Raw genomic sequence first — 56,201 nt, 5'->3', positions numbered from 1 at the left:
GTGGGATGTTCAGTGCAGCCATGGCCGTTTCAACGCCGCCCAGCATGGCCATAATCATCTGCCCGTTTACATGGCCCATATGGCCCAGGCGGAAACACCCTTCGGCATCCGCCATACCAAGGCCGATCCCCAACGTTAGACCCAACTGATTTTCAGTGAAGGCGCGCAGGGGGGTCCCGCGTTCTTCGGTCAGACGCAGGGATGTGACAGCATGGCTGCGATATTCGCGGTCAGTGACATTGAGCTGCAATGCCCCCTCGCCAGACCAGATTTCGCAAGCTGTCCAGACCGCTGCGGCCAGATGTTCGTGTCGGGACCAGACATTCTCGATCCCTTCTGCACCGATCATATCCAATGCGGCGCGTAGCCCGTACAAGTGGTGGGTCGGAGCGGTTCCATTGAAATACTGGTAGAACAGTTCGGGATTGGCGCGCGGCTGCCAGTCCCAATATTGCGACACGCGCGGCATCGCCGCCCGTTTGGCCTGCGCCTTATCGTTGAAAAAGACAAATCCGACACCGGGCGGGGTCATCAACCCCTTCTGGCAGGCTGTGACCATAACATCGACGCCCCAGGCGTCCATTTCGAACCGCTCGCAACCCAGCGAGGCAATGCAATCGGCCATCAAAAGCGCTGGATGATCCAGATCATCCAGCAGAGCACGCAACGCGGGAATGTTGTTACGGATTGAACTGGATGTGTCCACATGCACCGCAAGCACGGCTTTGATCTGGCGGTGTGTGTCGGCCCGAAGCGCCTCGGCGATGCGGTCAAAATCCCACGGGGAAGCGGTACCGAAATCCAGTATCTCGACCTCGGCGCCGATGCCTTTGGCCATCTCGGCCCAACCATGGGTGAAGCGGCCCGAGGCCGGGGCCAGAACGGTTTCACCGGGGGCGATCACGTTGGATAGCGCGGCCTCCCACGTGCCGTGACCGTTGGCAATGTAGATCGCCACATCACACTGCGTGCGGGCAACCTGACGCAGATCGGCGGTCAGGGCGGGCATCATCTCGATCAATGCGCCATCATAGATGTTGGGGGACGGGCGGTGCATCGCCTGCAAGACGGCGTCGGGCATGACCGAGGGCCCGGGAATGGCCAGATACTCGCGCCCCTGCGCGAGAGTGGTTTTGTTTGTCATGAGGTCAACCTGTTTGAATTGAGCCCTACCCTAGCGTCGCTAAAGGCGGCGTCAATCCGTCAGCTTTGACGCCTCACGCGCCAGCGATTCTATACGCGCCCAGTCACCACCGTCGACCATCTGTGTGGGCGCGACCCAACTGCCACCGGCGCAAACCACGTTCGACAAAGTCAGATAGTCGCGCGCATTCGACGGCGACACGCCACCGGTTGGGCAGAAGCTGATCTGCGGCAGCGGTGCGCCAATCGCTTTCAGCGCGGGCGCGCCACCTGAAGCTTCGGCTGGGAAAAACTTCAGCATGTCATAGCCAAGTTCGAGCAGGCGCATGGCTTCGCTGGCGGTAGCAGCGCCCGGCAGCAAGGGCAAGCCTTCAGCCTCACAGGCCTGAATCAGCGCGTCTGTGGCACCGGGTGAGACACCAAACTGAGCGCCTGCGTCTTTGGCGGCACGGACGTCTTCGGGCGTGATCAGCGTGCCCGCGCCAACAACTCCCCCCGGAACCTGCGACATGGCGCGAATAGCGTCGAGCGCAGCGGGTGTGCGCAGCGTAACTTCGAGCGCGGGCAGGCCACCGGCGACCAATGCCTCGGCTAGCGGACGCGCTTGGGATGCATCATCGACCACAAGGACCGGAACGATAGGTGCAAGGGCACAGATTTCGCGAGTGCGTTGGGTTTTGTCAGACATGAGGCTCAGGCTCCGAATATGCTGGCACCGTTATCGGCCGAGCCGACGGCGTTGCGGAAAGGGGTGAACAGGTCTCGCCCGATGCCGTGCTGATTTGCCGACAGATCGGCGGTCGCAGGAGCGCGGTCCAAAGCCCCTTCGGTGAGGATTTCAAGCTCGCCGTTCACGGCATCAACACGCAACAGATCACCGTCTTGTAGATAGGCGATCGGCCCCCCGTCCAAAGCCTCGGGACAGACATGGATCGCGGCAGGAACCTTGCCGGACGCGCCCGACATGCGACCATCGGTGACCAGAGCCACCTTTTGCCCCCTGCCCTGAAGAATCGACAGGATCGGTGTCAACGAATGCAGCTCGGGCATGCCGTTGGCCTTGGGGCCCTGGAACCGGACGACTACGATTACATCATCGGTGAATTCTCCGGCCTTGAACGCGGCCTTGACTTCAACTTGATCGTGGAAGACGCGGACAGGTGCTTCGACAACCTGATGTTCAGGGGCGACGGCCGAGACTTTCATCACACCAGTTCCCAGATTGCCGGTCAGGCGCGACAGGCCTCCGGTTGGCTGGAACGGGTCTTTGGCCGGGCGGATAATCTTTTCATTCAGGCTGTGACCTGCGCCATCCTGCCAGACCAGTTCACCTTCGATCAGCTTGGGTTCTTGGGTGTAATTGTGCAGGCCCTGCCCGGCGACCGTCAGCGTGTCGGGATGCAGCAAGCCATCTTCGAGAAGCGTTCCGATTGTGTACCCCAGCCCACCTGCTGCATGAAAATGGTTCACGTCGGCCAGACCATTGGGATAAACCCGCGCCACCAGCGGTACGACCGCTGAAATGTCGGAAAAATCTTGCCAATCCAGCACGATACCACCTGCCCGCGCCATGGCGATGAGGTGGATGAGCAAGTTGGTTGAACCGCCCGTAGCCATCAAACCCACGATACCGTTTACAAAGGCACGTTCATCCAAGACTTGGTAAACAGGGGTATAGCTGTTGCCCAGCGCGCTGAGGGACAATGCACGGCGAGCGCCTTCCTCGGTCAGTGCATCGCGCAGGGGCGTGTTGGGATTGATGAAGCTGGAGCCCGGCAGGTGTAGACCCATGAACTCCATCAGCATCTGGTTGGTGTTGGCAGTGCCGTAGAACGTACACGTGCCAGGGCCGTGATAAGCGGCCATTTCTGCGGCCATCAATTCCTCTCGGCCGATCTCACCTGCGGCGAATTTTTGGCGGATCTTGGCCTTTTCATCGTTTGGCAGTCCGCTGGTCATCGGGCCAGCGGGCAGGAAAACGGCAGGCAGATGACCAAAGGCTTGAGCGCCGATCACCAGTCCGGGCACGATTTTGTCGCAGACACCGAGGAACACGGCGGCATCATAGGTGTTGTGACTAAGTGCGACGCCAGTGGCCAGAGCAATCACATCGCGGGAGAACAGGGAAAGCTCCATGCCCGCCTCGCCCTGCGTGACGCCATCGCACATGGCGGGCACACCGCCTGCGACCTGCGCTGTGCCTCCGGCGGCCCGAATCGCATCGCGGATCAGACCAGGGTAGCGTTCGAACGGCTGATGTGCCGAGAGCATATCGTTATAGGCCGTTACAATTCCCAGATTTCCGGCGGTGCCGGTGGCCATCGACTGCTGATCTTCGCCTGCGCCAGCATAGGCATGAGCCTGACCGCTACAGGACAGATGTGCACGGGCGGGACCTTTTGACTTGGCCTGTTCCATCCGCTCCAGATGCGGACCGCGTGACGGCCCGCTGCGGTCGATAATCCTCTGGGTGACGTCGGTAATGACTGAATGAACCATGATTACCCTCCGATCTGGCGCCAACGGCGACCATCGCGATGCATCAGCATTAGTGCTTCTTCCGGGCCAGAGCTGCCCTGATCATAGCGGGACGGGCGGTCGCCGCGCTCTTCCCAGCCATGAATGATGGGATCGACCCAGGCCCAGGCGGCCTCGGCCTCATCCCCGCGCATGAACAGGGTCTGGTCGCCACGGATCACGTCCATGATCAGGCGTTCATAGGCATCGGGGGATTGCGAGTCGTTACCCAGCGCGTCGGCAAAGCTCATGTCCAGCGCAACGTCGGACAGGCGGAACCCGCCCTGCCCGGGTTCTTTGATCGTGGTGCGCAGGGTGATGCCTTCGTCCGGTTGCAGTCGGATCACCAGCACGTTGCCATGCAATGGACCGACATTTGGAAAGATCGTGTGAGGTGGGTCGCGGAAGAACACCGCAATCTCGGATTCGCGGGCGCGCAGGCGCTTGCCGGTGCGCAGATAAAACGGCACCCCGGCCCAACGCCAGTTGCCCACATGAACCTTGAGCGCGATGTAACTCTCGGTGCGACTAGCCGGGTCGCCGACATGATCAACATACCCGCCTTCGCCCTTATCGGCCCGGTATTGCCCGCGGGCGATGTCGGCTTGCGTCACGGGTTCCAGCGCTTCGATCACCTTGACCTTTTCGTCCCGAACCGCATTCGAGGAGAACTTAGAGGGCGGTTCCATCGCCGTCAGACATAACAGCTGCACAAGGTGGTTCTGAATCATGTCCCGCATCGCGCCGGACTTGTCGTAATACGACCCCCGCCCTTCGACACCTACGGTTTCGGCCACGGTGATCTGAACATGGTCGACATGGGTCGAATTCCACAATGGTTCAAACAGGGAATTGGCAAAACGCAGCGCCATCAAGTTCTGCACGGTTTCCTTGCCCAGATAATGATCAATCCGATAAATCTGATGCTCTTCGAAACAGGCCCGTAACCCTTCGTTCAAGGCCTTGGCCGAGGCCAGGTCATGCCCAAATGGTTTTTCAACAACGATACGGCTGTCCGGTGTGGCCATTCCGTGATCATGGAGACGTTGGGCAATACCGGAAAACAGGCTTGGGCCGACCGACAGGTAAAAGGCCCGAACGGCATCGTTCCGAAGCGATTTACCAAGGGCCTTCCATCCTGCATCACCAAGCGCATCTACTGGTACATATTCAACCTGTTTCAAGAACCGATCGAGAGTATCTTTTTTAGAACTCGGCGCAAACTTTTGCATCGAAGCCCGCAACAGATCACGGAACCCGTCGCTGTCCATGTCAGACCTTGCGGTGCCGATGATACGCGCCTTGTCCGGCATCTGACCCACTTCAAAGCGCTGATACAGGCCGGGCAGGATCTTGCGTTGCGCCAAATCGCCGGTTGCGCCGAACAATACCAGATCGAACGGATCTACCGGAATTACGCGTGAAACCATCACCGGGCTCCTTTTGAGTTCACTGCGGTCAGCTTACCACGGTGTTTGCACTGGTGCGAAACACACAAAGCAAGTTATGTTATCGCTAACATTCACCGCGTAAATAGAAAGGAGAGGCGCAAAAATCAAGCACAGTTTCGCGGATGATGCTGTTTTCCAGATCAGGCCTGATTGCGCAGCCACTCCATTACGGCAGGTCGAACGGATTGCTCGCCGCGATGGCGAGCATCGGCAATGATCTTGCGGACCTCTTGCAAGTTCGACCGCAAAAGCAAGCTTTTGACCGGACCAATAGACGCTGGGCGCATCGACAGTGAGCGAATGCCCATTGCGGCTAGACACAACGCCTCAACCGGTCGACCAGCGTCTTCGCCGCAAAAACTGAGCGGAGTGTCTGAGATTTCGCAGCGTTCGACAACGCGTTCAATGAAGCTGAGGAAGCTGACATTGAGCGTGTCATAGCGGCGGCGCACCAATTCGTTTTCGCGATCGGCTGCGAAGAAAAACTGCTTTAGATCGTTGCCGCCAATGGAAATGAAATCCACCTCATCAAAAAACTTCTGTGGCGCAAAGCCCAGCGACGGTGTTTCCAACATTGCGCCGACCTCAAGTGTTTCCGGAAGCACATGACCCAGTCGCTTTTCGCGTTCAATGGTCTTGTTGACCTCCCATCGAGCCTCGCGAAATTCATCTGCCTGCGCCACAAACGGAAACATGATGGTAAGTGGACGGCCGTTTGCCGCGCGCAGCAATGCCTGCAATTGCATCCGCATCACGCCGCGTTTGTCCAGACCGACGCGGATCGCACGCCAACCCAAAGCTGGGTTCGGCTCGGCCACGTGCTTCATGTAGGGCAGAACCTTGTCCGACCCGATATCCAACGTGCGGAAGACCACACGTTTTTCCCCTGCCGCGTCCAGAACACGCTGATATTGCGTCACAAGTTCGGAACGCTTGGGCATTTTGTTGCGCACCAGGAACTGCAGCTCGGTCCGGAACAATCCGACCCCTTCGGCCCCTGATGTTTCAAGAGACGGCAGATCGGCCATCAACCCGGCGTTCATGACCATGTTGATCCGTGATCCGTCCTGCGTGACCGTTGGCGTTTCCCGGATAGAGGCATAGCGTTCCTGCGCCTTGGCCTGCATGGCGATCTTGTCGCGAAAGGCACTGACCACGGTATCCTCAGGCCGCAGATGCACAACTCCCTGATCACCATCGACCAGAACATGATCCCCGTTCAGGGCTTCGGTCGTGATCCGGCCCACATGCACCACCAGCGGAATCGCCAGCGCGCGGGCCACAATGGTCGCATGACTGCCGACTGAGCCTTCTTCAAGCACGATCCCTTTGAGCGAGCGGCCATATTCCAGCAAATCTCCAGGGCCGATGTTTCGCGCGATCAGGATCGGGTCTGGCGGCAAGTCGGCACTGTCAGTCTTGCCCTGCCCTGTCAGAATGCGCAGAAGCCGATTGCTGAGGTCATCCAGATCGGCCAAGCGCTCGCGCAGGTAAGGATCTGTAACCTGTCCCATGCGGGCACGCGCCTGAGACTGTTCCTTTTCCACCGCAGCCTCAGCGCTGAGCCCCAAGGCAATGTCCTCTTCCATTCGGCGCATCCAGCCTTTGGAATTTGCGAACATACGATAGGCTTCCAGAACCTTCAGCTGGTCCTTGTCGCCCCCTTGCGAGATTTCCAGCATTTTGTCGACGCCGACACGCAGCTCCTCGACCGCCTCGGTCAAACGTTCGCGTTCGCGATGGGGATCTTCGGCAATGGGATTGGTGACAACGACGCGCGGTTCGTGCAGCCAGACATGGCCTTCGGCCGATCCTTCCTGTGCCGGGCCACCGCGCAACAAAACAGATTGCTGGTGCAGCGGCGACAAAGCGGCGCCCTCGCCAACAAAAGCGCCCAGTTCGGCCATTTCGGCCAGAACCATGGCGACCACTTCCAATGCGTAAATCTCATCGGCAGTAAACACGCGCGCTTCACGTGATTGAACGACAAGAACGCCCAGCTTCTGACCCAGACGCTGTACCGGCACACCAAGGAAAGACGAATACCGTTCCTCACCCGTCTCGGGCATGAAACGGAACCCCTTGGCCGACGGTGCATCGGCCGTGTTGACCACTTTGCCGGACTTGGCGACACGGCCCACAAGCCCTTCGCCCAGACGCAAGCGGGTTTTGTGCACCGATTCCGGAGACAGGCCCTCGGTCGCGCATAGTTCGAGCGTGTCTTCGTCACGGAACAGATAAATCGAGCAGACCTCGCGCTGAATGCTATCGGCAATCAGATGCGTGATCCGGTCAAGCCGTTCCTGACCGGCGGCTTCGCTCGCCATCTCTTCGCGTAACCGCCCAAGCAGCTTGCGGGATTCTGTTTCGGTGCCGTCCACCATGGCCCAACCAATTTAGTGTGTTAGGCGAAATCCTTGGCTGAGATGCTCAGGCCGCCTTGTCCAGTTCAAAGGCATCATGCAGTGCCTGAACCGCAAGTTCCATGTATTTCCGATCCACGAGGACGGAAATTTTTATCTCAGAGGTTGTAATGACCTTAATGTTAATACCCTCATCCGAGAGCACCTTGAACATTTTCGCCGCCACACCGGATTGCGAGCGCATGCCAATGCCCACAACCGAGACCTTGCAGACATCTTCGTCGGCAACCAGTTCGGCAAAATTCAGCTCGCCGCTGTCCTTGATACCTGTCAGCGCCTGCTCTGCCCGTGCCACCTGATCGGTCGGGCAGGAAAAGGTCATATCAGTGCGCCCTTCGTCCGAGATGTTCTGCACGATCATGTCCACATTGACGCCCGCATCGCTGAGCGCCGTGAAAATGATCGAGGCGATGCCCGGACGGTCGGCCACCGACACGGCGGTCATTTTGGCTTCGTCGCGGGAATAGGCCACACCGGCCACAACATTGGATTCCATAATATCCTCCTCGTCGCAGACCAGCGTACCGGCCTCATCGGATTGTTCTTCAAAACTTGAAAGAACGCGCAGTTTCACCTTGTTGCGCATCGCCAGCTCGACAGAACGGGTCTGCAGCACTTTGGCCCCCAGCGAGGCCAGTTCGAGCATTTCTTCGAATGCGATCCGGTCCAGCTTGCGGGCCTTTTCGCAGATGCGCGGGTCCGTGGTATAGACGCCATCCACATCGGTATAGATATCGCAACGATCGGCCCCAAATGCGGCCGCAAACGCGACGGCTGTGGTGTCCGATCCACCCCGGCCCAGCGTGGTGATACGGCCTTCGGGGCTGAGACCCTGAAAACCGGCCACCACGGCCACCTTCATACCTTCGTCGAATTTCTGGCTGATATTCTCGGTCGGAATTTCTTCGATCCGCGCCTGGCTGTGAGCGCTGGTGGTCAGTAACGGCACCTGCCAGCCTTGCCAGCTGCGTGCGGGCACGTCCATCTCCTGAAGCGTCAGAGCCATCAGACCGGCGGTCACGTTTTCGCCCGAAGATACGACCGCATCATATTCGCGCGCGTCGAACAAGGGTGATGTTTCGTTGACCCATCCCACTAGCTCGTTCGTCTTGCCCGACATCGCCGAAACGATGACGATAACGTCATATCCCTTGGCCACTTCGACGCCAACGCGTTTGGCCGCGCGGCGGATGCGGTCAAGATTGGCAACCGATGTGCCACCGAATTTCATCACGAGTACGGGCATGGGGGCAAGTGTCTCCGCGCCTTGGATTTCTGGTCCCGTGCGTCTTATGCGAGGGGACCCGCAAGGGCAAGGGCGCAAACAGGGCCCGCCTGCAGCGCAGGGCCGCTTTACAATGCGTTGGCGCAGTGCCAGCCTGTCAGCAACAGTTATTCCAAGAGGTTATTCATGTACCGCTTAGCTATCGCCTTTGCCCTCATCTCGTCCCCTGTCCTGGCGCAGGTTGCAACGCAGGCCGGAACCGACGGTCAAAATGCACTGGGGACCGTGCCTTGCGCTGCCAAAGCAGGCGATCCGTTGCAAAGCTGTAACGCAGAACTGCGTCGACGCGATGACGGCACAGCGACACTGGCCGTGGCCATTGGAAATGGCGACGTGCGAAACATCTACTTCACTGACGGCGTGCCGGATTCCAGCAGCTCGACCTCACAGCTCACTTATGAGACCCGCGGCGATCTGCTGGTGATTTTCATCGAACCGGGTGAGGTTTATGAAATCCCCAGAGCGGCGCTGAACACTCAGTAAGCGTGCGGTTGCCCGTCATAGGTCTCAAAGCAACCCGTGGCATCCAAGGATAAGGCGTCAAAACGATCGATCAGACCTGTTGCAGCCTGATCGACATTGATGGCAGCAGCTGATCCACCCATATCCGTTTGTACCCAGCCCGGGTGATAGATGCCCACGGCGATCCCGTCATTTTTGAGATCGGCAGCCAAATTGCGCCCCAGATTCAAAGCCGCCGCCTTGGATGCACGGTAGATATAGCTCCCGCCTGGTGCGCGGGTATGCGATGCCATCTGCGAGGAAATAATCGCTATTTTTCCCTGCGCGGCGCGCAAGTTGGGCAGTAGGGACTGAACCGTCAGAAACACCCCCGTAACATTGACCGCAAAGCTTTCGGCCCACATATCTGCCGGATAGCCGTCGATGCTTTGGCCTTTGTCCAGATAAACACCGGCATTGCAGATCAACAGATCGATGGGTTGCCCCTTCAATTGTCCTGCCATAGCCGCTTGCAGTTCAGGGTTTGAGACGTCCAGCCGAACCTGTGCACTTTCATCGCGCGCTGTTCCTGTCACGTCGTCGCCGCGATCACGAAACCGATCTGCCAAGGCCAGCCCGATTCCACGATTGGCCCCGGTGATCACGATATGCATGGCTTAATTTGTCTTCCTACTGGGTACAAACGGAAGCGGAGCAACCGGCACGCCATCTTCCACCAATGCTTTGGCATCTTCGGGCTTGGCTTCACCATAGATTGCGCGATCAGGCGCTTCGCCCAGATGAATCTTACGCGCCTCACTGGCAAAATCCTTGCCGACGTAATCCGAGTTCTCTTCCACCTTGCGCCGCAGCTCGGCCAGAACTTTTTCAACGTCAGGCGCGGGTGTGGCCACAGCAATGTCGCCTGACGGCGGTGATGCAGGCTCGAGTTGGGTCTTTTCCGCACGCGCCGGGCGGACGCGCGGTGTCATGATGGCTTTTTCAACCTCATCCGACCCGCAAATCGCGCAGGTAACCATGCCCGCTGCTGCGAGTTTGTCGAAGGCTTCAGCCGATTGAAACCAACTGTCAAATGTATGGCCGTCAGTGCATTTTAATGCGTATTGAATCATAGTCTTTCCAAAACACCGGTTGGCGAATAGATACCGACCGGCTTGGCAATATCAAGACATCCTATTGTCTCATCAGTGCAAAAATTGGTTAAAACTTCGCAAGATGGCTGCAAGATCCGGTGATCGAACCTTTGATGCCGCTTTCTTAGGCGAGCACCATTTGCGACTGCGTTCCGTTTTTTCGGGATAACTCGATGCCAAAGAGCGCACATATAGTGGAAACACATCCACCACGCATAGTACGATCCCCTGACCTGGACGTTGCTTAAGATACGTGAACTGGCCCAGTTTGTCTGAACTGCATTTGCCCACTACTCCGGCCTCCTCCCATGCTTCCTTTGCTGCTGTTTCCGCTGGGGTCAGGCCGTTGATCAACCAGCCTTTGGGGACAATCCAGCGACGCGATCGTCTTGTGGTGATCAACAAAACCTCGGTGCGACCACGCTCGATCCTATAACACAAAGCGGCCGATTGCGGCAGAACAGGGCATTTCCTGTTCCCGCGCAGTGCATTTGGCAGAAGCCGTGCATTCATCGCGCCGACACGCCCTTCAATTGGATTCTTTACCTGTTTGCCGGGCCACTTTTGTTGTTCATATTTTGCGGCCGACTACACATTGCATACCATATGATGAGTTTATAGCCAAGTTCGGCCGCCTAAGCAGCTCTGGATCACATGCGGGAAGACAATTTTCGAACCAGTTCGTCATGTGGAATGTCGGCATCAATTGCCAAACGTCGCAGACCAAAATGAACATGGGCAATCTGTTGATAGTAGCGTGCGTAAACAAAATTGGTTCCGCCTCCGGCCAGCGCCCCCAAAACAGGGATGGATTGCGCCGCCAGTTTTTGCCCCAGTACAACTGAAAGCCGCGGTGCGACAGCAGCAATCAGCCTTTGCATCGCCGGGCCGGTCAGTGTGAGGCGCACAGAGAAAAAGCCCAAATCTGCGCCATCATCGTAAGACAACGGGCCAGCGGCGGACAAAACCCGAACACAATCGAACTTCACGTTTTCTTCTGCCGGATCAAATCCTTCGCGCGCAGCAGCACCCTGGATCGAGCGCAACAGCATGGTCGTTGTTGCAGGCAGTTCAACCAGGGCCGTGGAAACCCCACCCAAGCCCCCGGCCGCACCCATTGCGGTTGTTACAGCGGTGTTGACCCAGGGTTTTTGATCAGGAACCGCCCGTCGCGATCCCTGAGCTGCGTGAATGGCCGCCCACAACGCATGCTCAGTCGCCCCGGTCAGGCCTTGCCGCACCGGATCCGGCAATTGGTCGAGCAGCGATTCTGCTGACCCGCCCAGCTTGTTCAACAGTTTGACACCAGTTCCACCGGCCGAACGATAGTGATCCGCCAACCGGTCAAGCTCCGCCTCGGCATCCACTTTTTCGACAAGAACCATATCGTGCATCTGTGCCCTCCTGCCGGTTAAACATTGGCATTTAGCACCTTCGTTTCAATAGGTCATTGGGTCCAGCGCTTAACCGCACCGCGAACATCGGCCCAGACGCCGGGGATCAATTCCATGCCCAGAACACGGTCAGGGTTGGTCGGTGGTGGCATTTGAACCCCCTGCAACGGTATAAACCCAAATCGCTTGTAGTAGGGCGCATCCCCCACCAACATGACCCTTTGCCAGCCTTTGGCACGACCGGCCTCGACCCCGGCATGGATTAGATAACCACCCAAGCCTTCGCCTTGATGGGTAGGGTGAACGGCAACCGGGCCCAGCAGTAATGCATCATGTTCACCGACATGGACAGGCCAGAAGCGGATGGCACCAGCCAGAATGCCCTGCCCGTCGCGCGCGATCAGAGACAGGCCCGCCACAGCGGGCACATCATCGCGCAGGCGGTACGAGGACAGCGCCTCGCGCCCAGGGGCGAAGCACAGGTCATAGAGCGCTTCGACCTCCCACCAATCATCCGGCTCTTCCGGTCTGATCCTGAACTGCTGCAACCTGCCCTCTTTTCCTTACTGGAATTCGCCCTAGCACTTCGGTACGCCTTGGGCAAACGCTTGGAGATCAGATGTTCTATCGCCCCGAAGACGGTCACGGTTTGCCGCACAATCCGTTCAACGCCATTATCACGCCACGCCCGATTGGCTGGATCTCGTCCCGCGATGCGGATGGGGTCAATAACCTGGCACCGTATTCGTTTTTCAATGGGGTCGCCTACACACCACCGCAAGTGATGTTCGCATCTACCGGAACCAAGCACGATCAAGATGGCGGCAAGGACAGTATCGCCAATATCGAAGCAACAGGAGTGTTTTGCGTCAACGTCGTGGGATATGCCCATCGGGATGCGATGAATGCCAGCTCTGCGGGGGTGGCGAAGCATGTCGATGAGTTTGATCATGCCGGTCTGGTCCCCGTTGAATGCGAAACCATCCCCTGTGCCCGCATCCAAGGCGCCCCGGCGTCGTTGGAATGCAAGCTGACCCAGATCGTGACATTGCAGGGTGAGGCCAACCGGGTGGTTTTTGGGCAAGTGACCGGTGTGCATCTGCATGACGACCACATGCGCGACGGCAAATTCGACGTCACCTCGTTCCGGCCTCTGGCACGGTTGGGGTATCGGGACTATTCTGTAGTGAACGAGTTGTTCAGCCTTTCGAGGCCTGACGACTGATGCCGCTACCTGATCCCAAACGCCGGTACCCGATTACGCTGCCCGATGGCTCCGATCACAAGGGCACGGTCTTTCTATCGCAAGCGATAGATCATCCCTGTTTTGAGGCCGGGGCCTATAGCTATGCCTCGGATTTTGATGCGCCTGAGGATTGGGCCACGCGGCTCGCCCCCTACCTGTTTCCCTTTTCGCGGGAAAAGCTGGTGCTGGGCAAGTTCTGCCAGATCGCACATGGCGTCCGGTTCATCACCGCTTCGGCCAATCACGCTATGGACGGGCTGACCTGTTTTCCGTTTCAGGTCTTTGACCCGGACCACATGTCTGGGTTTCAACCCGATACACGCGATACGGTTGTCGGACATGACGTCTGGATTGGATATGGCGCACTGATTCTGCCAGGGGCGCAGATCGGCACTGGTGCAATCATCGGCGCTGGTTCAGTGGTACGGGGCGCTATTCCGCCCTATGCAATTGTCACCGGCAACCCGGCCGAGATAAGCAGGCTTCGGTTTGAAGATGATACAATTGACGCCCTGTTGGCACTTGAGTGGTGGGATTGGCCACCCGAGATCATCACCAAGGCCGAAAGTGCCTTGATGGCCGGGGATATTCGCGCCTTGGAAAACATCGCACCTAAGTAAAAGACGGCCAAATAGGCCGCCTTTCAAAACTCAGTGCCCGCCCAGAATGCCGGTTCTAACGGAATAGTCGACGGCCAACTCGTAATCCGGGTCATCGTCACTGTCGACCATCAGGTGCCCGGCCTTGTTCAGCAGCTTGTGGCAATCCCGACTGAGGTGTCGCAGCATGACGCGTTTGCCAGCAGCTTCATATTTACCCGCGATATTCTCGATCGCCTGCAAAGCCGATTGATCGACCACGCGGCTCGCCGCAAAATCAATAATGACGGTTTCAGGATCGTTTGATACGTTGAAGATTTCCAAAAAGCCTTCGGACGAGCCAAAGAACAGCGGGCCTTGGATCTCATATACTTTGGCACCCTTTTCGGTCTCGGATTCACGCGTGATCGCGTGGATGCGTTTCGCGTTGTTCCAGGCATAGGCCAGTGCCGAGACGATCACGCCAACCACTACAGCGACCGCGAGGTCCTCCATCACCGTCACAACAGTCACCAGAACGATCACAAAGGCATCGGTCAGCGGCACCTTGCGCATAATGTTGAACGAGTTCCAGGCGAAGGTGCCGATCACCACCATGAACATCACCCCAACCAGTGCGGCCAGCGGGATTTGTTCAATCAGCGCAGGAATTGAAACCGGCCCGAGGGGTGTATTAAAATCCAAAACGATAAAGATCAGCAGGAACACAGCCGCCGCGATCCCGGCGATCCGGGTCCGGCCGCCGGATTTCACGTTGATCATCGACTGGCCGATCATCGCGCAGCCACCCATGCCGCCAAAGAAACCGGTTACGATGTTCGACGCACCCTGCGCGATACATTCCTGCGACGCCCCACCCCGCTTACCGGTGATCTCACCTACAAGGTTCAGCGTCAGCAGCGATTCAATCAAGCCAATCGCGGCCAGAATGACGGCATATGGCAGGATGATCTCAAACGTTTGCCAGTTCAGTGGAACCATCGGGATGTGGAACATCGGCAATCCACCTTCGATTGAGGCCAGATCGCCAACACGCGGCACGTTCAGGCCAAAACCGATCACCAGCGCTGCGACAACGACGATCCCTGCCAGCGGTGCTGGAATAACGCGTGTGACGCGCGGCATCACCCAGATCACGGCCATGGTCAAACCGACAAGACCCAGCATGGTATATAGCTGCAAACCCGAAAGCCACTCACCCCCACTCATGCCATGACCGGTGTTTTCCATGGTGCCCGGGACTTTGAACTGCCCCATCTGGGCTAGAAAAATCACAATCGCCAGACCGTTCACAAAGCCCAGCATCACCGGATGCGGCACCAATCGGATGAACCGCCCCCAATGCATAGCGCCTGCGATGACTTGCAAAATACCCATCAAAACAACTGTCGCGAACAGGTACTCGACCCCGTGCTGCGCGACCAGCGCCACCATCACCACCGCCAGCGCCCCAGTCGCGCCCGAAATCATGCCCGGGCGGCCACCGATCAGTGCTGTAATCAGGCCCACCAGAAACGCCGCATAGAGGCCAACAAGTGGGTGGACGCCTGCGACGAAGGCAAAAGCAACCGCCTCGGGCACCAATGCCAAAGCCACAGTCAGGCCCGACAATAACTCGATCCGCAACCGCGATACGGTCAGGCCTTCGTCAGGCGACCAGCGCAGATCGGGAATGGCAAGGCGTTTGGCAAAGCTTGCCAGCATGGCTCGGGGCATCGGGTTGTCCTGTGGCTTGGGTCTGTTGGCGCGAAGGCGCCCTTGTACCTGTCATAGCCCCATCGGGATACCGCGCCAACCGGGATGCAGATATGCGCTCTACGCATAGCTATGCGTAGAGCGCCCCATGATCTTAAACCAATATCCGCTTCAAAGCCCAAAGCGAACTTATCCCAACACAGCGGCAAGCACTGACTGGATGTTCTTTAGCCTGTGACGAGCCATCAATTTTGTTGCGTTCTGCGTTCACTCCACCTTTCCTGACGCAACCCGCATGCAGGAGAAGTCAAACATGACGACCCGAAAGCTCTATCTCGGCCCTCTGACCGACAACAGACGTTGGGATATGGTCAACATCCGCCCGGACGATGTGCTCGTCGTGACCCCTCCGAAATGCGGAACCACCTGGATGCAAACCATTGTGTCCCTGCTGTTCTCCGGTGATCCAGAGGTCGAGACAGAGTTATCTGTGAAAATGCCATGGGTCGATATTCGTATCCGCGAGATGCCAGAGGTTGCTGATCGGCTCGAAGCCATGCAGCATCGGCGCAGCATGAAAAGCCACACGCCGATGGACGGGTTGCCGCTGGACAATAGGGCACAGTACATCTGCGTGTTTCGTCACCCCCTTGATGCGCATTTCTCGTTTCGCAAACACGTACGCAACATTCCGTTGCCGTGGTTTGATACATGGTACCCCGAGGATGATACTGACGGCATCACCTTTCGCCGTTTTTTGGATGGCGGAGCAGAAGGATTCGATGGGGATGCAATGCCACTCGCGCACATACTTCAGCATTACAAAGCTGCAATGGCCGTTGCCGATCGACCAAACGTGTCGCTCTTTCACTATGCCGACATGACCCGCGATCTGGCCAGTACCTTTGCCAGACTGGCCGACATATTGGACGTATCACATTCTGCCGCTGTTATGGACCAGTTGGTTCAGGCAGCAACCTTCAACAATATGAAAGCCAATGCTGTGCGTTTTGCTCCATCAGGCGGCAAAGGGTTCATGAAATCAGACTCAGCGTTTTTTCACAGCGGTACCAGCGGCAAGTGGCGCGGTAGGCTGACAGACAAAGACTTGGCCGCTTATGACGCGATCATGGAGGCACATCTTACGCGTGAAGATCGCGCGTGGTTGGAATATGGATCACACGGAACCGTGGCCTCGTGATCCATCTCAACCGCAGCCGATCACGCAAGACGGTGCAAGTGCCACTTGCCAAATGAGCAACTGAGCCGCAGATAGGTCTGAACGGATTCATCAAGCGGAGACGACACGTGACCCAAACTAAAATCGCCGTTATCGGAGGATCGGGTATCTATGACATCGACGGCCTGGAAAATGCCGAGTGGGTTACAGTTGAAACACCGTGGGGCGATCCGTCAGATCAGATTTTGACCGGATCGCTGAACGGGGTGGACATGGCCTTTCTGCCCCGCCATGGGCGCGGCCATGTGCATTCGCCAACCGAGGTGCCTTACCGCTCCAATATCGACGCGCTGAAGCGGCTGGGCGTGACGGATGTGATCTCGGTGTCTGCCTGCGGATCGTTTCGCGAACATATGGCGCCGGGGGATTTCGTGATCGTCGATCAGTTCATCGATCGCACTTTCGCGCGCGAAAAAAGTTTTTTTGGCACCGGGTGTGTGGCCCATGTCAGCGTCGCCCATCCCACCTGCCCGCGTCTGAGCGATGCGTGCGAAACAGCTGGCAAAGCCGCTGGGATCACCGTTCATCGCGGCGGCACCTACCTGGCAATGGAAGGCCCGCAGTTTTCCAGCCTTGCCGAATCCAAAATGTACCGTGAGCAGTGGGGATGTGATGTGATTGGCATGACCAACATGCCCGAAGCGAAACTCGCCCGCGAAGCAGAGCTTTGTTATGCTTCAGTCGCAATGGTCACAGATTTTGACAGCTGGCATCCCGACCACGGAGAGGTCGACGTCACCGCGATCATCGCGACGCTGACGGGGAACGCCGAGAAAGGTCGCGCCTTGGTCAAGGGATTGCCCTCCCTTTTAGGAGTTGAGCGCGCGCCCTGCCCCCATGGCTGCGACCGGGCATTGGAATACGCCATCCTGACCGCCCCAGAAAAACGCGACCCAGCATTGCTGGCCAAGTTGGATGCAGTGGCTGGGCGAATTCTGTAACCGCCCAGTTCAGCCACAGAGAATTCTGTGCGCCTATTCGATGCGCACCAATTCCCAATCCGCTTTTACGCGCGTCAGCCAACCAATCTTAAGGACCTGATGTTTCGGCGTCGGATTCACGCAGTGTGCGCCACAGTCTTTTGGAATGATACTGGAGCGTGACAATTGCACCAGTTCAGGCCGATCGGGACTGTCTGGTCGGAAATAAACCATGTCAACGATGTACACCGACTGATCGGGCATCCGCACGCGTTCAATCACCCGGTCCAGGCACTCGCGTTCGAGTTTCGAGTTCAGCTCAGCACTGCGGTAGATCTTGTTGTATTCCCAAACCACACGCGCATCGTCCAGATTCATGTTCGCGAGAATCTTCTCACCAACAAACTGCCCGACCTGAGAGATTGCGTCGTTAAAGCCCTTTCCCCACTCATTGATACCAGCAAACCTTACCGGCGCGATCGGGTAAGAGTCGGCCATGTGCAGTTTGCACAGTTTGATGGGAAAGAAATCGCCTGTGGAATGGTCAAACGCGTATGCGTCACCCGGATTGGGACTATCAAGTCGATGCGCCGGAATACTGTGTCGGTCATAGCGCAAATCAGCTTCGTCCGCATCCAGAATGAGCGGCGCACAGACCGCCACAACTGCGATCACACCAGCGACAGCAAGCAAGTAGCCCGCGCGGGATCGCACTGCTTCTCCAATACCAGACAAGTTCATTGCTGCACCGTTGGACAACACAGGTTGCCCCCGCAATCCGAATAACCGTTTGGGCATCCTTGGGCACTAACACTTACAGGAACGAGAAAAATAAGGAGCATAAGCCCCGCTGCAAACCACTTCATAAGAAATACTCCGACTAAAATAAGCTTCAATTTTAACATAAAACGCAGAAAAAAGCGACTCGCTGGCGATCTTACAGATCGAATCCGATGGCTGGTGGCGTTCCCCTCTGGATTGACTTTGAAACAGACCGTGTCTTAGCTGACGGAAATTGTCGTAGAATCCGGGAGTTGCACAAAATGTCTTTAGATCTCTGGCTTACATTTGTTGCGGCCTCGACTGCGCTTCTGCTGATCCCCGGACCAACCGTGTTATTGGTGCTTAGCTATGCTTTGTCCAAAGGGCGTAGCGTTGCGGTAGCATCGGCGACCGGGGTCGCAGTGGGCGACTTTGTGGCAATGACCGCGTCATTGCTGGGATTGGGTGCGCTGGTGCTGGCCTCGGCCACTTTGTTTTCCGTGCTGAAATGGGTCGGTGCGGCCTATCTGGTATGGCTGGGCATCAAATTGCTACGCAGCGCGCCGTCGGGCGGTCTAACGCCCGTTGAAACCGGGCAAGGCGTGACCGCCCGCAACGTCTTTGGCCATACCGCCGCCGTGACCGCGTTGAACCCAAAATCCATTGCTTTCTTCATTGCCTTCGTGCCGCAATTCCTGCGCCCTGCCGACCCGCTGGGCCCACAATTTGCCATCCTGATCGCGACGTTCGTCGGGCTGGCTTGGTTGAATGCGCTGGCCTATGCGCTGTTGGCCGATCGTTTGCGCCGGATGATCGGACGCGCGGGTGCCATCACGGCGATGACCCGGTTCGGCGGGCTGACGTTGATCGGGATGGGCGTCGCAACAGCTATCCTGCGCCGACCGGCCTGACACAGGGCGTTAATCCTCAGCGTTTTCTTTCATAAAACTGCGAATGAAGCGCCGGATTTCCCGCGCGGCCGAGGTATCCAGATTCTTGCAGAGATCTACAAATGCGTCACGCTCATCTTTGTCCAACCGCAAGACCAACTGACTGTTTTTCTTGGTAGATACCTTACCGTCTTTCTTTGCCACGCGCCTTGGTCCTGTCAACGACTTGATTCTTTTCTCTATGCATTGTATATACATAGCATAGAGAATGTAGATATCGGGCACCTAACAACAAAAATAGGATGATGGCAATGAATCTTAATGTCGCTCAGGCATTGCTTTTGCGCGACCAACGTAACTGGCGCAAACCCCACCTTTCGTGGCTGCCGGTCGCGCTGTATCGCTATTATGGATTGCCCAAAGCCCTGCCTGGTGGCCGCAAATAGCCCCACAAGGCATTCTTTTGTTGCATGACTGACCCCAATGGGCCAAACAGCCCCGCGTGTTTTGACGTAAAAGGGTTGGCTCATGTCCAGAAACAAGACGGTCAAAGACTATATCCGGACCATTGTCGATTTTCCGCATGAAGGGATCATGTTCCGCGATGTAACGACCCTGTTCGCCGACCCGCGCGGGTTTCGCGTTGCTATTGACCAGATGCTGCACCCTTATGCTGGTGAGCGTATCGACAAGGTGGTCGGCCTCGAAGCACGCGGGTTTATTTTGGGCGGAGCCATTGCGCATCAGTTAAGCGTCGGGTTTGTCCCGATCCGCAAAAAAGGCAAACTGCCCGGCACAACGATCAGCCAGGACTATAAACTGGAATATGGCGAAGCGATCGTTGAAATCCACGATGACGCGATCCAACCCGGAGAGAAGATTCTGGTGGTGGACGATCTGTTGGCCACCGGCGGCACCGCGGCCGCAGGGATCAAGCTGATCGAACGGCTGGGCGGCGAGATTATCTCATGCGCGTTCATCATCGACCTGCCGGAACTGGGTGGTCGTAAAGTGCTTGAGGATATGGGCATGGATGTCCATGTCCTGTGCGAATTTGAAGGGCTTTGACGCCTCTGATTTCACAAACTTGTGAGTGGATAATCGCGAAGCGGATGGCTTAGCGCGCTTTGACGCGACTTCAAGCATGAATACCGCTTTTGCCCGGTGATCTTATTGTGTGGTCGCTCCGTATCCCTGTTGATGCTGCATGAAGCATTTCAACTCAGGGAGACTACATCATGTTCCGCAAATTCGCCGTCGCCGGTGTCGCTTCGATCCTGTTCACTACCTCTGCCATGGCCGATGGTCACGGCAAGGACATCGTGGACACTGCCGTCGCAGCTGGCAGTTTTGAAACCCTCGTTGCCGCCGTTCAGGCCGCTGAATTGGTCGACACGCTTAAAGGCGAAGGCCCGTTCACCGTGTTTGCCCCCACCGATGATGCGTTTGCCGCGTTGCCGGAAGGGACTGTGGCCGATCTGCTGAAGCCAGAAAACAAGGATCAGCTGGTTGCTGTCCTGACCTATCATGTGGTCCCGGGCAAAGTGATGTCGGGGGATCTGTCCGACGACATGACCGCGGCCACCGTGCAGGGCGGTGACATCACCATCGATCTAGATTCGGGTGTGATGGTCAATGATGCAAACGTCGTTCAGGCTGATATCGAGACTTCGAATGGCGTGATCCACGTCATCGACAAAGTGATCCTGCCCAGTTCGTAACCGAACGTCCAAACACGGCTTGGTCTGACCAGGCCGTGTTCACCCTTTCAGCACAGCACCGGGATTCATGATGCCTTTGGGATCAAGTGCGGCCTTGATCGCTCGCATAGCGCTGAGCTTTGCAGGATCGCCGTAGTGCTCCAAATCAGATGTCTTCAGGCGCCCAATCCCATGTTCCGCGCTGACGGACCCATCGAACCTATCCGCAAGGTCATGCACAGCGGTTTTGACTAAGCTACGCTCCTTCTCATAATCCGACCGGTTCTGACCTTTAGGCGGGAACACGTTGTAGTGCAAATTCCCATCCCCCAAATGACCAAAGCAATTGATCCGGAACGGGCCAAGCGCGGCCACTACGTCTGCGCCTTGTCGGATGAATTCAGGGATTCTTGAGATCGGGACCGAGATATCGTGGCTCGATACCGATCCAATCAGACGATTGGCTTCGGGGATACGCTCTCGCACCGCCCACAGATCGGCCCGCTGTGCTTCGCTTTGGGCGATGACCCCATCGCTGACCAATCCTTGCGCTTCGGCATGTTCGAAAAGAGTTGTGAGCGCGTCGGCAGCCAACTGACCCTTCGGCAGCCCCAGTTCTATCAACACACACCATTCGGGTTTGACTTCAAAGGGTTGGCGGACATCCGGCAAGACCTCGGTCAGGAAATCAAGCCCCTGCCGGTGGAACAATTCGAACGTGCTGACGGTTTCTCCTACCTGATCTCGCGCGGCTGCAAGCAGATCGATTGCTGCCTCAGGTGACGGCACCTGAAACACCGCAGTTCCAGTTGCAGCTGGACGCGGGAAGAGTTTCAGCGCGGCGGCGGTTATGATCCCCAGCGTGCCTTCAGCCCCGATCAACAGGTTGCGCAGGTCGTACCCAGTGTTGTCCTTGCGCAAACGGCTGAGGCCATGCCAAATCTGACCGTCGGGCAGCACAGCTTCCAACCCAAGGCAAAGGTCGCGCGCGTTGCCATAGCGCAAGACATTGACCCCGCCCGCATTGGTGGACAGGTTACCTCCGATCCGACAGGACCCTTGCGCGGCCAAAGACAGCGGAAACAGGCGATCAGCCGTTCCGGCGGCATCTTGCACGTCGGACAGCACAGCACCCGCTTCGGCCACCAGAACGTTTTCGGTCGGATACACCGCCCGAATGGCCGTCATCCGTTCCAACGAAATCAGCAGTGGTGCCGGGCCTTGGGTCATTACCTGCCCGCCGACCAATCCAGTTCCGCCACCGTAGGGCACCACCGGCACCTGTGCCGCGGCGGCAAGGCGCACCAGCGCAGCAACGTCTTCCACGTTGCGCGGCAGGGCCAGCAGGCCGATATGGCCCACAAATCGGTTCCGAGGTTCGTCAAGGTAGCGGTCAGAGACCGGGCGTAAAATATCGCCACCCAGTTCTGTGCGGATCAGGGCAGCAACGCGGTCATCAGCAGGGTTCAAACTCATACCCCTTCCTTGCCCAACGCATGCCCCAACGACAAGCCCTATTCCAGCTCGATCAGATAGCGCGGCTCAAGCACCACGACGGTGGGCCGATCTGGTAAGTCGCTGAGTGACACAGTGATTTCTGAGACCCCTTTGCGTTCCACCGGGAAGTCGTTGCGGATGTCGACCAGGAATCGGTCCAGCGAAAATCCCGAAAACCAGTGCATCGGAATAATGACCGAGCTTTTTAGCCTCTTCAGTACCGAAATCATTTCCGGCAATGGCATGGTTGTGCCGCCATCCACCGCCGCCATCACCACGTCCAACCGCCCCAGAGCAGCGAATTGTTCATCCGACGGGACATGGTGCAAGTGGCCGAGATGTCCGATGCAAAGGCCTTCGACCTCGAACACAAAAATCGAATTACCGCGCTCCTCAATCCCGCCATAAACCGAACGGATATCCGTCGACACATTGCGCACTAGCATTTCGCCCAGATCGAGGTGATGTTCGATACCCTGCCCAAACTCACCCCAGCCCGGCAAAACATGCGGGATGGCCGGATCGGGATGCGCCGTCCAATGGGTATCATGAGCATGGTTCATGGTGACGATATCAGGGATCAGCGCCGCGCTGCCGATGAACCCTGTGAAATCTGTCACGGCATTCAGCCCACCCCGGGTCTGGATCAGAAAGGATGCATGGGCGATATAGCTGATCCGAACGGAATACTCTGGAACCGGGTCACTCCACGCTGCTTTGTGCAGATACTCGATCCCCGGTGCCGCATCAGCAATGGCAATACAATGGCTCGGCCGACGCTCCTGCGCCACTGCTCCACCCCCGATCACCATCAATACCGCAACGAACCACCGCATGAGCCAAGTGTAGCGCACAGCGTGTATAAGTCATGCCTCTTGTTCAACTGGCCAAAAATATCTCGGGGGAGACGCGACCCGCGTCGAAGGCAGCGCCCCTAGTAGCGTTCCCAAAATGCCTACCCTGCGTCTGTGCGGCCACGCCGGTCGGATCGTAGGCTGGCGTACAGAACATGCGTGCGCCACCGTCCGTTGATCTGCAAATACGACTGCGCCACGCCCTCGTATTTGAACCCAGAACTTTCCAGCAACCCGCGCGAAGCGGCGTTTTCAGGCAAACAGGCAGCCTCGATTCGGCTGAGGTCAAGGCGGGTGAAGGCGTGGTGCAACACGGCGCCAATGGCCTCACGCATGTATCCCTGACGGGCAAAGGATTGCCCCGTCCAATAGCCCAATGTCCCGGCCTGAGCCGGCCCACGGCGGACATTGTCCAACGTGATCGCCCCTAACAGAGCCTCATCGGATCGGCGGAACAAGAACAGCGGGATCGCTGTGCCGCCTGCGACAGAGCGCTGAGCCCAATAAACACGGTTGGTGAACGACTTGCGAGTCAGGTGATCCCTGGCCCAGATCGGCTCCCACGGAGTCAGATAATCTCTAGACGATCGCCGCAGCGCCGCCCATTCGTTGAAATCGGAATGCACGGGCGGGCGCAAGCTCAGGCGCTCGGTTTCGAGTTTCAGCTTGCGTCTGCCTAACAGCATCACGCCGCGCGCCTCTCCTGCAATTCAGCCAGCGTTGGCGCGCCCGAGACCGGGCCGTACAAAGCCAGCGCTGCCGGGGCCTGAACAGCCATATCTTCGGCAAAGGCGCGCACGTCTTCGGTGCAGACCGCGTTGATCTTGGACACCGTGTCTTCAAGCGAAGGCACCTGCCCCCAGATCTGAACCAGCCGCGCCAGCCGCTCGGCACGGTTTGACGGGCTTTCCAGCCCCATCAGCATTCCGGCTTTCATCTGGGCGCGGGCGCGGGCGACCTCTTCTTCCGTCATGTCTTCGGCGGCGCGCTTCATCTCATCGATGGTGATGTTGGCCAACTCGCTGATCTGATCGGCGGACGTTCCGGCATAGATCGTGGTCGTGCCCGTATCGGCATAGGCCCCGGTCTGAGCAAAGATCGTATAGCAAAGCCCACGCGTTTCACGGACTTCCTGGAACAGACGCGAAGACATGCCACCGCCCAGCGCTGTCGAATAAATCTGCGCCGTATAGATCGCATCGTCGCGATAGCCCGGGCTTTCCAGCGCCAAGGCGAAATGGGCCTGTTCCAGCTCTTTGTCCTGACGCGCTTCGCCCCCAGTGAACCGGGCGGCCTCGGCGATCAGGCCCTTGCGTGGCTGAAGGTGGCCGAACATCTCTTCGGCTGTTTTCATCAATACGTCATGATCCACTGCGCCTGCGGCAGACAAGATCATTTGGTCAGGGCCATAATGTTCCGCGACAAACCCCGACAGATCTTCTTTCGAAAACGCGCTGACCCGCTCAGTCGGGCCAAGAATAGTCCGGCCCAAAGGTTGGTCGTGATAGCTCTGCTCTTGCAGCCAGTCAAAGATCACATCGTCGGGCGTGTCATAGGCCTGGCCGATCTCTTGCAGGATTACGCCGCGTTCAACCTCAATCTCGCGCGGATCAAAGATCGGATTCAGAACGATGTCGCCGATCACATCCATCGCCAGCGAAACGTCGTCCTTCAAAACACGCGCATAGTAGGCCGTCACCTCGCGCGAGGTATAGGCGTTGATATAACCGCCCACATCCTCGATCGCTTCTGCGATTTGCAGTGCGGATCGACGCTCGGTTCCCTTGAACGCCATATGCTCAAGGAAATGGGCGATGCCGTTCTGTTCGATCCGCTCATTGCGCGCACCGGCGGTTACCCAGATGCCGATGGCTGCCGATTGCAGCCCCGGCATATGTTCACTGACGATACGAAATCCGTTCTTCAGTTGGTCTTGTCTGACAGTCACTCGGCGATATGCCCTTTGATATGATCCTCGAGGGCGCCCAGATCATTTGCAATGCGGGTCACCCGTTCCGGACGTTCATACAGATCAGACATGCGAGAGGGAAGAGGCGGATGTACGCCGCTGGCCTGCTCGACCGCAGCGGGGAATTTCGCGGGATGCGCGGTGGCCAGCGTGATCATTGGGACGTCAGCCGTGCGATGATCCTCGGCCACTTTGATCCCAACAGCGGTGTGTGGGCAAACCAGTTCTACGCTGTTAGCCAAGGTGGATTTGATTGTCGCAAGAGTCTCTTCTTCCGACACCCGTCCCGAGTCGAAACTCTCACTCAGGGCCTGCATCGCGCCCTGGCTGATGTTGAATCCGCCCTGTTTCAATTCGTCCATCAACTGCGCAACGGCGCTTCCGTCCTCGCCATAAGCATAAAACAGCGCGCGTTCAAAATTCGAGCTGACCTGAATATCCATCGAAGGGCTGATCGAGGGGATCGTGTCGCCCTTGAAATACCCGTGCCCCGACAAGCAGCGGTGCAAGATATCATTCTGGTTTGTCGCAACCACCAGACGGTCGATCGGCAGGCCCATGCGCTTAGCAAGGTAGCCTGCGAAGATATCCCCGAAGTTTCCGGTGGGCACGGTGAAACTGACCTTGCGATGCGGCGCACCCAGACTGGCGGCGGCAGAGAAATAATACACGATCTGCGCCAGAACCCGGGCGAAATTGATCGAGTTCACGCCGGCCAGTTTCACGCCATCGCGGAAGTCGAAGTCGTTGAACATGTCTTTCAGGGCAGCCTGACAATCGTCAAAATCGCCATCAACCGCCAGTGCATGTACGTTGCTGTCCGCGGGCGTCGTCATCTGACGGCGTTGCACCTCGGACACGCGGCCATGCGGATACAGAATGAACACGTCAACCGCGTCTAACCCCCGGAACGCCTCAATCGCGGCCGAGCCGGTGTCGCCACTCGTCGCGCCCACGATGGTCACGCGATCCCCGCGCCGCTTAAGCGCCACCTGAAACAGCTGACCAATCAACTGCATGGCGAAATCCTTGAAGGCCAATGTCGGTCCGTGAAACAGTTCCAGTAGAAAGTGGTTCTCATTCAGCTGTTTCAGCGGCGCCCGGGCGTCGTGACCGAAGCCCTTGTAAGCACGGGCGATGATCTCCTTGAACTCATCTTCAGCAAACGATCCCCTCACATAAGGCCACATCACCCGAAACGCGATGTCCTCATAAGGCAGACCAGCCAAAGCAGCGATGTCATCCCGCGACATCACCGGGAATTCGGCAGGCACATAGAGGCCGCCGTCGCGGGCCAACCCGGTCAGCATCGCGTCTTCAAAGCTCAGTTCGGGCGCTTGCCCACGGGTCGAGATGTATTTCATTGCGTTTCACTCTCAGACAGGGCGCGACTGCGCCACAGAAAATACCCAGTCATCGCGACCCAGACCAGGGCCAAACCAAACCAGGTCACCGCATATTGCAGGTGATCATTCGGTATGCCTGCGGTCAGCACAGGCAGTGGGGTGATGTCGGGGTCGGTTTGCGAGCGGGCGATCAGCAACACCGGCTCGGTTCCCAATTCACTGGCCAATGCAGGGACGTCGCGGGCAAACCAGATGTTTTCATCCATGTCCGGCGCGGGCGTGTAACCATCGATCTCATCCGGCCAATGCAGATTGCCGATGATCTCCATCTCGCCAAGCTGACGCAGGGTTGATTTGGCTGTGGTCGAGACAAAGCCACGGTCGATCATCAATGTACGCTCACCCGATTTGAACGGTGCAATGATACGATATCCGGGACCCACCTGCTTGACCGAGACCAGTACATGGATTTCCCCCCGCAGCATCTCTCCGGCCACAACAACCGGCAGATAACGATGCGTTGCGGGATCGATTAGGTCAGGCAGTCTTACCGGATCTCCTGAGATGCGGGTGTCGATATCTGCCAACAAACCCTCTTTCCAATGCAAACGTTGCACCTGCCATGCGCCAAGCGACAGCAGGATCGCCAAACCGGCAATTCCGAAGATCAGCAGGAACAGGATGCGGCGCATTTCGAACCCGTGTTTGTTGCAGTTAGGCGTCAGAACCGGCGCCTTGTTAAAGTCTGCGCAGACGTAAATGCAACCGCGCAATTGTATGGGGCGCAATCTTGCGCCCCGGATAGAGAAAAAGCCGCCCCTCAGGGCGGCTTTTGCAATTGGATAGCCTGACAGGCGCTACATCAACGGGGCCTGGCCCCAGATGTAGACAGCGAAGAAAAGGAACAGCCAAACAACGTCCACGAAGTGCCAGTACCAGGCTGCGGCTTCGAACCCGACATGCTTTTCTGGCGTAAAGTCCCCGCGCAGCGCCCGGATCAAACAAACCGACAGGAAGATCGTTCCGATAAGGACGTGGAAACCGTGGAAACCCGTTGCCATGAAGAAGTTCGAATAGAATTGATCATCGCCGAACTTCCAGCCCTCATGCGCCAGCAATTCGTAATACTCGAACGCCTGCAGCGCGGTGAACGCAACCCCAAGGACAATACCAATAGCCAGACCATTGATCAGCGCCTTGCGATCATTGTCATGCACCAGCGCATGGTGCGCCCAGGTGATGGCACAGCCTGACAGCAGCAGGACCAGCGTGTTGATCAAAGGTAGGTGGAACGGGTCGACCGCGTGAATATCCGGCTGGATGTATTCGGTGCCGGCATAGTCATACATCGGATACATGCGATGTTTGAAGAACGACCAGAACCAGGCAAAGAAGAACATCACCTCGGACATAACAAACAGGATGAAGCCGTAGCGCAGGCCGATGCGGACAACCGGCGTGTGATCCCCTTGACGGCTTTCAACCACAACCTCGGACCACCAGGCGAACATGGTATAAAGCACGGCAATCAGGCCCGCCCAGAACATCCACGGAGTGACTCCGTGCATCCACAGGACGGCTCCGAACAGCATCACAAATCCGCCAACGGCGCCAATCAGCGGCCAGATTGATGGGTTCAGAATATGGTAGTCATGGTCTTTAGCGTGTGCCATCAGCGTCCCTCACCTACAGGCGTTAGTTCGTTTTTTTATCGGACTGCGCGTCAAGGGCGGCATAGCCCTCGGGCAGGTCAATTTCGTAGAATGTATACGACAGAGTGATCGTATGCACATATTTGGCTTCAAGATCTTCGACGATTTCAGGATCGACGAAGAAACTTACCGGCATCTCAACCCGTTCCCCGGGTTGCAGCACCTGCTCTTCAAAGCAGAAGCAAGCAATTTTCTGAAAATACCCACCTGCAGAATAGGGCGCCACGTTATATGACGCTTGTCCAGCAATGGGGCGGTCGGTCGGGTTATGGGCCTCGTAAAAGGCTAATCCGGTTTCACCGATGCGGACCTCCATCTCGCGCGCAACCGGTTTGAATTCCCAGGCCATGTCCTTGGCTTTGGACGCATCGAAGCGCACTGTCACGGTCCGATCCAGAATGTCTTCGGGGGCGGCCTCAGCTACACCTGTTGTGCCACCAAACCCGGTGACGCGGCAGAACCAGTCATAGAAGGGCACAGATGCCCAAGCCAGGCCACCCATCAGAACAACCACACCCACCGTTTGCGCAACAGTCTTCTGAGGACCGGTCAGTGCCATTAGTTCTGAACCTCTTGCTGCGCCATTCCAAAATCGGTGCCCGAGACCTTGACGACGGTCAGGCCGAAAATGATGACGATGAACGCTGCCAACGTCAGCCCCACGCCCAGATTGCGCCCGAAACGGCGCTGATGCAGTTCGTGGCTTTTGCGCAAGCTCATGACCAACCTCCCAATCCGTAGGGTTTCAGCAACGCTTCAACCAGGATCGCGCCGAAATGAAGAAAGAGATAGAGCAATGACAGCTTGAAGAAAGACCGCTCGACCTTGAAGTTATCCGCTTCCGAGTCGGCTTCGGTCCGGCGCGAAATCTTCCAGGCACCGCTTAGGAACAGCGCATTCAGGATAAGGGCAACCGTCAGATACACGGGACCGCCAATATTGGAGAACGCAGTTCCAACGGCCAGTACCGCAAGCAGGACAGTGTAGATCAGGATATGCGTCCGGGTTGCACGTCGGCCATGCGTCACGGTCAGCATCGGCACGCCCGCATCGTCGTAATCCGACCGCATGAACAGCGCCAGCGCCCAGAAATGCGGTGGCGTCCACATGAAGGTCAGGGCAAACATCAACCACGGCTCAAGTGGCATCGAGCCTGTGGCTGCGACCCAGCCGATGACCGGCGGAAATGCCCCGGCAGCACCGCCAATCACGATGTTCTGCGGCGTCGAACGTTTCAGCCACATCGTATAGACGACAACATAGAAGAAAATCGTGAAAGCCAGAAACGCGCCGGCAATCCAATTGGTCGCCAGCCCCAGCATGATCACGGACAGGCCGGACAGCGCCAGCCCCAACGCCAGTGCTTCGCCTTCTTCAATCTTGCCGGAGGGGATCGGACGACCTTTGGTTCGTTTCATCACCTTGTCGATATCCGCGTCCCACCACATGTTCAGGGCACCCGAAGCACCGCCGCCTATCGCTATGAACAAAATAGCGCAGAACCCGACAAACGGATGAACCGGAACCGGCGCGGCCAGCAATCCGACCAGAGCCGTGAAGACAACAAGAGACATCACGCGCGGCTTCAGCAGGGCGAAGTAATCGCCAAAGCTGGCCTCGTCCGCGCGGGGCTGCGCGGCTACGGTGCTGGCATTGATGCTTGCGTCGGTCATTTCCGGTCCTTCTGGGGCGAAAGCTGCGCGAAACCCCGCACAGCTTGCATCTTAAGTCGGGTAGGCAGACCCTACCCTATCCGCGCTCAGTTCGAGGCGACCTTAAAGCTCTGCGGCAAGCCTGCGTATTCGTCGATCGCGCCTGTCAGCCATTCGTCATACGCTTCCTGGCTCACCACCTTGACGGTGATCGGCATATAGGCGTGGTCTTTGCCGCACAATTCCGAACACTGGCCAAAATAGATGCCTTCTTTCTCAGCTTCAAACCACAGCTCGGCCAAGCGGCCCGGCACACCATCCTGCTTCACGCCGAACGATGGGATCGTCCAGGAATGGATCACGTCTGATGCGGTCACTTGCATCACCACCACTTTGTTCACCGGCACAACAACTGCGGTATCTGTCGCCAGCAGCCATTCATCCGAGCTGTAGCCGGCGTCGGACAGCTTGGCGCGCATTGCATCGTCCAGAACAAACGGGGTCACATCGGCATCCGCGGGGCGCGTTCCTTCGTCCAACGTCGCCGGGTGGCCCAGCAGATAGCTGTCGAACGCAAAATCATGATCGACATATTCATAGGTCCAGTACCACTGGTTGCCGACAACTTTGATGACGACATCGCCCTTAGGAATTTCCTGTTGCTGGAACAGAACGGGCAATGAGAAAGCGCCGATAAAAACCAGAATCACGATAGGTCCAAGCGTCCACGCAATTTCCACGGGGGTGTAGTGTGAAAAGCCCGCTGGCGTTGGATTGACGCGCTTGTTGTAGCGCACGATGCAATAGACCAGAAGCCCCGCAACGAACACACAGATCACGGTGATGATCACCAGAATCATCGTATCGAGACGATGTATCTGATCGGCAAGTACAGTGGCCGCTGGCTGAAAGCCCCAACCGCCATCAACTGGCTTGCCAATAATTTCAAGCTCCTGAGCCATGGCGGGAAGGCTGGAGAGGGCTGTCACTAACCCCGAAAGCATCAAAGCATTCTTCATGTTCTGTCCTGATCGTTTGATCTTTACGTCCCTGGCGAAAAGGTGTGAATCGGTCACACCTCACCCGTTGTCTTTGGCCGCGTTAAAAACCATATTCCGTCGGGTAGATAAAGCAAAATGCTTGCGTCAAACAGACGCTATTTTTGATCTGGATCAAACCGGAAAGGCCGCAACCCATGTCTCAAGCCCCGTTTCGCCCATTTGAGAGCGCACTTCCGCATGATGAAGCACTGGCCGTTCTGCGGTCCGCAACCGCCGGCGCGGAAGACGGTGAGCTGTTTGTAGAACGGCGTAAATCTGAGGCGCTGGTCTTTGACGATGGCCGTCTGCGCACGGCCTCGTATGACGCATCCGAAGGGTTCGGCCTGCGGGCAGTGCAGGGAGAAGTGGCGGGTTACGCCCATTCAACCGATGTTTCGATCCCCTCCCTGAAGCGGGCCGCAGAAACCGCGCGGTTGGCCGTAGGCGATGGCGGGGGCACGCTTGCCGGGGCGCCGATGGCCACCAACAAACGTCTGTACACGGACGAAGATCCGATCGACTCGGCCAGTTTCCCTGTGAAGGTTGAAACGCTGCGCGAGATCGACGCCTTTGCCCGAGATCTGGATTCGCGGGTCGTGCAAGTTAGCGCGACCATTGCCGCTGCGGTGCAAGAGGTCGAAATCCTGCGCCCCGACGGCGTGCTGGTGCGCGATGTGCGTCCAATGACACGCGTGAACATCTCTGTCATCGTCGAACAGAACGGGCGGCGCGAGAGCGGCTCGGCAGGTGGCGGCGGCCGCGTGGGACTAAGCGGGCTGATTGATCCAACCGATTGGCAGGACAAGGCCCGCGAGGCTCTGCGGGTCGCTCTGGTCAACCTGGATGCGGTCCCTGCCCCGGCGGGCGTGATGGAAGTGGCACTAGGTCCCGGCTGGCCCGGTATCCTGCTGCACGAGGCAATCGGTCATGGGCTGGAGGGAGATTTCAACCGCAAAGGCAGCTCGGCCTTTTCTGGGTTGATGGGCCAGCAGATCGCCTCGAAAGGTGTGACCGTTGTGGATGACGGCACAATTGCAGATCGGCGCGGGTCGATCTCGGTAGATGATGAGGGCACGCCAAGTTCGCGGACGGTGCTGATCGAAGATGGTATCCTGACCGGATACATGCAGGACCGACAGAACGCGCGTTTGATGGGCGTTTCACCAACCGGCAATGGTCGGCGGCAAAGCTATGCGCACAAACCGATGCCTCGGATGACCAACACGATCATGCTGGGCGGCGACGCCGATCCTGTAGAGTTGGTGTCCGAGATCAAGGATGGCATCTGGGCGGTCGGCTTTGGCGGTGGTCAGGTGGACATCACCAACGGCAAATTCGTGTTTTCCTGCACCGAAGCGTATCGTGTTGAAAACGGCAAGATCGGCGCACCTGTCAAGGGTGCAACGCTGATCGGCGATGGCCCATCGGCGCTGAAGCGTATTCGCGGACTGGGCAATGACATGGCGCTGGACCCCGGCATGGGCACCTGCGGCAAGGACGGACAATGGGTGCCGGTTGGTGTTGGTCAACCCACGGTCCTGATGGATGGCCTGACCATCGGAGGATCGGCCGCCTGAGTCGGAACCGGGCCGTTTCACAAGGCGCACGGTTAACCTTGCGCCTTTTTTGTTTGACGCATTTTCTTTTTGCCTGACGTATCCCTGAATACCGACAAAACCATTTTCTGTTTATTTTACATATAGATAAATATGTTTGTCGTAGTAATCTCAGAAAGGATTGCGGATAATTTATTGAGATTCACCAGGTGTTAACCCGGTCTCCCGTAAACCAGTTCTGCAATCAGGCGGAGCATCGGATGACCGAAGAGCAGCTTTCTTCCAATCACCCCCCACTCCCACCCACCACGGAAGAGGACCGGTTTTCCTGGCTCCGTCTGTTGCGCTCGCGCAAGGTTGGCCCGGCAACGTTCCGGCGCCTGCTCAGCGAGCACGGGTCAGCGCAGAACGCGCTGGCCGCGCTGCCTGAAATGGCACGCGCCGCCGGGATAGAAGGGTATGAAATATGCCCTCCGGGCGTCGTCGAGGCGGAGATCAAGGCCGCAAAGGCTGCCAAAGCACGGCTTTTGTGCCTTGGCGCCGCCGATTTTCCCAAAGCCCTGCACGATGTATCAGACGCTCCGCCACTTTTGTGGGCCATTGGCGACATCTCGATCCTGGAGCGTCCCGCGATTGCAATGGTCGGCGCACGCAATTGTTCCTCTCTGGGCGCAAGAATGGCGCGTGGTCTGGCCAAAGAGCTGGGGGAACAGGGATATACCGTAGTCTCAGGACTGGCACGCGGCATCGATACCTCAGCCCATATGGCCACACTGAACACCGGCACCGTGGCCGTGATGGCCGGTGGCGTCGACGTGATCTATCCGGCAGAAAACGCTGACCTGGCGCATGACATTGCAACAACCGGGCTACGATTGTCAGAGCAACCGATGGGCGTAACGCCTCAGGCGCGGCACTTTCCGCGCCGGAATCGCATCATATCAGGGTTGGCGCAGGCTGTCGTCGTGGTTGAAGCAGCGGCGAAATCGGGCAGCCTGATTACTGCGCGGGATGCGCTGGATCAGGGGCGCGAGGTGCTGGCTGTTCCCGGCCATCCATTTGACGCCAGGGCCGCAGGGTGCAACCTGTTGATTCGCGATGGTGCAACACTGGTCCGATCAGCCGACGACGTCGTTGACGCCCTACCGCAGCGGCAGAACACGGTTGAAAAGGAAGTGATCGCACCGCTGGTTGCCACGCACTCGCGTGGGGCATCGCCAGCAACCCTGCATCACGAGATTCTGACACGGCTTGGTCCTTCACCAATCGCCGAGGATCAATTGATCCGCGACATCGCAGCAAGCGCTGGCGAAATCGGCCCGGCTCTGGTCGACCTAGAGCTCGACGGACGCATACAGCGACAACCAGGCGGCCTGCTGGCGCTGTCGGCTTGAAGCCGCCACAAGGCTGCAACCCTGCGTGAACACTCAAATTAGTTCGCGTATGACCAGGTTGTAATAGAATGGTTTTTTGGCCCCAACTCGTTGGTCAAAAGGAACGCATTGACAATTCGATCTTGCCCCACACATTTTGCACCGCCATATAAGGCGCCATATCCGTCGAGCGAGGTCTTCCCTTAAATGCCTGTAGTTGTTGTAGAATCTCCGGCCAAAGCTAAAACGATCAATAAATACCTTGGCCCCGACTACACAGTTTTGGCCTCTTACGGCCATGTGCGGGACCTGCCGCCCAAGGATGGATCGGTTGATACCGATGATGAATTTTCCATGAAATGGGAAGTCGGCAGCGACAGTCGCAAACATGTCAAAGCCATTGCCGACGCACTGAAAGAAGATAACGCCCTGATCCTCGCCACTGACCCCGATCGCGAGGGAGAGGCGATCAGCTGGCACTTGCAGGAGGCATTGACCAAGCGCCGGTCGATCAAGAAGGACACGCCAGTTAGCCGCGTGACCTTTAACGCGATCACAAAAGACGCCGTGACCGAGGCGATGCAGAACCCACGTCAGGTCGATATGCCGCTGGTCGAGGCCTATCTGGCCCGTCGTGCGTTGGACTATCTTGTCGGCTTTAACCTGTCGCCTGTTCTGTGGCGGAAACTGCCCGGAGCGAAATCTGCAGGCCGCGTGCAATCGGTTTGCCTGCGCCTGATCGTCGAACGCGAGATGGAGATCGAGGCGTTCAAGCCCGTCGAATACTGGTCGGTGCGCGCGTTGTTCGAAACACCACGCGGTCAGACCTATGAGGCGCGTCTTGTCACTCTGGCCGGCAAAAAACTGGATAAACACGACCTGACGAATGCGACGCAGGCAGAGTTGGCGGTTCAAGCGATCACCAGCCGCGCTCTGAGCGTCACCTCGGTCGAGGCCAAGCCCGCCGCCCGCAATCCCAGCGCCCCGTTTATGACGTCGACCTTGCAGCAGGAAGCCAGCCGCAAGTTCGGCATGGGCGCGCGCCATGCGATGCAGGTGGCGCAACGTCTGTATGAGGCTGGCTACATTACTTATATGCGGACAGACGGGATCGACATGGCACCCGAGGCTGTGACAGCCACACGCGATGTGATTGGCGACCGCTATGGCGCTGAATACGTGCCGGACAGCCCGCGTATGTACAAGAACAAGGCCAAGAACGCCCAAGAAGCCCACGAGTGTATACGTCCAACGGATATGTCCCGCGATGCCAAGACGCTGAAGCTGACGGATGAGGATCAGCGCAAGCTGTATGACCTGATCTGGAAACGTACCATCGCCTGCCAGATGGCGGCGGCGCGTCTTGAACGCACCACGGTTGAGATCGGCAGCGCTGATGGACAGGTCGGACTACGCGCCACCGGGCAAGTGGTGATGTTCGATGGTTTCATGCGGGTTTACGAAGAAGGCCGTGACGATGTCGCCGATGAGGACGACAAGCGCCTGCCGCAAATCATGCAGGGCGATCCGTCGCCATTTGCCAAGGCTTTGCTGCGCGAGCAGTTCGCCAAGGCGACAAGCGACAGCGGTGACAGAGTTGCGAAAGAGGCGGTCTTATCTGAAAACGAATCCGTGTTGGCCCTGCAACACCATACCCAACCGCCCCCGCGCTATACTGAGGCAACGCTGGTCAAACGCATGGAAGAGCTAGGCATCGGACGGCCGTCAACCTATGCCTCGATCGTGACTACGATTCAGGATCGCGAATATGTGCGCAAGGACAAGAACCGGCTAATCCCCGAAGAGAAGGGGCGCATCGTTACGATCTTCCTGCTGAATTTCTTCCGGCAATATGTGGGCTATGAATTCACCGCAACGTTAGAAGAGCAGCTAGACGACGTGAGCGCCGGTGGCCGCGACTACAAAGAGTTGCTGAGCAAGTTCTGGCGCGATTTCTCGGCAGCGATTGGCGAAACGTCCGAGCTTCGCATTTCCGAAGTGCTGGACAAGCTCGACGAGGCACTGGCCCCGCAGCTTTATCCTCCGCGCGAGGATGGTAGTGACCCTCGTATCTGTCCGAAATGCGGTGCTGGGCAGCTCCACCTGAAAACGTCACGCACCGGCGGGTTCGTCGGCTGTGGCAATTACCCTGAATGTACCTATACGCGACCTATCGCCGGCGAAGGCGCACAGGGCGAAGAACGCCTGCTGGGCGAAGACGCAGGCGATGAAATCTGGCTGAAGTCCGGCCGGTTCGGACCTTATGTGCAACGTGGTGAGCCCACGCCCGAGAACAAAAAGCCGCCACGCGCATCCCTGCCGCGCGGTTGGAGTAAGGATGACCTTGATCTGGAAAAGGCGCTGACCCTGCTCAGCCTGCCACGCCAGATTGGCGATCATCCCGAAGGCGGTATGATCACCTCAAATTTCGGACGGTTTGGTCCTTACCTGATGCATCAGTTGGCCGATGAAGCCAAACCCGTCTATGCCAACCTCAAAGACCCAAATGATGTGTTCGAGATCGGTATGAACCGCGCTGTAGAGCTGTTGGCCGAAAAACGCGCCAATCCGGGTCGGCGCGGACAGGCGGCTGCAAAACCACTGAAAGACTTAGGTGAGCATCCCGATGGCGGCGCGATGCAGGTGCTGGATGGGCGCTATGGGCCTTATGTCAAATGGGAAAAGGTCAATGCGACCTTGCCAAACGACATCAAACCCGAGGATGTAACGCTGGAAATGGCGGTCGAGCTGGCCAACGAGAAGGCGGCCAAGAAAGGCTCCAAGAAAAAAGCGGCGCCAAAGAAAAAAACGGCACCGAAGAAAACGACCAAGAAGGCCGCCAGTTAGCCGTTAGGTAGAAATACCATCACCCCCTTGGTTTCATTGACTTCCCCGTGACGTGGCGGCACAACCTGCCCATCACCATGTCATTGGGGGAGTTTTCCATGAAGAAAGTCTATGCCAATGCCGCCGATGCGCTCAATGGGGTGTTGTCGGATGGCATGCTGATTGCCGCAGGCGGGTTCGGCCTGTGCGGCATTCCCGAGCTGCTGCTTGAGGCAATCAAAGACTCCGGTGCTCAGAATCTGACCTTTGCCTCGAACAATGCAGGCGTTGATGATTTCGGCATCGGTATTTTGCTACAGACCAAGCAGGTCAAGAAGATGATCAGTTCATATGTTGGCGAAAACGCAGAGTTCATGCGTCAGTACCTCAGCGGCGAACTAGAGCTAGAGTTCAACCCTCAAGGCACACTGGCCGAACGCATGCGCGCCGGTGGCGCAGGTATTCCTGGCTTTTATACCAAGACTGGTGTGGGCACAGTGATTGCCGATGGCAAGGAACATAAGGATTTCAACGGCGAAACCTATATCCTTGAAGAAGGCCTTTTCGCTGACCTGGCCATCGTCAAAGCGTGGAAAGCGGACGATACAGGCAATCTGGTGTTTCGGAAAACTGCCCGGAACTTCAATGTACCAGCGGCAACCTGCGGCAAAATCTGTGTAGCCGAGGTGGAAGAGATTGTTCCACGCGGCTCGCTGGACCCGGATTCGATCCACCTGCCCGGCATCTATGTGAATCGCATTGTTCAAGGCAGCCATGAAAAGCGTATTGAACAACGCACCACCCGCAAGAAGGAGGACGCATAATGCCCTGGGACCGAAATCAGATGGCTGCTCGTGCAGCGGATGAGCTTGAAGACGGCATGTATGTAAACCTCGGCATCGGGATCCCGACCCTGGTGGCGAACTACGTGGGTGACAAAGACATCACGCTGCAATCCGAAAACGGCATGCTTGGTATGGGGCCCTTCCCGTTCGAGGGCGAAGAGGACCCTGACCTGATCAATGCGGGCAAGCAGACGATCACCGAATTGTCCCGCACCGCCTATTTCGACAGTGCCACATCCTTTGCAATGATCCGGGGCGGTAAAATCGCCGCTGCAATTCTGGGCGCGATGGAAGTGGATGAAAAAGGCGATCTGGCCAACTGGATGATCCCTGGGAAGCTGGTTAAGGGAATGGGTGGCGCCATGGATCTTGTGGCGGGCGTAGGCCGCGTCATCGTCGTAATGGACCACACCAACAAGCACGGTGATTCAAAAGTTCTGTCAAAATGCACTTTGCCGTTGACGGGCAAAGGCGTTGTGGATCGCATCATAACCAATCTCGGTGTTTTGGATGTGGTCGAGGGTGGCCTGAAGATCGTCGAACTGGCGGATGGTGTCAGCGAAGATGAAATGCGCGCCGCAACCGAAGCAAAGATCGTCACCTAGCCCCTTAGGCGACCGGGTCCAAATCAAAAGCCCGCCGGATTTGGCGGGCTTTGTTAGTTTGACGTCTGAAATACGCAGCCATCTGAAATCAGATCAGGAGGCGTGGTGCACAGCGCTCGGGCGATCTGAAACGCGGCAAGAACCTTGGGAACATAGTCCCGTGTTTCAGAATAAGGTGGCACGCCACTGTGTTTGCGTACGGCGCCTTCTCCGGCATTGTAGCCAGCCAAGACCAGAATCGGATCGTTTCCGAACTCTCCCATCAACCAGTTCAGATATTTCACGCCCCCTGCGATGTTCTGCTCTGGTTTGAGACTGTCCTGAACGCCAAACCGTTTGGCAGTGGCAGGCATCAATTGCATAAGCCCCTGCGCACCTGCGGAGCTAACGGCATCCACACGACCGGCAGATTCCACCGAAATGACTGCTAGGACCAGCGCAGGTGATACGTTGGTGCCAACCGTAGAGCGCAGGATCTCAATCCCTTGCTCTTGCGCGATGTTCTGTAACGTCTGCAGCCGGGGTGATCTTACGCTGGTTGCGGCCAGAGCGTTGATGGCGTCGTCCAACCGCCCTGATCCTGCTTGGGCCAATTCAGGCGAGATCCTGTCCCAAAAGGCTGTGTACGCCCCTTTTGGATTTGCTTTGACACCAGCACCTGGGGCGGAAGGCGGAGTGATTTTTGCAGGCGTGGCGACTTCCGGGACAGCCAGTTCAACACCTGTACTAGGGGCGGAAGGTCTGGCAGCGTGCTCTTCTTCGGTGATCTGCACGGTGATGCGCGGGCGATCCCCAGGCGCTGGGGCCTTGATCCGCTTGTAAACACCACGCGGCTCAACTTCGGTCGCGATTGCTGGCGCCACGCCCGATGTCAGAAACGCCAACACGCCGGCGCATATAAGTGCGTCCCGGGGATTCATTTGCCTGCCTCATGTTTTCTTTTCCGCGATTTGAACCCCGAATCTTCCCGCAACGCCAGAAAAACAAAGCGAAATGGGGCAATTTCGCCTCATTTGCCGCAATTTTGCATCGCTACAACAACCTCTGACATTGGTTAATGAAATTTTTACTGTTTAAAATCATATTGTTAGGCAATTTATCATCAAAAAGTTAAGCCCGACGACAAAAAATCCGCGTTTGGCCCAATTCCTGCCACGCGTGAAGGGCAAAACTTGTCCCATACCGAGACGGACTTGAGCGGACTGAGAGAGAAAGCTCTGGAAGACGCCGAGGTTCAACAGACTTTTTTTAGATCCTTTAGGAGGGACATAACATGATCAAGTTCATCAAGAACTTCCGCAAAGACGAAGACGGCGCCGTAACAGTTGACTGGGTCGTTCTGACCGCTGCAGTCATCGGCCTGGGCACCGTTGCTTACACACAGATTTCTGACGGTGCGGTTGGCCTGGCCACCGACGTGAACACCGCTCTGTCGGGCGCAACCATCAGCACCGGCACCAACGCTGGTACCGCGGGTGGTATCACCGGCGAAGGCACCAACAACTAAGCCTGATATTTCTCCTTTCCGGAGACGAGACCGCGCCCTTTCTGGGCGCGGTTTTTTCTTGTTAGTTGAACACTTACGCAGGCCAAACACCTCTGTGCCCGAATATCTCTGCGCTCAAACTAGGCTTTTCGCTCGGTGAAAGTTTGGAGGCTCATTTGCAGCCTCCTTAACCAGCACATCAGAACATGGTGTTCATTGCGGGAATAATACTACGTTCCAGCGCTTGATTGTTGCTTAATAAGTCGAGATTACGGCATATAAATCAATGTTTTGCCCAATTCCCGCCATCCATGACGATCACAAATATATGAACGAAATAGCGCATCGGCGCCAATCAATTATCAACTTCTCGTCAGGCATCGCCCGGCGGCAGGCTGCTAGAAAGGCAAAACATGAACCGGTTTTTTAAAGCCTTCAAAGTGTCGGAAGACGGCGCCGTAACGGTGGACTGGGTTGTGTTAACAGCTTTGATAATCGGCCTGGCCACGTTGCTATACTTCGCTATCCAGACAGGAACGATTGGCTTAAGCGGCAATGTTAACTCTGCGCTAAGCAGCTCAACTGTCAGCACCGGCACAAGTCTCGGTGGCGCGGGTGGCTTCACGACAGCAGGCACGGCCGGCGGCGGCGGGTAACTTTTCCTCGCCCGGCAGCTTAGCAACTACACGCTAGCTGCACTCTATTCCCAAATGCTATCGCATGATCAGTGGCGTTTCGTCACCGTTGAATACATGCAAAACTTCTAGGCTCCGGCTGTAAGTCTGGTGCCAAAATAGCGATGAAGCGCGCAATTCGATATTTTGTCCAATTTTTCGACACAATTTCGTTCTAAAGAATATGCTGTTTCATTATTTTGCTTAGGCCGGTACACGCGACGCCAAGGCAATAAAGAGGTATGTACATGCGAGCAGTTTTTGGACTTGTCCTAATCGTCGGGATCGCCTTGGCCGGTGGAGCGGTCTATATGGCGCGCAACTATATCTCAGCATATCAAGCCGAGCTCGCGCGGGAACGCTTGGCGGCGCAAGAAGCTTTGGCAAATGCTCAGGTGGAAGTGATTCCTACAGTCAGCGTCATCGTTTCGAACCGGCTACTGAAGTACGGCGAAAAGTTAGCCCAAGAAGATGTGCGAATCGTGGACTGGCCAGAGAATGCCGTGCCCGAAGGAAGTTTCCTTGAGATGACTGCGCTTTTTCCTGAAACGGCCAATGGTGATCGGTACGTTCTTAGGACCATGGAAAAAGACGAAGCACTCATGGCTGTCAAAATCACCGAACCAGGTGAAAAGGCCGGTTTGACGTCGCGCCTCGAAAAAGGCATGCGCGCCTTTGCAATCAGTGTTGACGTCGCATCGGGCGTGTCCGGTTTTTTGCGGCCCGGCGACAATGTCGATGTCTATTGGACGGGATCGCTTAGGGGTATCGTAGACGGTGCCGAAGGCGAGATCACACGCCTCATCCAGCCGAAAATCCAACTGATCGCAGTTGATCAAACTGCGGGATCAGACGTTACAGGTGCCACAATCGCACGCACGGTCACCGTGGCCGCGACGCCTCAGCAAGTCGCATCGCTTGCCCAGGCCCAAAATACAGGTCGCCTGTCGCTGGCCTTGGTGGGCGTTGAGGAAGAAGCCGTCGCGACGGCGACTATTGAGGTCGACCAAAAGTCGCTTCTTGGTATTGTGGATGTTGCGCCGGCGCCAAAGAAGGCTCCGAAACAAGTTTGCACCATCAAGACACGCCGTGGCGGAGATATCGTCGTAACCGAGATCCCCTGCACAAATTGACTTTAATTCAGAGTGTTAGTTGATCTAAGCCGCGCCAATAGCGCGGCTTAGATCGTTTTAGTTGTTGCCTATTGTCCACATAAGGAAAATTCCAGAAACCATTGATTATTGCAATAAATTCGGAATTCGCGCAGTCTCATTCAGCATAGGGCATAAGACCCAAAAAACGAGGCGTGATCGGAGAGGCAGGTCACATGACAATACGTTCCTGGATCAGCGCAACCCTGCTGGGGTTGTCGCTTGTTGTGGGCCCGGTCGGCGATGCCGCCTGGGCTGAAACTCTTCGCGTGGTAAAGAAAGGCACAGTGGAAACACTGGATGTGCCGATGAGCCGCGCGATCGTTGTTGAAAGCGAACAACCGTTTGCAGAGCTTAGTATTGCCAACGCAGGCATTGCTGATATCTCATCGCTTTCTGATCGTACCATTTACGTGTTAGGTAAAGCACCTGGCACAACAACGATGACACTGTTTGATGGCGCCGGAAACCTGATTGCCAATGTTCGGGTTCGCGTTGCACCAGATGTGACCGAATTCAAAGAGCGGTTGCGTCAAATTCTTCCCGCAGAACAGATCGAAGTACGCACGGCCAATGACGGTATTGTCTTGTCCGGCACCGTATCCAGTGCCGCAAAGCTTGCTCGCGCGCTTGAATTGGCAGAACGTTATGCGCCGGAACGTGTTTCGAATCTGATGTCCGTGGGCGGTGTTCAACAAGTCATGCTGAAAGTTCGGTTTGCAGAAATGAACCGCACAGTCGCAAAGAACTTGTCAGCATCGCTTGGTTTTGGTGGTGGAGACGTTACGGCGGGCTTCAACACCTTGAACTCTCAAGGTGCATTGTCCAACGCTCTTGGGAACAACATTCCCTTGGTCCAGTCAAACACAGGTGCCATTCTTTTCGGGTTTGGTGCAGGGTCAACTCAGGTTCGTCTTCTTCTAGAAGCTCTTGAAAATAAAGGACTTGCGCGCAGCCTGGCAGAACCAAACCTGTCCGCTCTGTCTGGTCAGGAAGCATCGTTCCTGGCGGGCGGCGAAGTCCCGATCCCGGTACCACAGGACGATGGTGTTGTTGCCATTGAATACAAAGCGTTTGGCGTCGAAATGGACTTTGTCCCGCGCGTCGTTGATGGCGACCTGATCAACCTTGAACTCGGGACGGCAGTATCCAGCATCGATACCAGCTCGAACTTCACGATCAACGGCGACACAGTCCCAAGCTTCATCACACGTCAAGCTAAAACAACGATCGAACTGCGCGACGGCGAAAGCTTTGCCATCGCTGGCCTGATTCAGGACAACTTCGCTGATCTGAGCAGTCAGGTTCCCTGGTTGGGTGACGTCCCGGTGCTGGGCGCCCTGTTCCGTAGTGCTGAATACCAGCGCGAGCAAAGCGAACTTGTAATCATTATCACTGCGCATCTGGTTTCTCCAACGCGTGGAGAAGCGCTTGCGTTGCCCACCGACCGCGTCAAACCGCCCAGTGAGTTCGACCTGTTCGTAAATGGCCGCGTCGCACGCACTGAACGCATCGGTGCCGGCGGAGCTTCTGAAGTCGCCAACCAAGACTTCGGCAGCTCTTACGGTTATGTCCTAGATTGATCAGGAGGATTGGACCAATGCAAAAGTGGATCATCACACTAGGTCTGACGGTTGCTGTCGCCGCTTCTTGTACCCGCGAAGCCGGCTACGAGATTGATCGCGGCACGTTCGGAAACGCGACCTTAAACAATGTTCAGGTCATGAACGGCGAATTGACATACGCTCAGATTCTCAGCCGCCGCTTTGCTGCGGATGTGCCGAGCCAGATCAACTTCGCGTTCAACAGTTCGCAATTGGACGCTTCGGCTCAACAGATCTTGTTGCAACAGGCGGATTGGATCAAACAATTCCCTGAAGCCCGTTTCCGTGTTTACGGCCATACGGATGCAGTCGGCTCGACCAGCTACAACAAAAGCTTGGGACTACGCCGAGCACAGGTAGTTGTGGCGTTCTTTGCCCAGCAAGGCATATCAAGATCGCGGCTTGAAGCGGTTGTATCGTTCGGGAAAACCCGCCCGCTGGTTGCGACGCCCAACCGGGACCGCCGAAACCGCCGAACAGTAACAGAAGTCTCAGGCTTTGTGGATGGCAACCCACAAACCTTGGATGGAAAGTATGCCGAGATCGTCTATCGCGAATACGTGGAAAGTGCGACCACGCTCAGCATTATCCAGGAAGTCGAAGCGACAGGCGGCGCTGAATAATACCCCGAAATGGGCGGCATCGTCGCCCATTTCCCTACAATTGGTTCTTTTGCGCCCAATTATTGCCCAACTTCCCAGCGAATTTGTGAACAATTGGGAAATCTGCGACCAGAATTGACCGCAAAGGGGCGACAGCAAACCAAGCCGGGCGTTCTTCGTTCGCGTGAGTTGCCAAGCCTTCACGACGAGGATTGTGTGCATGACAAGCGCGACACCACAAGACGACAACACTGCAATCCTCGCCTGTACAATCAGTCGAGATGTTCAGAACTTTGACTTGCTGATCGAAGACATGGAAGCCGCCCTGGGTGAAAACTGGGGCGATCTTGGTTTCGCAGAAGCACTGGCCTTTTTCAGCCAACCCGAAGCAAATTCACTGCAATTCGTAGCTCTGGCGATCGACAGCGAAGACGAGGACAACCTGTCCTTGATGGGCGAGATCATCAGCCAGGCCAAAGAGAAGAAGATCAAAGTCGTCCTGATAGCTGAGGACGTGACCCCAGCGTCTCTGCATCAGTTATTGCGCAAAGGCGCTGATGAGTTTGTGCCCTACCCTCTTCCTGAAGGCGAACTGCAGGAAGCCATCGAGCGGATGAAGCAGCCCGACCCGGTTGTCGCCGCGCAGGTGGCATCCGCTGCGCAGGCCTCCGGTGATTCGAAAGAGGGCGCCCTGTTTGTCGTGCATGGCTTGGCCGGTGGCGTTGGAGCCACAACGTTTGCGGTCAACTTGGCTTGGGAGCTTGCTTGCGTATCTGACAAGGACGCGCCAACTGTCTGCCTAATCGACCTGGATCTTCAATACGGAACAGTGTCGACATACCTTGACTTGCCACGCCGTGAAACAGTGTTCGAGATGCTGTCCGACACGGCATCGATGGATGACGAAGTCTTCTCACAAGCCCTTCAAACTTATGAAGAAAAGCTTGAGGTTCTGACTGCGCCATCGGACATGGTGCCCTTGGACTTGATTACACCAGAAGACATCCAGCGCGTGATCGACACGGCCCGAAAGCGCTTTGACTACGTGATCGTCGACATGCCGAAAACCCTGATCCTTTGGTCGGAAACTGTTTTGCAAGCCGCGCATGTGTATTTTGCAATGATCGAACTGGATATGCGGTCAGCCCAAAACACCCTGCGCCTGAAACGGGCCCTTCAGGCAGAAGAGCTGCCGTTCAACAAACTGCGCTTTGCGCTGAATCGCGCGCCGAAATTCACCGATTTAAACGGCAAAAGCCGCGTTAAGCGCATGGGGGAAAGCCTGAGCGTCGCAATAGATCTTCAGCTGCCGGATGGTGGCAAGCAGGTCATGCAAAGTGGCGACCACGGATTGCCGCTTGCGAATTCGGCAGCCAAGAATCCACTTCGCCGTGAAATCGCGAAACTTGCGAAATCGCTTCATAGCCTGGGCAGCAGCAGCGCCGAGGCTGCGTAACACCATTACAAAGGGGGAGCCGCCGTGTTTTCAAGATACAAGAAGCAATCCGATGCGCAGCCGGTTCAAACCCCGGCAAGAGTGCCCGAAACCACCCCCGATGCCCCAGTTGCGCCGGCCCCAAATGCCGTGGCTCGTAAGCCCCAGACCCAAAAGTCAGCCGAGGCCGCCGGGTCTGATCGCGATCGAAAGCGGAAAGAGCGGTTAAGCGAAATCAAGATCGATCTGCACCGCGAGTTGCTGGAAAACCTGAACCTGGCGGCGCTGGAAAACGCGGAAGAAGCGGAGTTGCGCGCGGAAATCAGCGCAATCGCAAGCGAAGTCCTGGAATCCAAGAACATCGTTCTGAACCGCGAAGACCGAACCCAGCTTAACAAGGAACTCTACGACGAGGTTACGGGCCTTGGCCCCTTAGAAACGCTGCTGCAGGATGAATCTGTCAACGATATTCTGGTAAACGGGCCGCAGCAGATCTTTGTGGAACGTGCTGGCAAGCTGGAAATCAGCGACATTACGTTCAAAGACGAAAAGCACCTGATGCGGATCATCGACAAGATCGTATCTGCTGTTGGTCGTCGTGTTGATGAATCGAACCCCTATGTCGACGCCCGTCTTGCCGACGGATCGCGTTTCAATGCAATGGTTCCACCAATCGCGGTCGATGGCTCGCTGGTGTCCATTCGTAAGTTTAAAAAAGACAAGCTGGGCATTGATGATCTTGTCAATTTTGGTGCGTTCACCGAGGAAATGGCAGCATTTTTGCAAGCTGCCGTGTCCACTCGCCTGAATATCATCGTATCGGGTGGTACAGGTTCAGGTAAAACAACCACTCTGAACGCGCTGTCCAGTTTCATCGATGATGCCGAACGGATCCTGACGATTGAAGACACGGCTGAACTTCAGCTGCAGCAAACCCATGTCGGTCGGATGGAAAGTCGTCCGCCGAACGTCGAAGGCAAAGGTGAAGTCAGCCCGCGTGACTGCCTGAAAAACGCCCTGCGTATGCGCCCCGACCGTATCATCGTGGGTGAGACGCGCGGCGCCGAGGTTATCGACATGTTGCAGGCAATGAACACCGGTCACGACGGATCAATGACCACAATCCACGCCAACTCGGCCCGCGACGGGATTTCACGTCTGGAAAACATGATCGCCATGGCTGGGATCGAGATGCCGATCAAAGCGGTGCGCAGCCAGATCTCATCGGCTGTCAATTTGATTGTACAGGCCAGTCGACTGCAGGACGGCTCGCGCCGGATGACCTCAATCACTGAGATCACGGGCATGGAAGGTGATGTTATTTCGATGCAGGAACTCTTTCGTTTTCAACGCGTTGGGCTAACGCCCGACAACAAGATCATCGGACATTACACAGCAACAGGCGTACGCAGCCACTATTCGGAACGCTTCCGTCTGTGGGGCTATGACTTGCCTGCGTCCATTTACGAACCAACCACAGTGTAGGAGATCTAGATATGCAATTGCCCATGGAGGCACTTATCTATGTTGTGATCTTCGTCGGAGTTCTACTTCTGGTCGAAGGTATCTACCTTGTGGCGTTCGGGAAATCCATCAGTCTGAACAGCCGTGTGAATCGACGGCTCGACATGCTTGACAAAGGTGTCGGGCGCGAACAGGTGCTGGAACAGCTGCGCAAGGAAATGCAGCAACACATGAAGTCACAGAGCATCCCTCTGTATTCATTGCTGGCGGACAAGGCGCAAAAGGCGGCAATTGCATTCTCGCCCAAGCAGCTGATCATGATCATGTGTCTGGTTTCTGCGGTCGCGTTTATGGGGCTTAGCATCGGTACAGCCACCGATACGGCTTTGCGGGCGGCTCTGTCGGTAGCGATTGGTGTTGGTGGCGTCTACGCCTGGGTCAATCGCAAGGCCAAAAAGCGTATGGGTATGATCGAAGAACAACTGCCCGAAGCGGTGGAACTTATGGTCCGATCGCTGCGCGTGGGAAACCCGTTCGTCTCAACGATTCAAGTTGTCGCGAATGAGGTTCCAGACCCGCTTGGGACTGAATTTGGCGTTATCGCAGATGAGTGCGCCTACGGTCGCGAAGCTGCCGAAGCGTTGAAGGACATGGCGCAAAGGTTGGACATGCAGGACATGCGCTTTCTCGCGGTTGCCGTGGGTATTCAGCAACAATCCGGTGGTAACCTTGCAGAGGTTCTTGCCGGTCTGGCGCAGGTTATCCGGGCCCGTTTCCGTCTGTTCCGCCGGGTGAAAGCAATCACAGCCGAGGCGCAGTGGTCTGGCAAGTTTCTCTCGGGTTTCCCTTTGGGCTGTCTGGCATTCATTCTGGTCAAAGATCCTGGCTATTATGACGATGTTCTGGACCACCCGTGGTTCATTCCGATGTGTTTCTTTGTTGGCATAATGCTGACCTTGAACCTGATCGTCATGAAGATCATCACCAACATTAAGGTCTGAGGGCACGTCAATGGAATTCCTGACCACAATCAACGACATGCTGACCCAAAACCTAGGTGAATTCGGACCTCTTATCATCGTGGGTGTTCTGGGACTGGTCATGGTTCTCGTGGCCGTCTCACTGATGATGAGCCAGCCCGAGGATCCGCTAAAGAAACTGCAGCGATCAAACGCGGCACCCAAAAAGCAGAAGAAATCGAAGAAGGACCAGCTTAGGAACTCAGGCCGCAACGAACAGCTTGAGAAATTCGCAACTTTCCTCGAACCAAAGAATGAAGAAGAACTGTCCGCCATGCAGCTCAAACTGCGCCAGGCGGGGTACCAATCGAAGGATTCTGTTCGGTTTTTCCACTTTGCTCAGTTCGCGCTGGGCATTATTGGAATTGTGATCGGGGTGATGTTGGTGACAATCTTCGCGAACGGGCAAGAGTTTACGACCCAACAAACGCTCATCCGTGTGCTTTTGCCAGCGGGCGCTGGCTACATGTTGCCAAAGTACTGGATCACCCGCCGTGTCGAAGAGAGGAAAGAGGCGATCACCGCCGGTTTTCCCGATACGCTGGATCTGATGCTGGTGTGTGTGGAAGCCGGCCAATCCCTCGACCAGGCGATTGTAAGGGTTGCGGGCGAGATGAAGGCCTCCTACCCCGATATCGCTCAGGAGTTCGAAGTCGTCGCGTATGAAATGAAAGCGGGCAAGGAAAAAAACACAGTTCTTCGCGACTTTGGCACAAGGTGCGGCGTGCAGGACGTCAACTCGTTTGTGACCGTCATGATCCAGTCGGCAACTTTCGGTACATCGATCGCCGAAGCCCTGCGGGTTTACGCGGGTGAGATGCGTGACAAGCGCGTGATGCGGGCGGAAGAGGCCGCCAACAAGTTGCCAACTAAGATGACACTTGCCACAATGATGCTGACGGTGCCTCCGCTGCTGGTTATTTTGGTCGGACCATCCGCCAACGTCATTTCGGAGTTTGGGAGCAGGTGACAACCTGATGAGACAACGACCCAGGCGCGCGCTAAGATGGGCACGCCGCATGTTTCAGGCCACCATGGTTTTCGCCATGGTGGCTTCTTGTACAGAAGGCGACCTGCGCAAGGGCGTCGATGCCCCGGGAATTGACCTTGATGGCCAGTCCGCAGACAACATCACCGTGGGCAACCGCCTGATGGCAGCCGGAGAATACGAGCTTGCGTTAGAGTCATTTACGCGCGCGGCACTAGACCAGGGCATGACCACGCAGGTTCTGACCTCTTTGGGCACCGCCAACCTTGGCTTGCGGCGACTTGGACAGGCCGAAACGCTTTTGCGCCGGGCAGTTGAAGACGACCCGAAATGGCCAGTCGCATGGAACAATCTTGGCGTTCTGCTGATGGAGACCCAGGAATATCCAGAAGCGGCCCAAGTCTTTCAACGCGCCTATGCCCTGGACAATGGCGAAAGTGACGCAATCCGCGACAATCTTCGCTTAGCACTCGCAAAAACGGAAAATCCTGTTAATAATACGACGCAAGAACAAGAATATACGCTGGAACAGCTTGGCGACGGGCAATTCACGCTACGCAAAATCCAGCCACAGAGGCAAGAGCAGTAAAGGACGCAAAAATGCGCCAGCAATTCTTGATTCCGTCTATCGTGGCCAGCGGGCTGATCCTATCCGCCTGCGCGAAGGAAACCGAACAGGAAAAAGTGGAACGTACACTTCAGGAAGTGAACGTCATCGACGAAACCAACCTGAACGACGTTCTGCTGACATCTGCTGACCCGAATGAGGCGGTGACCTATTTTCACGGGGCCGCAGCCAAAAACCCTGATCGGATCGATCTACAACGCGGGTTGGCGATTTCCCTAAGCCGCGCAAAACGTACGACCGAGGCTGCCGCAGCCTGGAAACGCGTGACGTCGATGAAGGGCACCAATGCTGCGGACAAAGTCGAATATGCAGATGCGCTCGTCAGAAACGGCGACTGGGCCAAAGCGAAAACCGTACTCGACTCGGTTCCACCAACCTTTGAAACCTTCAAACGGTATCGACTGGAGGCGCTGGTGGCAGATTCGCGGAAGGATTGGAAACGCGCCGATCATTTCTATGAAACCGCTGTCGGGCTCACAACGCGCCCGGGCGGTGTGATGAACAACTGGGGCTATTCCAAATTGACCCGTGGCCAATATGCCGACGCCGAACGCTTGTTTACGGACGCAATCCGTCAGGACAGTTCGCTGTTCACGGCGAAAAACAACCTTGTGCTGGCGCGCTCTGCTCAGGGAAACTACAGCCTTCCGGTTGTTCCGATGTCACAGGCCGAACGTGCAATGCTGTTGAACACGATGGGTATTTCGGCGGTCAAACAAGGTGATGTGACGACCGCCAAGAACCTGTTCCGTGAAGCGATTGCTACGCATCCGCAGCATTTCGACGAGGCGGTCCGCTCGCTTCGCGCGCTTGAGGAAGCCTGATAGATGCTCATACCAGCTGGTGCAGCTGCCTGGTTCCTACCGTTCGTACTGCCGATTTGTTTCTATGTCGCTTTTACCGATATGCGTGAAATGCGGATCAAAAACCACGCGGTTATGGCGCTTGCCGTAGTGTTTGTCATAGTTGGTTTATTCGTTCTGCCGCCCTGGTCGACGGGTGCAACAGCTGGGCGAGTTGGGCCGCTCACCTGGTCCATGCCAGTCTATTTCTGGCAGCTGATGCATATTCCCGTAGTTCTAATTGCAGGCATTGTTTTGAACGCTGCTGGCGCAATGGGGGCCGGAGACGCAAAATTCCTGGCAGCCGCATCGCCATTTGTCTGGCTGGGGGATTTGTTGTTGTTAGCCGCAGTCCTGACCGCATGTGTGTTGGCCGCCGTGATAACGCATCGCCTTGCCAAAAACACCAAATTGCGCAGTTTTGCACCTCACTGGGACAGCTGGGATCGCGGCAAGCAATTTCCCATGGGGTTCGCTTTGGCCGGGGCGCTGGCCATGTATTTGATATTGGGCACTGTTTACGGATCGTGAACTATCACCACTGCGCCTTGTAGCTGCCTTGGTCCCGCCACAAAGTTGGGTCAGTTTCTCGTCAAGACGCCCGAATTTGGGCATTTGACCTGACAACTGGACAGACGAGCAACGCTCATGAACATGCAGACCTCCGCGGTTATGGCCCCCCCTGCCCCGAAGGGGCTGGTTGAAATGAAGCTTCCGCTGGTGATGATGCGGGACATTCTGCTCAAAACCATCTTTCGCAAGAACACCAGCACTGTGTCAGAAACCGCCGAAGCCATCTGTCTTCCCGGTTCAGTGACGCAGGAACTGGTAGACATTGCGCGCGAGCAGAAGCTTCTTGAGGCCACCGGCACGCTGAACGCCAACAGCGGCAACGAGATGGGGTATCAGCTAACCGATGCTGGTAAGGCACGTGCATTGGACGCGCTGAGCCAATCGGAATATTTTGGCGCCATGCCGGTTCCGCTGGATGTGTATCGCGAACAGGTCAAACGGCAATCCATCCGAAACATTCAGATCACTCGAGACCAATTGACAGGGGCGATGGGCCATCTGGTTTTGCCTGACACCTTGCTGGATCAACTTGGCCCGGCTGTTAGTGCCGGTCGTTCGGTTCTGATGTATGGCCCCCCGGGCAATGGTAAATCGTCTATCTCGAACGGTATTCGGGATGCGTTGGGCGACAATGTCTATGTACCTATGGCCATTGAATATGCGGGTCAGGTGATCACCGTTTATGACCCGATCGTACACACAGCAATCGAACAAGAGGCTGACGACCCCAACAGTCTGCGCCGCCGCAAACGGTTCGATACCCGGTATGTTCAGTGCGAGCGGCCCACAGTTGTCACCGGCGGTGAACTGTCGCTCAGCATGCTGGATCTGGTGTACAACCCAACTGCGCGGACATATCAGGCGCCTTTGCAGTTAAAATCCACCGGTGGCATCTTCATCGTAGACGACCTTGGACGTCAGGCTGAACCGCCACAGGCGCTGATCAACCGGTGGATTGTTCCACTGGAAGAAAGCAAGGACATCCTCGGCCTGCAATCAGGTGAAAAGTTCGAAGTCCCGTTCGATACGCTGGTCATCTTCTCGACCAACTTCCATCCAAATGAGATTTTTGACCAAGCCGCTTTGCGCCGTATCTTTTTCAAGATCAAGATCGACGGCCCGAACCAGGAAAACTTCCTGAAGATCTTTGCCATGGTGGCCCGCAAACGTGGCATCCCCTTGGACGAAGGCGCGCTGGTGCATCTGCTAAAGGTCAAATACCCGACGATCAACAATATCTACGCGAACTATCAGCCGATCTTCCTAATCGATCAAATGATTTCGATCTGCGAGTTCGAAGGTATTCCGTATCAAATGAGCCCGGAGCTGATTGATCGTGCCTGGGCCAACATGTTCGTCAAAGACGAAACAATCGTCAAATAACGCCGTGCCATTTCGGCCAAGGGACAGGTAGTCTGCGTCCATGACGCAGATTCCCGCCCGGATCCATCATTGGTTTTCAGCCAAAGGCTGGTCCATCCATCCGCATCAGCAAGATATGTTTGACCGGGCGCAAGACCCGGCAACGCTTTTGATCGCACCAACCGGGGGCGGCAAAACCATGGCCGGGTTTCTGCCGTCGCTGGCGGAGTTGTCGGGTGGTGACCAAAAGGGCCTTCACACGATCTATGTCTCGCCGCTCAAGGCGCTGGCGGCGGATATCAAGCGCAACCTGCGCACTCCGGTCGAGGATATCGGCCTGCCGATCCGTATCGAGGACAGAACCGGTGACACATCGGCCACACAAAAGAAACGCCAACGCGCGGACCCTCCTCATATTCTGCTGACAACACCTGAAAGCCTTGCGTTGCTAACGTCGTATGAAGATGCCCCACGCATGTTCGAAGGTGTGCAACGTGTCATCGTGGATGAAATCCATGCATTGGCCGAAAGCAAACGTGGGGACCAGCTGATGCTGGCGCTAGCACGGCTGCAGCGCTTGTCCCCGGATTTGCGGCGTGTTGGTCTGTCAGCCACGGTTGAAGACCCCGAAGCCATCGCGCGATTCCTGGCCAGACATCCTGACCCCTGCCAGATTATCCAGGCGGATCCCGGCCCTGATCCAGATATCTCGATGTTACAGACACAGGAAATGCCTCCGTGGTCGGGTGGCGGAGCGGCCTATGCCATCCCAGCGGTGCTGGAACAAATCAGGCAGCACAGGACCACGCTGATTTTTCACAACACCCGCGCGCAGGCCGAGATTTTCTTTCGCAACCTTTGGCTGGCAAACGACGATGATCTGCCCATCGGCATTCACCACGGCAGTCTCGACCGGCAACAGCGCGAAAGGGTCGAAGCCGCCATGGTGCGGGGTGATCTGCGTGCGATTGTCTGTACCGGCAGCCTGGATTTGGGCATCGATTGGGGCGATGTTGATCTGGTCATCCAGATCGGCGCACCGAAAAACGTCAAACGACTGGTGCAACGGATCGGCCGCGCAAACCACCGCTACAACGCCCCGTCCAAGGCGCTGCTGGTGCCCGCCAACCGCTTTGAGGTTGTCGAGTGTGTTGCCGCGCTGGAAGCCGCCCGGGCGCATGAACTGGATGGCGAGCCGCGCGGAGCTGGCCCCAGGGACGTTTTGTGCCAGCATGTCCTGATCGCCGCAGCTGCGGGACCCTTCGACGCGGATTCTCTGTTTACCGAGATGACCTCGGCCGGGCCTTATGCACATCTTTCACGCCACGAATTCGACGCTTGCCTGGAGTTCTGCGCCACCGGTGGTTACGCCCTGCGTGTTTATGACAGGTGGCAAAGGCTGCGGCAGCGCCCCGACGGGTTGTGGCAGTTGCGTGATCCCCGCGCGACACAGCGTATCCGGATGAACCTGGGAACCATTCAGGATACGGACACGCTGAAAGTTCGGCTAAGACGCAATCGTGGCGGCAAACCACTGGGCGAGGTGGAAGAGGCATTTGCCGCGTCTTTGACACCCGGCGACACCTTCCTAATTGGCGGCCAGATCGTTCGGTACGAGGGGCTGCGCGAAATGGTGGTCGAGGTCAGCCGCCGCGCCGATAAGAAACCAAAGATCGCGACCTTCTCGGGTACCAAATTCGCGACCTCCACGCAGCTGAGTGACCGAATCCTGCGCATGTTCGCACAGCCCGACTGGCCTCAATTGCCGCGTCACACTGCCGATTGGCTGACGCTGCAGCGTAAGATGTCTCGCCTGCCGCGACGCGACAGGTTGCTGATCGAAAGCTTCCCTAATGATGGGCGAGAACATCTGTGTGTCTATGGCTTTGCCGGACGCAATGCCCAACAAACGTTAGGCTTGCTGCTGACCAAACGGATGGAGGAAACCGAGCTGGCCCCGCTGGGCTTTGTGGCTACAGACTATGCGACGCTGATCTGGGGGCTGGATGCGGTCACGGACCCGCGCCCGTTGTTCCACATAGACGCATTGCGTAACGGCCTGGACACCTGGCTTGCCGGAAATGCCGTTATGAAGCGGACATTCCGTGCCTCGGCCACAATTGCGGGCTTGATTGAACGAAACACCGGTGGGCAGCGCAAAAGCGGACGGCAAGCGACGTTCTCATCCGACATACTGTATGACACCTTGCTAAAGTACGACCCCGATCACCTGTTGATGCAGATCACCCGCGAGGAAGCTATGCGCGGGCTGGTAGATTTCGGCAGGATCGAAGCCTTGATCCAGCGGATTGGCAATCGGATCGATCTGCTCAGGCTGGATCGGGTTTCCCCTTTGGCCGCCCCGCTGTTTCTGGAGGTTGGCAAGGTCCCCGTCAAAGGCGCTGCGGAAGAACGGCTGCTGGCAGAAGAAAGCGCCCGGCTGTTGCAGTCTGCTGGACTGGCAGCGACGTAAATCCTCTTGCACATGGGCCTGAAACAGGAAAAGAACGTACCATGAACAGTCTTGAGTTTTCCTTTGCAGGCCAGCATCTGTACGCCATGGCGTCCGGGGCGCTTTGGTGGCCGGACCAGCGACTTTTATGTGTTTCTGACCTGCATCTGGGCAAATCCGAACGGTTGGTCCGTCGTGGCGGTCCCGCCCTGCCCCCGTATGACAGCCGCGATACTCTGGACCGGTTATCCGCAGATCTGGACAGAACTGGGGCCGAGCAGGTCGTGTGTCTGGGCGACAGTTTCGATGATCTGGATGCCTCGAAAGCACTGGAAGCGTCCGAGAAATTACGAATAACAACCCTGCAAGCCGGTCGCCGCTGGATCTGGATCGAAGGAAACCACGATCCCGGACCCATCGACTTAGGCGGAACCCACCTATTCGAATGGGCCTGCGGTGTACTTACCTTTCGGCATATCCCACAAGATGACGCACAGCGTGAGGTCTCAGGCCATTTCCACCCAAAGGCGCAATTGCGCGTCAAAGGACGTGCAATCTCGCGACCTGCATTTTTGTTGAACCAGGATCGGCTGCTTATGCCAGCATACGGAACCTACACCGGCGGGCTACGCAGTTCCGACCAGGCATTGTCGGATTTGATGGGGTCAGAGGCTATGGCGATCCTCACCGGACCAAACCCACAACTCATTCCGATGCCACGTTAAGAACAGATAATCCCATCAGCCTCCAGCATGGGTCTGTACTTGCGGCTGACGGGAATGAGGTCACCATTAATAAGGCGGAGATAGATTTTACCATCCGCCCGTTCTACGCCAACAATTGCTGCGTCGGTTACCCAATGAGAACGATGTGAACAGTGGCCGGGCACCGGCTCCATCTCATCAATCGCATCGGTGAAGCGAGATCGGATTGTGAAGGTTCCTTCGGACGTTACAACATCGACACTGTGATCTTTAACTGTAAGGCGGTAGATGCGGCCGTTGAACGAAGCTGGCAAACGACGTGCTATACGCGGCACCTCAAGAGTACGCTCATCCGCCCTGAGCGCGCTCAGATCGCTCCGGTGAACAAGGACCAAACCAGTTGCCAGCAACACACCATGAACGGCAACAGCCCGCGCTTCAGGAGCCATTTGCCCACTATATGTGAACAGTGCCCATGCCAGCACCCACAAGGCCGGTGTGAACAGAGCCAGAATCACTCCGGCAAACGCCATTTCGCGGGCCAGCAGATTGAGCGGCACAAGATTTTCGTGGACCAGCTTCCGCGCAATCCACGTCGCCGTCAGGGCAATCATCATAACACTAGCCCAAAATAAGAGACGCAGACCAAACGGCAGATCTGACACTAGGAACGGGGGAAATGCATAAGCCAGTAACGGAAGAAAAACGAAACCTGCAACAACCCGCTGCGGGCTGCAAACGTTTCGAATTGCCTTCACCTTAGACGTCATGCCAACTTTGCGCGCGAACCCCCAAACTCCAGCCAAAACACTTTAGGTAGTTCGCATGTTTACTTTGTAACGCGCTGGAAAAAAACGACTAACATGAAATGCCTAACAGTCAAACCCATTCAGTTTGTGCTCAGCCTTAGGCAAGAAAGGCGAGAAGACGCAATTTCCTCGGGAGTGACCCGAGGTCGGGCCGCTGATGGCAGCCCGACCTGGTGGATTAAGCCGTTAGTCCTTCGGGTTCTGGTAGTTTGTTTGCGCGGCATGCTGCGGTTAGTGTGTTGGCGAGGAGGCATGCGATTGTCATGGGTCCGA

General features: G+C 56.7%; 56 protein-coding genes and 1 pseudogene (1 of these 57 running past the window's edge). 29 read left to right on the top strand and 28 right to left on the bottom strand.

Going from position 1 to position 56,201, the window contains the following annotated elements; genetic code table 11:
• The 6 genes from ACR0BU_RS20925 to ACR0BU_RS20900 form a co-directional block, all read right to left on the bottom strand.
• Positions 1 to 1,144: the 5' portion of a pyridoxal-phosphate-dependent aminotransferase family protein gene (locus ACR0BU_RS20925; protein ID WP_480738752.1), read on the bottom strand. Its footprint begins 53 nt before the window's first position; the window shows 1,144 of its 1,197 coding nt (coding positions 1-1,144); the start codon lies at positions 1,142 to 1,144; the stop codon falls past the left edge of the window.
• A gap of 51 nt (positions 1,145 to 1,195) precedes the next feature.
• Entirely contained in the window at positions 1,196 to 1,831 is a 636-nt protein-coding gene (locus ACR0BU_RS20920) for a bifunctional 4-hydroxy-2-oxoglutarate aldolase/2-dehydro-3-deoxy-phosphogluconate aldolase (protein ID WP_480738751.1), read from the bottom strand.
• Between the two features lie 5 nt (positions 1,832 to 1,836).
• Positions 1,837 to 3,642 (bottom strand): phosphogluconate dehydratase, encoded by a 1,806-nt coding sequence (edd, locus tag ACR0BU_RS20915; RefSeq protein ID WP_299082748.1) that lies wholly within the window; start codon positions 3,640 to 3,642, stop codon positions 1,837 to 1,839.
• Positions 3,643 to 3,644: 2 nt separating this feature from the next.
• Complete coding sequence (zwf, locus tag ACR0BU_RS20910; protein WP_480738750.1) at positions 3,645 to 5,090, bottom strand: glucose-6-phosphate dehydrogenase; 1,446 nt, start codon at positions 5,088 to 5,090, stop codon at positions 3,645 to 3,647.
• Between the two features lie 161 nt (positions 5,091 to 5,251).
• Positions 5,252 to 7,495 (bottom strand): phosphoenolpyruvate--protein phosphotransferase, encoded by a 2,244-nt coding sequence (ptsP, locus tag ACR0BU_RS20905; RefSeq protein WP_480738748.1) that lies wholly within the window; start codon positions 7,493 to 7,495, stop codon positions 5,252 to 5,254.
• Between the two features lie 46 nt (positions 7,496 to 7,541).
• Positions 7,542 to 8,780, bottom strand: coding sequence for an aspartate kinase (locus ACR0BU_RS20900; protein ID WP_298937003.1), 1,239 nt, complete (start codon positions 8,778 to 8,780; stop codon positions 7,542 to 7,544).
• Between the two features lie 165 nt (positions 8,781 to 8,945).
• On the opposite strand from ACR0BU_RS20900, the gene ACR0BU_RS20895 reads away from it, so the two are divergent.
• On the top strand, positions 8,946 to 9,302 hold the full coding sequence (locus ACR0BU_RS20895) for a hypothetical protein (RefSeq protein ID WP_480738747.1): 357 nt from the start codon (positions 8,946 to 8,948) through the stop codon (positions 9,300 to 9,302).
• Here ACR0BU_RS20895 and ACR0BU_RS20890 read toward each other — a convergent pair.
• From ACR0BU_RS20890 to ACR0BU_RS20870, 5 genes are all read right to left on the bottom strand, one after another.
• Complete coding sequence (locus ACR0BU_RS20890; RefSeq protein WP_480738745.1) at positions 9,296 to 9,934, bottom strand: SDR family NAD(P)-dependent oxidoreductase; 639 nt, start codon at positions 9,932 to 9,934, stop codon at positions 9,296 to 9,298. The two genes, ACR0BU_RS20895 and ACR0BU_RS20890, sit on opposite strands and share 7 nt — an antisense overlap.
• 3 nt (positions 9,935 to 9,937) lie before the next feature.
• On the bottom strand, positions 9,938 to 10,393 hold the full coding sequence (locus tag ACR0BU_RS20885) for a DUF1178 family protein (protein ID WP_298937006.1): 456 nt from the start codon (positions 10,391 to 10,393) through the stop codon (positions 9,938 to 9,940).
• Between the two features lie 72 nt (positions 10,394 to 10,465).
• Positions 10,466 to 10,927: an NUDIX hydrolase gene (locus ACR0BU_RS20880; RefSeq protein ID WP_480738744.1), complete on the bottom strand. Its 462-nt coding sequence runs from the start codon at positions 10,925 to 10,927 to the stop codon at positions 10,466 to 10,468.
• Between the two features lie 137 nt (positions 10,928 to 11,064).
• Positions 11,065 to 11,808, bottom strand: coding sequence for an EcsC family protein (locus ACR0BU_RS20875; protein ID WP_480738742.1), 744 nt, complete (start codon positions 11,806 to 11,808; stop codon positions 11,065 to 11,067).
• 53 nt (positions 11,809 to 11,861) lie between these two features.
• Positions 11,862 to 12,356 carry a GNAT family N-acetyltransferase gene (locus ACR0BU_RS20870; protein WP_480738741.1) on the bottom strand — a complete coding sequence of 165 codons (495 nt, stop codon included), beginning with the start codon at positions 12,354 to 12,356 and terminating at the stop codon, positions 11,862 to 11,864.
• 71 nt (positions 12,357 to 12,427) lie between these two features.
• Here ACR0BU_RS20870 and ACR0BU_RS20865 point away from each other — a divergent pair, with 71 nt between their 5' ends.
• Together ACR0BU_RS20865 and ACR0BU_RS20860 are read left to right on the top strand one after the other, a co-directional pair.
• Entirely contained in the window at positions 12,428 to 13,033 is a 606-nt protein-coding gene (locus ACR0BU_RS20865; protein WP_299082767.1) for a flavin reductase family protein, read from the top strand.
• Positions 13,033 to 13,674, top strand: coding sequence for a CatB-related O-acetyltransferase (locus ACR0BU_RS20860; RefSeq protein WP_480738739.1), 642 nt, complete (start codon positions 13,033 to 13,035; stop codon positions 13,672 to 13,674). The genes ACR0BU_RS20865 and ACR0BU_RS20860 overlap by 1 nt, the downstream gene beginning before the upstream one ends.
• A gap of 30 nt (positions 13,675 to 13,704) precedes the next feature.
• Here ACR0BU_RS20860 and ACR0BU_RS20855 read toward each other — a convergent pair whose 3' ends face one another.
• Positions 13,705 to 15,369, bottom strand: coding sequence for a SulP family inorganic anion transporter (locus tag ACR0BU_RS20855; protein ID WP_480738738.1), 1,665 nt, complete (start codon positions 15,367 to 15,369; stop codon positions 13,705 to 13,707).
• 292 nt (positions 15,370 to 15,661) lie between these two features.
• Here ACR0BU_RS20855 and ACR0BU_RS20850 point away from each other — a divergent pair, with 292 nt between their 5' ends.
• A complete protein-coding gene (locus ACR0BU_RS20850) occupies positions 15,662 to 16,549 on the top strand; it encodes a sulfotransferase domain-containing protein (RefSeq protein ID WP_480738736.1) in 888 nt (295 codons plus the stop codon).
• A gap of 107 nt (positions 16,550 to 16,656) precedes the next feature.
• Positions 16,657 to 17,529: an S-methyl-5'-thioadenosine phosphorylase gene (locus tag ACR0BU_RS20845; RefSeq protein ID WP_480738735.1), complete on the top strand. Its 873-nt coding sequence runs from the start codon at positions 16,657 to 16,659 to the stop codon at positions 17,527 to 17,529.
• Between the two features lie 33 nt (positions 17,530 to 17,562).
• Here ACR0BU_RS20845 and ACR0BU_RS20840 read toward each other — a convergent pair whose 3' ends face one another.
• Complete coding sequence (locus tag ACR0BU_RS20840) at positions 17,563 to 18,306, bottom strand: hypothetical protein (RefSeq protein ID WP_298937015.1); 744 nt, start codon at positions 18,304 to 18,306, stop codon at positions 17,563 to 17,565.
• Positions 18,307 to 18,551: 245 nt separating this feature from the next.
• Here ACR0BU_RS20840 and ACR0BU_RS20835 point away from each other — a divergent pair, with 245 nt between their 5' ends.
• Positions 18,552 to 19,181, top strand: a complete 630-nt coding sequence (locus ACR0BU_RS20835) for a LysE family translocator (RefSeq protein WP_480738733.1) — start codon at positions 18,552 to 18,554, stop codon at positions 19,179 to 19,181.
• A gap of 9 nt (positions 19,182 to 19,190) precedes the next feature.
• Here ACR0BU_RS20835 and ACR0BU_RS20830 read toward each other — a convergent pair whose 3' ends face one another.
• A complete protein-coding gene (locus ACR0BU_RS20830; protein ID WP_298937017.1) occupies positions 19,191 to 19,364 on the bottom strand; it encodes a hypothetical protein in 174 nt (57 codons plus the stop codon).
• A gap of 107 nt (positions 19,365 to 19,471) precedes the next feature.
• Here ACR0BU_RS20830 and ACR0BU_RS20825 point away from each other — a divergent pair, with 107 nt between their 5' ends.
• From ACR0BU_RS20825 to ACR0BU_RS20815, 3 genes are all read left to right on the top strand, one after another.
• A complete protein-coding gene (locus ACR0BU_RS20825) occupies positions 19,472 to 19,606 on the top strand; it encodes a hypothetical protein (RefSeq protein ID WP_480738731.1) in 135 nt (44 codons plus the stop codon).
• A gap of 82 nt (positions 19,607 to 19,688) precedes the next feature.
• A complete protein-coding gene (locus ACR0BU_RS20820; RefSeq protein WP_298937019.1) occupies positions 19,689 to 20,228 on the top strand; it encodes an adenine phosphoribosyltransferase in 540 nt (179 codons plus the stop codon).
• A gap of 170 nt (positions 20,229 to 20,398) precedes the next feature.
• Complete coding sequence (locus ACR0BU_RS20815) at positions 20,399 to 20,881, top strand: fasciclin domain-containing protein (protein WP_480738730.1); 483 nt, start codon at positions 20,399 to 20,401, stop codon at positions 20,879 to 20,881.
• Positions 20,882 to 20,920: 39 nt separating this feature from the next.
• On the opposite strand, the gene ACR0BU_RS20810 is transcribed toward ACR0BU_RS20815, so the two are convergent.
• The 11 genes from ACR0BU_RS20810 to coxB form a co-directional block, all read right to left on the bottom strand.
• On the bottom strand, positions 20,921 to 22,336 hold the full coding sequence (locus tag ACR0BU_RS20810; RefSeq protein WP_480738728.1) for an FAD-binding oxidoreductase: 1,416 nt from the start codon (positions 22,334 to 22,336) through the stop codon (positions 20,921 to 20,923).
• A gap of 38 nt (positions 22,337 to 22,374) precedes the next feature.
• The gene (locus ACR0BU_RS20805) at positions 22,375 to 23,193 is read right to left on the bottom strand and encodes an MBL fold metallo-hydrolase (RefSeq protein WP_480738726.1); all 819 of its coding nucleotides are present in this window, start codon (positions 23,191 to 23,193) and stop codon (positions 22,375 to 22,377) included.
• 119 nt (positions 23,194 to 23,312) lie between these two features.
• On the bottom strand, positions 23,313 to 23,897 hold the full coding sequence (locus ACR0BU_RS20800) for a GNAT family N-acetyltransferase (RefSeq protein ID WP_298937023.1): 585 nt from the start codon (positions 23,895 to 23,897) through the stop codon (positions 23,313 to 23,315).
• Positions 23,897 to 25,159: a M16 family metallopeptidase gene (locus ACR0BU_RS20795; protein WP_480738724.1), complete on the bottom strand. Its 1,263-nt coding sequence runs from the start codon at positions 25,157 to 25,159 to the stop codon at positions 23,897 to 23,899. The genes ACR0BU_RS20800 and ACR0BU_RS20795 overlap by 1 nt, the downstream gene beginning before the upstream one ends.
• Complete coding sequence (thrC, locus tag ACR0BU_RS20790; RefSeq protein WP_480738723.1) at positions 25,156 to 26,544, bottom strand: threonine synthase; 1,389 nt, start codon at positions 26,542 to 26,544, stop codon at positions 25,156 to 25,158. The genes ACR0BU_RS20795 and thrC overlap by 4 nt, the downstream gene beginning before the upstream one ends.
• Complete coding sequence (locus tag ACR0BU_RS20785; protein WP_480738721.1) at positions 26,541 to 27,218, bottom strand: SURF1 family protein; 678 nt, start codon at positions 27,216 to 27,218, stop codon at positions 26,541 to 26,543. The genes thrC and ACR0BU_RS20785 overlap by 4 nt, the downstream gene beginning before the upstream one ends.
• A 165-nt stretch (positions 27,219 to 27,383) precedes the next feature.
• Positions 27,384 to 28,199 (bottom strand): cytochrome c oxidase subunit 3, encoded by an 816-nt coding sequence (locus tag ACR0BU_RS20780; protein WP_120633428.1) that lies wholly within the window; start codon positions 28,197 to 28,199, stop codon positions 27,384 to 27,386.
• Positions 28,200 to 28,221: 22 nt separating this feature from the next.
• Entirely contained in the window at positions 28,222 to 28,797 is a 576-nt protein-coding gene (locus tag ACR0BU_RS20775) for a cytochrome c oxidase assembly protein (RefSeq protein WP_480738720.1), read from the bottom strand.
• On the bottom strand, positions 28,797 to 28,958 hold the full coding sequence (locus tag ACR0BU_RS20770) for a hypothetical protein (RefSeq protein ID WP_298937028.1): 162 nt from the start codon (positions 28,956 to 28,958) through the stop codon (positions 28,797 to 28,799). The genes ACR0BU_RS20775 and ACR0BU_RS20770 overlap by 1 nt, the downstream gene beginning before the upstream one ends.
• A complete protein-coding gene (cyoE, locus tag ACR0BU_RS20765; RefSeq protein WP_480738719.1) occupies positions 28,955 to 29,911 on the bottom strand; it encodes a heme o synthase in 957 nt (318 codons plus the stop codon). Before cyoE ends, ACR0BU_RS20770 begins: the two co-directional genes overlap by 4 nt.
• 86 nt (positions 29,912 to 29,997) lie before the next feature.
• Complete coding sequence (gene coxB / locus ACR0BU_RS20760) at positions 29,998 to 30,909, bottom strand: cytochrome c oxidase subunit II (RefSeq protein WP_298937030.1); 912 nt, start codon at positions 30,907 to 30,909, stop codon at positions 29,998 to 30,000.
• A gap of 176 nt (positions 30,910 to 31,085) precedes the next feature.
• Between coxB and tldD the strand changes: the two genes are divergently transcribed.
• From tldD to ACR0BU_RS20735, 5 genes are all read left to right on the top strand, one after another.
• Positions 31,086 to 32,507, top strand: a complete 1,422-nt coding sequence (gene tldD / locus ACR0BU_RS20755; RefSeq protein WP_480738718.1) for a metalloprotease TldD — start codon at positions 31,086 to 31,088, stop codon at positions 32,505 to 32,507.
• Between the two features lie 239 nt (positions 32,508 to 32,746).
• Positions 32,747 to 33,880, top strand: coding sequence for a DNA-processing protein DprA (gene dprA / locus ACR0BU_RS20750; RefSeq protein WP_480738716.1), 1,134 nt, complete (start codon positions 32,747 to 32,749; stop codon positions 33,878 to 33,880).
• Between the two features lie 186 nt (positions 33,881 to 34,066).
• Positions 34,067 to 36,706, top strand: coding sequence for a type I DNA topoisomerase (gene topA / locus ACR0BU_RS20745; protein WP_480738715.1), 2,640 nt, complete (start codon positions 34,067 to 34,069; stop codon positions 36,704 to 36,706).
• 98 nt (positions 36,707 to 36,804) lie between these two features.
• The gene (locus ACR0BU_RS20740; RefSeq protein ID WP_480738714.1) at positions 36,805 to 37,509 is read left to right on the top strand and encodes a CoA transferase subunit A; all 705 of its coding nucleotides are present in this window, start codon (positions 36,805 to 36,807) and stop codon (positions 37,507 to 37,509) included.
• Positions 37,509 to 38,135 (top strand): 3-oxoacid CoA-transferase subunit B, encoded by a 627-nt coding sequence (locus ACR0BU_RS20735; RefSeq protein WP_298937035.1) that lies wholly within the window; start codon positions 37,509 to 37,511, stop codon positions 38,133 to 38,135. Before ACR0BU_RS20740 ends, ACR0BU_RS20735 begins: the two co-directional genes overlap by 1 nt.
• Before the next feature lie 53 nt (positions 38,136 to 38,188).
• Here the strand turns inward: ACR0BU_RS20735 and ACR0BU_RS20730 are convergent, their stop codons facing one another.
• On the bottom strand, positions 38,189 to 39,055 hold the full coding sequence (locus tag ACR0BU_RS20730) for a lytic transglycosylase domain-containing protein (RefSeq protein WP_480738712.1): 867 nt from the start codon (positions 39,053 to 39,055) through the stop codon (positions 38,189 to 38,191).
• Positions 39,056 to 39,408: 353 nt separating this feature from the next.
• Here ACR0BU_RS20730 and ACR0BU_RS20725 point away from each other — a divergent pair, with 353 nt between their 5' ends.
• From ACR0BU_RS20725 to pdeM, 15 genes are all read left to right on the top strand, one after another.
• Positions 39,409 to 39,642 carry a Flp family type IVb pilin gene (locus tag ACR0BU_RS20725; protein ID WP_480738710.1) on the top strand — a complete coding sequence of 78 codons (234 nt, stop codon included), beginning with the start codon at positions 39,409 to 39,411 and terminating at the stop codon, positions 39,640 to 39,642.
• A 392-nt stretch (positions 39,643 to 40,034) separates the two neighbouring features.
• The gene (locus tag ACR0BU_RS20720; protein WP_299082804.1) at positions 40,035 to 40,277 is read left to right on the top strand and encodes a hypothetical protein; all 243 of its coding nucleotides are present in this window, start codon (positions 40,035 to 40,037) and stop codon (positions 40,275 to 40,277) included.
• A 266-nt stretch (positions 40,278 to 40,543) separates the two neighbouring features.
• Entirely contained in the window at positions 40,544 to 41,428 is an 885-nt protein-coding gene (gene cpaB, locus ACR0BU_RS20715) for a Flp pilus assembly protein CpaB (protein WP_298937039.1), read from the top strand.
• Between the two features lie 194 nt (positions 41,429 to 41,622).
• Positions 41,623 to 43,029, top strand: a complete 1,407-nt coding sequence (locus ACR0BU_RS20710; RefSeq protein WP_298937040.1) for a type II and III secretion system protein family protein — start codon at positions 41,623 to 41,625, stop codon at positions 43,027 to 43,029.
• Positions 43,030 to 43,046: 17 nt separating this feature from the next.
• On the top strand, positions 43,047 to 43,673 hold the full coding sequence (locus ACR0BU_RS20705; RefSeq protein ID WP_300072238.1) for an OmpA family protein: 627 nt from the start codon (positions 43,047 to 43,049) through the stop codon (positions 43,671 to 43,673).
• Positions 43,674 to 43,872: 199 nt separating this feature from the next.
• Positions 43,873 to 45,108, top strand: a complete 1,236-nt coding sequence (locus tag ACR0BU_RS20700) for a CpaE/TadZ family protein (RefSeq protein WP_298937042.1) — start codon at positions 43,873 to 43,875, stop codon at positions 45,106 to 45,108.
• A 24-nt stretch (positions 45,109 to 45,132) separates the two neighbouring features.
• A complete protein-coding gene (locus tag ACR0BU_RS20695) occupies positions 45,133 to 46,572 on the top strand; it encodes a TadA family conjugal transfer-associated ATPase (protein WP_298937043.1) in 1,440 nt (479 codons plus the stop codon).
• Positions 46,573 to 46,583: 11 nt separating this feature from the next.
• Positions 46,584 to 47,552: a type II secretion system F family protein gene (locus tag ACR0BU_RS20690; RefSeq protein ID WP_298937044.1), complete on the top strand. Its 969-nt coding sequence runs from the start codon at positions 46,584 to 46,586 to the stop codon at positions 47,550 to 47,552.
• 10 nt (positions 47,553 to 47,562) lie between these two features.
• A complete protein-coding gene (locus tag ACR0BU_RS20685; RefSeq protein ID WP_299082810.1) occupies positions 47,563 to 48,540 on the top strand; it encodes a type II secretion system F family protein in 978 nt (325 codons plus the stop codon).
• A gap of 7 nt (positions 48,541 to 48,547) precedes the next feature.
• A complete protein-coding gene (locus ACR0BU_RS20680) occupies positions 48,548 to 49,147 on the top strand; it encodes a tetratricopeptide repeat protein (protein ID WP_480738708.1) in 600 nt (199 codons plus the stop codon).
• An 11-nt stretch (positions 49,148 to 49,158) separates the two neighbouring features.
• Positions 49,159 to 50,010 (top strand): tetratricopeptide repeat protein, encoded by an 852-nt coding sequence (locus ACR0BU_RS20675; protein ID WP_298937046.1) that lies wholly within the window; start codon positions 49,159 to 49,161, stop codon positions 50,008 to 50,010.
• A gap of 3 nt (positions 50,011 to 50,013) precedes the next feature.
• Complete coding sequence (locus tag ACR0BU_RS20670) at positions 50,014 to 50,559, top strand: prepilin peptidase (RefSeq protein WP_480738706.1); 546 nt, start codon at positions 50,014 to 50,016, stop codon at positions 50,557 to 50,559.
• Between the two features lie 117 nt (positions 50,560 to 50,676).
• Positions 50,677 to 51,984 carry an ATPase gene (locus ACR0BU_RS20665; RefSeq protein WP_480738705.1) on the top strand — a complete coding sequence of 436 codons (1,308 nt, stop codon included), beginning with the start codon at positions 50,677 to 50,679 and terminating at the stop codon, positions 51,982 to 51,984.
• Positions 51,985 to 52,024: 40 nt separating this feature from the next.
• The gene (locus tag ACR0BU_RS20660) at positions 52,025 to 54,436 is read left to right on the top strand and encodes a ligase-associated DNA damage response DEXH box helicase (RefSeq protein ID WP_480738704.1); all 2,412 of its coding nucleotides are present in this window, start codon (positions 52,025 to 52,027) and stop codon (positions 54,434 to 54,436) included.
• A gap of 41 nt (positions 54,437 to 54,477) precedes the next feature.
• Complete coding sequence (pdeM, locus tag ACR0BU_RS20655) at positions 54,478 to 55,140, top strand: ligase-associated DNA damage response endonuclease PdeM (RefSeq protein ID WP_480738702.1); 663 nt, start codon at positions 54,478 to 54,480, stop codon at positions 55,138 to 55,140.
• On the opposite strand, the gene ACR0BU_RS20650 is transcribed toward pdeM, so the two are convergent.
• Together ACR0BU_RS20650 and ACR0BU_RS20645 are read right to left on the bottom strand one after the other, a co-directional pair.
• Positions 55,137 to 55,736: a LytTR family DNA-binding domain-containing protein gene (locus ACR0BU_RS20650; protein WP_480738701.1), complete on the bottom strand. Its 600-nt coding sequence runs from the start codon at positions 55,734 to 55,736 to the stop codon at positions 55,137 to 55,139. The two genes, pdeM and ACR0BU_RS20650, sit on opposite strands and share 4 nt — an antisense overlap.
• 370 nt (positions 55,737 to 56,106) lie before the next feature.
• A pseudogene (locus ACR0BU_RS20645) lies at positions 56,107 to 56,201 on the bottom strand (bifunctional methylenetetrahydrofolate dehydrogenase/methenyltetrahydrofolate cyclohydrolase); the annotation flags it as partial.

The sequence above is a fragment of the Ruegeria sp. CK2 genome (genome assembly GCF_056536585.1).
Note: the sequence above shows the minus strand (reverse complement) of the source record. Positions and strands in the feature narration are given on the sequence as shown.

What these genes read in the sequence shown, in the direction of transcription:
- ACR0BU_RS20770 (WP_298937028.1), bottom strand. Translation starts at nt 28,958, where the DNA reads ATGAGCTTGCGCAAAAGCCACGAACTGCATCAGCGCCGTTTCGGGCGC.
- ACR0BU_RS20815 (WP_480738730.1), top strand. Translation starts at nt 20,399, where the DNA reads ATGTTCCGCAAATTCGCCGTCGCCGGTGTCGCTTCGATCCTGTTCACT.
- ACR0BU_RS20670 (WP_480738706.1), top strand. Translation starts at nt 50,014, where the DNA reads ATGCTCATACCAGCTGGTGCAGCTGCCTGGTTCCTACCGTTCGTACTG.
- ACR0BU_RS20685 (WP_299082810.1), top strand. Translation starts at nt 47,563, where the DNA reads ATGGAATTCCTGACCACAATCAACGACATGCTGACCCAAAACCTAGGT.
- thrC (WP_480738723.1), bottom strand. Translation starts at nt 26,544, where the DNA reads ATGAAATACATCTCGACCCGTGGGCAAGCGCCCGAACTGAGCTTTGAA.
- ACR0BU_RS20810 (WP_480738728.1), bottom strand. Translation starts at nt 22,336, where the DNA reads ATGAGTTTGAACCCTGCTGATGACCGCGTTGCTGCCCTGATCCGCACA.
- ACR0BU_RS20665 (WP_480738705.1), top strand. Translation starts at nt 50,677, where the DNA reads ATGAACATGCAGACCTCCGCGGTTATGGCCCCCCCTGCCCCGAAGGGG.
- ACR0BU_RS20820 (WP_298937019.1), top strand. Translation starts at nt 19,689, where the DNA reads ATGTCCAGAAACAAGACGGTCAAAGACTATATCCGGACCATTGTCGAT.
- ACR0BU_RS20835 (WP_480738733.1), top strand. Translation starts at nt 18,552, where the DNA reads ATGTCTTTAGATCTCTGGCTTACATTTGTTGCGGCCTCGACTGCGCTT.
- zwf (WP_480738750.1), bottom strand. Translation starts at nt 5,090, where the DNA reads ATGGTTTCACGCGTAATTCCGGTAGATCCGTTCGATCTGGTATTGTTC.
- ACR0BU_RS20785 (WP_480738721.1), bottom strand. Translation starts at nt 27,218, where the DNA reads ATGCGCCGCATCCTGTTCCTGCTGATCTTCGGAATTGCCGGTTTGGCG.
- cyoE (WP_480738719.1), bottom strand. Translation starts at nt 29,911, where the DNA reads ATGACCGACGCAAGCATCAATGCCAGCACCGTAGCCGCGCAGCCCCGC.
- dprA (WP_480738716.1), top strand. Translation starts at nt 32,747, where the DNA reads ATGACCGAAGAGCAGCTTTCTTCCAATCACCCCCCACTCCCACCCACC.
- ACR0BU_RS20690 (WP_298937044.1), top strand. Translation starts at nt 46,584, where the DNA reads ATGCAATTGCCCATGGAGGCACTTATCTATGTTGTGATCTTCGTCGGA.
- ACR0BU_RS20780 (WP_120633428.1), bottom strand. Translation starts at nt 28,199, where the DNA reads ATGGCACACGCTAAAGACCATGACTACCATATTCTGAACCCATCAATC.
- ACR0BU_RS20880 (WP_480738744.1), bottom strand. Translation starts at nt 10,927, where the DNA reads ATGAATGCACGGCTTCTGCCAAATGCACTGCGCGGGAACAGGAAATGC.
- cpaB (WP_298937039.1), top strand. Translation starts at nt 40,544, where the DNA reads ATGCGAGCAGTTTTTGGACTTGTCCTAATCGTCGGGATCGCCTTGGCC.
- ACR0BU_RS20800 (WP_298937023.1), bottom strand. Translation starts at nt 23,897, where the DNA reads ATGCTGTTAGGCAGACGCAAGCTGAAACTCGAAACCGAGCGCCTGAGC.
- ACR0BU_RS20775 (WP_480738720.1), bottom strand. Translation starts at nt 28,797, where the DNA reads ATGGCACTGACCGGTCCTCAGAAGACTGTTGCGCAAACGGTGGGTGTG.
- ACR0BU_RS20680 (WP_480738708.1), top strand. Translation starts at nt 48,548, where the DNA reads ATGAGACAACGACCCAGGCGCGCGCTAAGATGGGCACGCCGCATGTTT.
- ACR0BU_RS20730 (WP_480738712.1), bottom strand. Translation starts at nt 39,055, where the DNA reads ATGAATCCCCGGGACGCACTTATATGCGCCGGCGTGTTGGCGTTTCTG.
- edd (WP_299082748.1), bottom strand. Translation starts at nt 3,642, where the DNA reads ATGGTTCATTCAGTCATTACCGACGTCACCCAGAGGATTATCGACCGC.
- ACR0BU_RS20675 (WP_298937046.1), top strand. Translation starts at nt 49,159, where the DNA reads ATGCGCCAGCAATTCTTGATTCCGTCTATCGTGGCCAGCGGGCTGATC.
- ACR0BU_RS20920 (WP_480738751.1), bottom strand. Translation starts at nt 1,831, where the DNA reads ATGTCTGACAAAACCCAACGCACTCGCGAAATCTGTGCCCTTGCACCT.
- tldD (WP_480738718.1), top strand. Translation starts at nt 31,086, where the DNA reads ATGTCTCAAGCCCCGTTTCGCCCATTTGAGAGCGCACTTCCGCATGAT.
- coxB (WP_298937030.1), bottom strand. Translation starts at nt 30,909, where the DNA reads ATGAAGAATGCTTTGATGCTTTCGGGGTTAGTGACAGCCCTCTCCAGC.
- ACR0BU_RS20885 (WP_298937006.1), bottom strand. Translation starts at nt 10,393, where the DNA reads ATGATTCAATACGCATTAAAATGCACTGACGGCCATACATTTGACAGT.
- topA (WP_480738715.1), top strand. Translation starts at nt 34,067, where the DNA reads ATGCCTGTAGTTGTTGTAGAATCTCCGGCCAAAGCTAAAACGATCAAT.
- ACR0BU_RS20805 (WP_480738726.1), bottom strand. Translation starts at nt 23,193, where the DNA reads ATGCGGTGGTTCGTTGCGGTATTGATGGTGATCGGGGGTGGAGCAGTG.
- ptsP (WP_480738748.1), bottom strand. Translation starts at nt 7,495, where the DNA reads ATGGTGGACGGCACCGAAACAGAATCCCGCAAGCTGCTTGGGCGGTTA.
- ACR0BU_RS20865 (WP_299082767.1), top strand. Translation starts at nt 12,428, where the DNA reads ATGTTCTATCGCCCCGAAGACGGTCACGGTTTGCCGCACAATCCGTTC.
- ACR0BU_RS20650 (WP_480738701.1), bottom strand. Translation starts at nt 55,736, where the DNA reads ATGATGATTGCCCTGACGGCGACGTGGATTGCGCGGAAGCTGGTCCAC.
- ACR0BU_RS20725 (WP_480738710.1), top strand. Translation starts at nt 39,409, where the DNA reads ATGATCAAGTTCATCAAGAACTTCCGCAAAGACGAAGACGGCGCCGTA.
- ACR0BU_RS20825 (WP_480738731.1), top strand. Translation starts at nt 19,472, where the DNA reads ATGAATCTTAATGTCGCTCAGGCATTGCTTTTGCGCGACCAACGTAAC.
- pdeM (WP_480738702.1), top strand. Translation starts at nt 54,478, where the DNA reads ATGAACAGTCTTGAGTTTTCCTTTGCAGGCCAGCATCTGTACGCCATG.
- ACR0BU_RS20900 (WP_298937003.1), bottom strand. Translation starts at nt 8,780, where the DNA reads ATGCCCGTACTCGTGATGAAATTCGGTGGCACATCGGTTGCCAATCTT.
- ACR0BU_RS20660 (WP_480738704.1), top strand. Translation starts at nt 52,025, where the DNA reads ATGACGCAGATTCCCGCCCGGATCCATCATTGGTTTTCAGCCAAAGGC.
- ACR0BU_RS20840 (WP_298937015.1), bottom strand. Translation starts at nt 18,306, where the DNA reads ATGCCCAAACGGTTATTCGGATTGCGGGGGCAACCTGTGTTGTCCAAC.
- ACR0BU_RS20860 (WP_480738739.1), top strand. Translation starts at nt 13,033, where the DNA reads ATGCCGCTACCTGATCCCAAACGCCGGTACCCGATTACGCTGCCCGAT.
- ACR0BU_RS20720 (WP_299082804.1), top strand. Translation starts at nt 40,035, where the DNA reads ATGAACCGGTTTTTTAAAGCCTTCAAAGTGTCGGAAGACGGCGCCGTA.
- ACR0BU_RS20875 (WP_480738742.1), bottom strand. Translation starts at nt 11,808, where the DNA reads ATGCACGATATGGTTCTTGTCGAAAAAGTGGATGCCGAGGCGGAGCTT.
- ACR0BU_RS20735 (WP_298937035.1), top strand. Translation starts at nt 37,509, where the DNA reads ATGCCCTGGGACCGAAATCAGATGGCTGCTCGTGCAGCGGATGAGCTT.
- ACR0BU_RS20890 (WP_480738745.1), bottom strand. Translation starts at nt 9,934, where the DNA reads ATGCATATCGTGATCACCGGGGCCAATCGTGGAATCGGGCTGGCCTTG.
- ACR0BU_RS20895 (WP_480738747.1), top strand. Translation starts at nt 8,946, where the DNA reads ATGTACCGCTTAGCTATCGCCTTTGCCCTCATCTCGTCCCCTGTCCTG.
- ACR0BU_RS20740 (WP_480738714.1), top strand. Translation starts at nt 36,805, where the DNA reads ATGAAGAAAGTCTATGCCAATGCCGCCGATGCGCTCAATGGGGTGTTG.
- ACR0BU_RS20700 (WP_298937042.1), top strand. Translation starts at nt 43,873, where the DNA reads ATGACAAGCGCGACACCACAAGACGACAACACTGCAATCCTCGCCTGT.
- ACR0BU_RS20710 (WP_298937040.1), top strand. Translation starts at nt 41,623, where the DNA reads ATGACAATACGTTCCTGGATCAGCGCAACCCTGCTGGGGTTGTCGCTT.
- ACR0BU_RS20855 (WP_480738738.1), bottom strand. Translation starts at nt 15,369, where the DNA reads ATGCCCCGAGCCATGCTGGCAAGCTTTGCCAAACGCCTTGCCATTCCC.
- ACR0BU_RS20705 (WP_300072238.1), top strand. Translation starts at nt 43,047, where the DNA reads ATGCAAAAGTGGATCATCACACTAGGTCTGACGGTTGCTGTCGCCGCT.
- ACR0BU_RS20850 (WP_480738736.1), top strand. Translation starts at nt 15,662, where the DNA reads ATGACGACCCGAAAGCTCTATCTCGGCCCTCTGACCGACAACAGACGT.